Annotated in this window: 50 protein-coding genes and 1 tRNA gene (1 of these 51 running past the window's edge); 29 read left to right on the top strand and 22 right to left on the bottom strand. The window is 47.4% G+C overall.

Annotated features, from left to right (window positions below; translation table 11 throughout):
- Positions 1-750: the 3' portion of a serine dehydratase subunit alpha family protein gene (locus tag DW896_RS13650; protein WP_009037955.1), read on the top strand. Its footprint begins 531 nt before the window's first position; only the last 750 of its 1,281 coding nucleotides appear in the window; the start codon falls outside the window, past its left edge; it ends in the stop codon at positions 748-750.
- 107 nt (positions 751-857) lie between these two features.
- Here the strand turns inward: DW896_RS13650 and DW896_RS13645 are convergent, their stop codons facing one another.
- Positions 858-1,430 (bottom strand): peptidylprolyl isomerase, encoded by a 573-nt coding sequence (locus DW896_RS13645; protein ID WP_005833142.1) that lies wholly within the window; start codon positions 1,428-1,430, stop codon positions 858-860.
- 489 nt (positions 1,431-1,919) lie between these two features.
- On the opposite strand from DW896_RS13645, the gene ilvD reads away from it, so the two are divergent.
- From ilvD to ilvC, 5 genes are all read left to right on the top strand, one after another.
- Positions 1,920-3,722 carry a dihydroxy-acid dehydratase gene (gene ilvD, locus DW896_RS13640; RefSeq protein WP_034529514.1) on the top strand — a complete coding sequence of 601 codons (1,803 nt, stop codon included), beginning with the start codon at positions 1,920-1,922 and terminating at the stop codon, positions 3,720-3,722.
- A gap of 91 nt (positions 3,723-3,813) precedes the next feature.
- The gene (gene ilvB, locus DW896_RS13635) at positions 3,814-5,565 is read left to right on the top strand and encodes a biosynthetic-type acetolactate synthase large subunit (RefSeq protein ID WP_009037958.1); all 1,752 of its coding nucleotides are present in this window, start codon (positions 3,814-3,816) and stop codon (positions 5,563-5,565) included.
- A 32-nt stretch (positions 5,566-5,597) separates the two neighbouring features.
- Complete coding sequence (ilvN, locus tag DW896_RS13630) at positions 5,598-6,149, top strand: acetolactate synthase small subunit (protein ID WP_034529517.1); 552 nt, start codon at positions 5,598-5,600, stop codon at positions 6,147-6,149.
- An 8-nt stretch (positions 6,150-6,157) separates the two neighbouring features.
- Positions 6,158-6,907, top strand: coding sequence for an acyl-[acyl-carrier-protein] thioesterase (locus DW896_RS13625; protein WP_009037960.1), 750 nt, complete (start codon positions 6,158-6,160; stop codon positions 6,905-6,907).
- 50 nt (positions 6,908-6,957) lie between these two features.
- A complete protein-coding gene (gene ilvC / locus DW896_RS13620) occupies positions 6,958-8,001 on the top strand; it encodes a ketol-acid reductoisomerase (RefSeq protein ID WP_005833131.1) in 1,044 nt (347 codons plus the stop codon).
- A gap of 61 nt (positions 8,002-8,062) precedes the next feature.
- Here ilvC and DW896_RS13615 read toward each other — a convergent pair whose 3' ends face one another.
- Entirely contained in the window at positions 8,063-9,958 is a 1,896-nt protein-coding gene (locus tag DW896_RS13615) for an AAA domain-containing protein (RefSeq protein ID WP_034529520.1), read from the bottom strand.
- 132 nt (positions 9,959-10,090) lie between these two features.
- Here DW896_RS13615 and DW896_RS13610 point away from each other — a divergent pair, with 132 nt between their 5' ends.
- The 6 genes from DW896_RS13610 (at position 10,091) to DW896_RS13585 (ending at position 18,043) form a co-directional block, all read left to right on the top strand.
- Positions 10,091-12,334, top strand: coding sequence for an aconitate hydratase (locus tag DW896_RS13610; RefSeq protein ID WP_008664041.1), 2,244 nt, complete (start codon positions 10,091-10,093; stop codon positions 12,332-12,334).
- Positions 12,335-12,337: 3 nt separating this feature from the next.
- Complete coding sequence (gene icd / locus DW896_RS13605; protein WP_005827150.1) at positions 12,338-13,498, top strand: NADP-dependent isocitrate dehydrogenase; 1,161 nt, start codon at positions 12,338-12,340, stop codon at positions 13,496-13,498.
- A gap of 12 nt (positions 13,499-13,510) precedes the next feature.
- A complete protein-coding gene (locus DW896_RS13600) occupies positions 13,511-14,854 on the top strand; it encodes a citrate/2-methylcitrate synthase (protein ID WP_009037962.1) in 1,344 nt (447 codons plus the stop codon).
- Positions 14,855-15,100: 246 nt separating this feature from the next.
- A complete protein-coding gene (locus tag DW896_RS13595) occupies positions 15,101-15,871 on the top strand; it encodes a DUF1295 domain-containing protein (RefSeq protein ID WP_005827144.1) in 771 nt (256 codons plus the stop codon).
- Positions 15,872-15,943: 72 nt separating this feature from the next.
- Entirely contained in the window at positions 15,944-17,167 is a 1,224-nt protein-coding gene (locus DW896_RS13590) for an NADH:flavin oxidoreductase (RefSeq protein WP_008664036.1), read from the top strand.
- A gap of 36 nt (positions 17,168-17,203) precedes the next feature.
- Entirely contained in the window at positions 17,204-18,043 is an 840-nt protein-coding gene (locus tag DW896_RS13585) for an SDR family oxidoreductase (RefSeq protein WP_005827139.1), read from the top strand.
- A gap of 60 nt (positions 18,044-18,103) precedes the next feature.
- On the opposite strand, the gene pfkA is transcribed toward DW896_RS13585, so the two are convergent.
- The 3 genes from pfkA to cmk form a co-directional block, all read right to left on the bottom strand.
- Complete coding sequence (gene pfkA, locus DW896_RS13580) at positions 18,104-19,084, bottom strand: 6-phosphofructokinase (RefSeq protein WP_005827137.1); 981 nt, start codon at positions 19,082-19,084, stop codon at positions 18,104-18,106.
- Positions 19,085-19,223: 139 nt separating this feature from the next.
- Positions 19,224-20,090, bottom strand: coding sequence for a 4-hydroxy-3-methylbut-2-enyl diphosphate reductase (locus DW896_RS13575; protein WP_005827134.1), 867 nt, complete (start codon positions 20,088-20,090; stop codon positions 19,224-19,226).
- Positions 20,091-20,097: 7 nt separating this feature from the next.
- Positions 20,098-20,793 carry a (d)CMP kinase gene (cmk, locus tag DW896_RS13570; protein ID WP_034525522.1) on the bottom strand — a complete coding sequence of 232 codons (696 nt, stop codon included), beginning with the start codon at positions 20,791-20,793 and terminating at the stop codon, positions 20,098-20,100.
- A gap of 262 nt (positions 20,794-21,055) precedes the next feature.
- Here cmk and DW896_RS13565 point away from each other — a divergent pair, with 262 nt between their 5' ends.
- The 9 genes from DW896_RS13565 (at position 21,056) to DW896_RS13525 (ending at position 27,018) form a co-directional block, all read left to right on the top strand.
- Positions 21,056-21,742: an energy transducer TonB gene (locus DW896_RS13565; RefSeq protein ID WP_005827130.1), complete on the top strand. Its 687-nt coding sequence runs from the start codon at positions 21,056-21,058 to the stop codon at positions 21,740-21,742.
- Between the two features lie 80 nt (positions 21,743-21,822).
- Positions 21,823-22,797 carry a polyprenyl synthetase family protein gene (locus tag DW896_RS13560; protein WP_009037963.1) on the top strand — a complete coding sequence of 325 codons (975 nt, stop codon included), beginning with the start codon at positions 21,823-21,825 and terminating at the stop codon, positions 22,795-22,797.
- An 18-nt stretch (positions 22,798-22,815) separates the two neighbouring features.
- Positions 22,816-23,517, top strand: a complete 702-nt coding sequence (locus tag DW896_RS13555) for a hypothetical protein (protein ID WP_005827126.1) — start codon at positions 22,816-22,818, stop codon at positions 23,515-23,517.
- An 8-nt stretch (positions 23,518-23,525) separates the two neighbouring features.
- Positions 23,526-24,305, top strand: a complete 780-nt coding sequence (locus tag DW896_RS13550) for a TatD family hydrolase (RefSeq protein WP_009037964.1) — start codon at positions 23,526-23,528, stop codon at positions 24,303-24,305.
- Between the two features lie 162 nt (positions 24,306-24,467).
- Positions 24,468-24,555: transfer RNA gene (locus DW896_RS13545), tRNA-Ser, on the top strand.
- A 77-nt stretch (positions 24,556-24,632) separates the two neighbouring features.
- Positions 24,633-25,436: a MotA/TolQ/ExbB proton channel family protein gene (locus DW896_RS13540; protein WP_009037966.1), complete on the top strand. Its 804-nt coding sequence runs from the start codon at positions 24,633-24,635 to the stop codon at positions 25,434-25,436.
- Between the two features lie 5 nt (positions 25,437-25,441).
- Positions 25,442-25,927: a hypothetical protein gene (locus DW896_RS13535; protein WP_005827118.1), complete on the top strand. Its 486-nt coding sequence runs from the start codon at positions 25,442-25,444 to the stop codon at positions 25,925-25,927.
- Positions 25,928-25,963: 36 nt separating this feature from the next.
- Positions 25,964-26,554, top strand: coding sequence for a biopolymer transporter ExbD (locus DW896_RS13530; protein ID WP_005827116.1), 591 nt, complete (start codon positions 25,964-25,966; stop codon positions 26,552-26,554).
- Entirely contained in the window at positions 26,554-27,018 is a 465-nt protein-coding gene (locus tag DW896_RS13525) for a biopolymer transporter ExbD (protein WP_005827114.1), read from the top strand. Before DW896_RS13530 ends, DW896_RS13525 begins: the two co-directional genes overlap by 1 nt.
- 75 nt (positions 27,019-27,093) lie before the next feature.
- Here DW896_RS13525 and DW896_RS13520 read toward each other — a convergent pair whose 3' ends face one another.
- Together DW896_RS13520 and DW896_RS13515 are read right to left on the bottom strand one after the other, a co-directional pair.
- Positions 27,094-27,630 carry a GNAT family N-acetyltransferase gene (locus tag DW896_RS13520; protein ID WP_005827111.1) on the bottom strand — a complete coding sequence of 179 codons (537 nt, stop codon included), beginning with the start codon at positions 27,628-27,630 and terminating at the stop codon, positions 27,094-27,096.
- Between the two features lie 24 nt (positions 27,631-27,654).
- A complete protein-coding gene (locus tag DW896_RS13515; RefSeq protein WP_117589113.1) occupies positions 27,655-28,932 on the bottom strand; it encodes an IgA Peptidase M64 in 1,278 nt (425 codons plus the stop codon).
- 239 nt (positions 28,933-29,171) lie between these two features.
- Between DW896_RS13515 and DW896_RS13510 the strand changes: the two genes are divergently transcribed.
- Positions 29,172-29,648: an Lrp/AsnC family transcriptional regulator gene (locus DW896_RS13510; RefSeq protein WP_005827104.1), complete on the top strand. Its 477-nt coding sequence runs from the start codon at positions 29,172-29,174 to the stop codon at positions 29,646-29,648.
- A gap of 2 nt (positions 29,649-29,650) precedes the next feature.
- On the opposite strand, the gene DW896_RS13505 is transcribed toward DW896_RS13510, so the two are convergent.
- From DW896_RS13505 to DW896_RS13480, 6 genes are all read right to left on the bottom strand, one after another.
- A complete protein-coding gene (locus DW896_RS13505; protein WP_008664019.1) occupies positions 29,651-30,139 on the bottom strand; it encodes a dihydrofolate reductase in 489 nt (162 codons plus the stop codon).
- Between the two features lie 45 nt (positions 30,140-30,184).
- Positions 30,185-30,979, bottom strand: coding sequence for a thymidylate synthase (locus DW896_RS13500; RefSeq protein WP_005827101.1), 795 nt, complete (start codon positions 30,977-30,979; stop codon positions 30,185-30,187).
- Between the two features lie 74 nt (positions 30,980-31,053).
- Positions 31,054-32,283, bottom strand: coding sequence for a cardiolipin synthase (cls, locus tag DW896_RS13495; RefSeq protein ID WP_181980679.1), 1,230 nt, complete (start codon positions 32,281-32,283; stop codon positions 31,054-31,056).
- A 62-nt stretch (positions 32,284-32,345) separates the two neighbouring features.
- Positions 32,346-32,672: a DUF5056 domain-containing protein gene (locus DW896_RS13490; RefSeq protein WP_005827095.1), complete on the bottom strand. Its 327-nt coding sequence runs from the start codon at positions 32,670-32,672 to the stop codon at positions 32,346-32,348.
- Positions 32,659-33,204 carry an RNA polymerase sigma factor gene (locus tag DW896_RS13485; RefSeq protein ID WP_009037971.1) on the bottom strand — a complete coding sequence of 182 codons (546 nt, stop codon included), beginning with the start codon at positions 33,202-33,204 and terminating at the stop codon, positions 32,659-32,661. The genes DW896_RS13490 and DW896_RS13485 overlap by 14 nt, the downstream gene beginning before the upstream one ends.
- On the bottom strand, positions 33,201-33,824 hold the full coding sequence (locus DW896_RS13480) for a DUF6249 domain-containing protein (protein ID WP_005833085.1): 624 nt from the start codon (positions 33,822-33,824) through the stop codon (positions 33,201-33,203). The genes DW896_RS13485 and DW896_RS13480 overlap by 4 nt, the downstream gene beginning before the upstream one ends.
- A 255-nt stretch (positions 33,825-34,079) precedes the next feature.
- Here DW896_RS13480 and DW896_RS13470 point away from each other — a divergent pair, with 255 nt between their 5' ends.
- The 4 genes from DW896_RS13470 (at position 34,080) to DW896_RS13455 (ending at position 39,967) form a co-directional block, all read left to right on the top strand.
- Entirely contained in the window at positions 34,080-34,421 is a 342-nt protein-coding gene (locus tag DW896_RS13470; RefSeq protein WP_008664012.1) for a hypothetical protein, read from the top strand.
- Between the two features lie 64 nt (positions 34,422-34,485).
- Entirely contained in the window at positions 34,486-36,909 is a 2,424-nt protein-coding gene (locus DW896_RS13465; protein WP_005827082.1) for a TonB-dependent receptor, read from the top strand.
- A 90-nt stretch (positions 36,910-36,999) separates the two neighbouring features.
- Positions 37,000-38,457, top strand: a complete 1,458-nt coding sequence (locus tag DW896_RS13460; protein WP_005827081.1) for an rRNA cytosine-C5-methyltransferase — start codon at positions 37,000-37,002, stop codon at positions 38,455-38,457.
- A gap of 277 nt (positions 38,458-38,734) precedes the next feature.
- On the top strand, positions 38,735-39,967 hold the full coding sequence (locus DW896_RS13455; RefSeq protein ID WP_005827075.1) for a serpin family protein: 1,233 nt from the start codon (positions 38,735-38,737) through the stop codon (positions 39,965-39,967).
- 56 nt (positions 39,968-40,023) lie between these two features.
- On the opposite strand, the gene DW896_RS13450 is transcribed toward DW896_RS13455, so the two are convergent.
- The 6 genes from DW896_RS13450 to DW896_RS13425 form a co-directional block, all read right to left on the bottom strand.
- Positions 40,024-41,250 carry a TolC family protein gene (locus DW896_RS13450; protein ID WP_005827073.1) on the bottom strand — a complete coding sequence of 409 codons (1,227 nt, stop codon included), beginning with the start codon at positions 41,248-41,250 and terminating at the stop codon, positions 40,024-40,026.
- A complete protein-coding gene (locus DW896_RS13445) occupies positions 41,243-44,365 on the bottom strand; it encodes an efflux RND transporter permease subunit (protein WP_057097545.1) in 3,123 nt (1,040 codons plus the stop codon). The genes DW896_RS13450 and DW896_RS13445 overlap by 8 nt, the downstream gene beginning before the upstream one ends.
- Positions 44,366-44,533: 168 nt before the next feature.
- Complete coding sequence (locus tag DW896_RS13440; protein WP_005833077.1) at positions 44,534-45,754, bottom strand: efflux RND transporter periplasmic adaptor subunit; 1,221 nt, start codon at positions 45,752-45,754, stop codon at positions 44,534-44,536.
- Between the two features lie 119 nt (positions 45,755-45,873).
- Entirely contained in the window at positions 45,874-46,284 is a 411-nt protein-coding gene (locus tag DW896_RS13435; protein ID WP_005827068.1) for a DUF6769 family protein, read from the bottom strand.
- 62 nt (positions 46,285-46,346) lie between these two features.
- A complete protein-coding gene (locus DW896_RS13430; RefSeq protein WP_005833075.1) occupies positions 46,347-47,723 on the bottom strand; it encodes an FAD-dependent oxidoreductase in 1,377 nt (458 codons plus the stop codon).
- A gap of 83 nt (positions 47,724-47,806) precedes the next feature.
- On the bottom strand, positions 47,807-49,441 hold the full coding sequence (locus DW896_RS13425; protein ID WP_005827062.1) for an ABC-F family ATP-binding cassette domain-containing protein: 1,635 nt from the start codon (positions 49,439-49,441) through the stop codon (positions 47,807-47,809).
- Between the two features lie 86 nt (positions 49,442-49,527).
- On the opposite strand from DW896_RS13425, the gene DW896_RS13420 reads away from it, so the two are divergent.
- Entirely contained in the window at positions 49,528-49,929 is a 402-nt protein-coding gene (locus DW896_RS13420; RefSeq protein WP_005827060.1) for a response regulator, read from the top strand.
- A 68-nt stretch (positions 49,930-49,997) separates the two neighbouring features.
- Here DW896_RS13420 and DW896_RS13415 read toward each other — a convergent pair whose 3' ends face one another.
- Positions 49,998-50,828 (bottom strand): hypothetical protein, encoded by an 831-nt coding sequence (locus tag DW896_RS13415; protein WP_005827058.1) that lies wholly within the window; start codon positions 50,826-50,828, stop codon positions 49,998-50,000.
- A 129-nt stretch (positions 50,829-50,957) separates the two neighbouring features.
- On the opposite strand from DW896_RS13415, the gene DW896_RS13410 reads away from it, so the two are divergent.
- Positions 50,958-52,388, top strand: coding sequence for a CCA tRNA nucleotidyltransferase (locus tag DW896_RS13410; RefSeq protein WP_008664002.1), 1,431 nt, complete (start codon positions 50,958-50,960; stop codon positions 52,386-52,388).
- A gap of 43 nt (positions 52,389-52,431) precedes the next feature.
- Here DW896_RS13410 and DW896_RS13405 read toward each other — a convergent pair whose 3' ends face one another.
- Both DW896_RS13405 and DW896_RS13400 read right to left on the bottom strand, forming a co-directional pair.
- The gene (locus tag DW896_RS13405) at positions 52,432-54,684 is read right to left on the bottom strand and encodes an inorganic phosphate transporter (RefSeq protein WP_008664001.1); all 2,253 of its coding nucleotides are present in this window, start codon (positions 54,682-54,684) and stop codon (positions 52,432-52,434) included.
- Between the two features lie 121 nt (positions 54,685-54,805).
- A complete protein-coding gene (locus DW896_RS13400) occupies positions 54,806-56,872 on the bottom strand; it encodes an RNA degradosome polyphosphate kinase (RefSeq protein WP_005833067.1) in 2,067 nt (688 codons plus the stop codon).
- A gap of 91 nt (positions 56,873-56,963) precedes the next feature.
- Here DW896_RS13400 and DW896_RS13395 point away from each other — a divergent pair, with 91 nt between their 5' ends.
- A complete protein-coding gene (locus tag DW896_RS13395) occupies positions 56,964-57,458 on the top strand; it encodes a metallophosphoesterase (protein WP_005827049.1) in 495 nt (164 codons plus the stop codon).
- Positions 57,459-57,671 lie beyond the last annotated feature (213 nt).

Genomic DNA, 57,671 nt, shown 5'->3' with positions numbered 1-57,671 from the left:
TTACGCAAAGTGTATGACTTCGCCATGACAACCCCATTAGACGACATTCGTTTTATTCTTGATACGGCACGACTGAACAAGACTGCCGCCGAACGTTCCTTCGAAGGTGAATATGGTCATGGACTGGGTAAAATCCTACGTGGCACTTACGAACACCGGATTATGGGCGACAGTGTCTTCTCTCATATCCTTTCTTACACTTCGGGAGCATGTGATGCCCGTATGGCCGGTGCCATGATTCCGGTGATGAGCAATTCCGGCAGTGGCAATCAAGGGATATCCGCTACCCTTCCCGTACTGGTCTATGCCGAAGAAAATGGAAAATCGGAAGAAGAATTGATTCGTGCCTTGATGTTGAGCCATTTAACAGTAATCTATATCAAGCAGAGTTTGGGACGCTTATCTGCCTTATGCGGTTGTGTGGTTGCTGCTACGGGTTCCAGTTGCGGTATAACTTGGCTAATGGGAGGAACTTATGAACAGGTGGCATATGCTGTGCAGAACATGATTGCCAATCTTACCGGAATGATTTGTGATGGTGCCAAACCCAGTTGTGCATTGAAAGTAACTACCGGAGTTTCAACCGCAGTGCTTTCAGCCATCATGGCCATGGAAAACCGTTGTGTGACTTCCGTAGAAGGTATTATTGATGAGGATGTGGATCAGAGTATCCGTAATCTGACAAAAATCGGTTCTAAAGGAATGAATGAAACGGATAAATTGGTATTGGAGATAATGACAAGTAAATAATATAGAATTTGAAAATTAAAGAATTAAAAATTAAAGAATTACCATGCGGCATGCTTAATACTGTGTAGTCTGATTCTTTAATTTTTAATTCTTTAATTTTTAATTCTTTAGTGGCAGCATCCGCCTCCACATTCATGGTCGCCGCATCCGTCGCCACAGTCACCACAACCGCAGCTGCCGCAACCGCCACCCATCATACGGGCAACTTCAGCAAGCTCTTCGTTCGTAGCCGGACGGCTTTCCACCACTTCTCCGGTAAAGTTCAAATCACAACCTGCGAGTGGATGATTCATGTCCATTACAACTACGTCTTCCTTTACTTCTACTACACTTCCATTGATGCGTTGACCTTCAGAAGTCATCAAGGGGATGACGGCGCCTTCCACTACACGGTCGCTGTCGAATTCTCCTTCTATCATGAAGATTTCTTTGGGGAGGTCAATAACATGGTCGTCGTCATATTCACCATAAGCTTCTGATGCCGGAATGGTAAAGTCGAATTTATCGCCTATCTGCAAGTCTTTTATCTGGGCTTCAAAGGGTTCGAGTGTCATTCCCAGACCTGAGATAAACTGAAAAGGATGCTCTACGGGTGCTTCTTCTTCGAAATCTTTTTCTCCGTTTTCGATTGAGTACAGCTTATATGCTACGGTGATGTACTTGTTTTCTACTGTTTCCATTAATTTTCTATCTTTATTTAATTAGTAAATACTTTTTTTTGAGTATTTGAAGAGACAAAGATACGAATTATTTGTTTCGGGATGTAGAGAGCCTTTGGTAATTTTCAGATTATTAAATGGTTTCAATGATTGGCAATACATTTACATTGGCTGTCTGAATGGTTCTATTTAGAACTGTTAAGTGATAAAATAGGATTTTAGGGCGATATTTTCTTACGATTATTCATATTTATCTTATTTTTTTCTTCAATTTGTTTGGAGATTATAAAAAAGCCCTTACCTTTGCAGCACGTTTGAAACAAAAAAGAAGAATTAAGTTATGAATTTACATACATCTATTAACCTGGCAGTCCTGCATATTATTCGCGTCGTGGTGGTGGCATCAAGAGCGTGAGAAAGGTTATGTATGTATTCGTACGTTAGAAGATAATTTATTAAGCCTTTCTCACTATAGTGGGAGAGGCTTTTTCATTAAAAGGAGATTTGAAAATGAAGCATCAGTTACGCAGCTCGTTCAGCACACAAGGTCGCCGCATGGCGGGAGCCCGTGCATTGTGGACGGCGAATGGTATGAAGAAGGAACAGATGGGTAAGCCCATTATCGCTATAGTCAATTCATTTACACAATTCGTCCCCGGGCATGTACATCTGCACGAAATAGGCCAGTTTGTAAAGGAAGAGATTGAAAAACTGGGGTGTTTTGCTGCGGAGTTCAATACGATTGCCATTGACGACGGTATCGCTATGGGACACGACGGTATGCTTTATTCCCTGCCTTCAAGAGATATCATTGCCGATAGTGTGGAGTATATGGTAAATGCCCATAAGGCGGATGCTATGGTTTGCATCAGTAACTGTGACAAGATTACTCCGGGGATGCTGATGGCGGCTATGAGACTGAATATACCGACTGTGTTTGTTTCAGGCGGTCCGATGGAAGCCGGGGAATGGAACGGACAGCATTTGGATTTGATTGATGCCATGATTAAATCTGCTGATGAAAGTGTGGGCGATAAAGAGGTGGCACAGATTGAGCAACATGCCTGCCCCACTTGCGGATGCTGCTCAGGCATGTTTACCGCTAATTCCATGAATTGCCTGAATGAAGCGATTGGATTGGCACTGCCCGGTAACGGCACGATTGTAGCCACTCACGAAAATCGCAAGAAACTATTTGAGGATGCAGCCAAGTTGATTGTAGAGAATGCCTTTAGATATTATGAAGAAGGGGATGAGAGCGTACTCCCGCGAAGTATTGCTACCCGCGAGGCATTTTTGAATGCCATGACGCTGGATATTGCGATGGGCGGTTCCACTAATACGGTACTTCATTTGTTGGCTGTGGCTCACGAAGCCGGAGCGGATTTTAAGATGGACGACATTGACATGCTCTCCCGCAAGACCCCCTGCTTATGCAAGGTGGCTCCCAATACCCAAAAGTATCATGTACAAGACGTTAACCGTGCCGGTGGCATCATTGCCATCATGGATGAGCTTGCCAAGGGCGGATTGGTCGATACGAATGTCCGCCGTGTGGATGGAATGACGTTGGCAGAGGCAATCGACCGGTATAGTATTACCAGCTCTAATGTATGTAAAGAGGCAATCAAGAAATACTCCAGTGCGGCAGCCGGAAAGTTCAATCTGGTACTTGGTTCACAAAATGCGTCTTATAAGGAACTCGACACGGACCGTGCGACCGGTTGTATCCGTGATTTGGAACATGCATACAGCAAGGATGGCGGTCTGGCAGTTTTGAAGGGAAATATAGCTCAGGACGGTTGCGTTGTCAAGACTGCCGGTGTAGACGAGAGTATCTGGAAATTTACGGGGCCGGCGAAAGTCTTCGACTCACAAGATGCGGCTTGTGACGGTATTCTGGCTGGAAAGGTGGTCAGTGGAGACGTCGTCGTCATCACTCACGAAGGGCCGAAAGGTGGACCGGGTATGCAAGAGATGCTTTATCCTACTTCTTATATCAAATCCCGCCATCTGGGTAAGGAGTGTGCATTGATTACCGACGGGCGTTTCAGTGGTGGTACTTCCGGACTAAGTATCGGACATGTTTCTCCCGAAGCGGCTGCCGGTGGTAATATCGGCAAGATTAAGGATGGGGACATTATCGAAATTGATATACCGAACCGTTCTATCAATGTGAAGTTGACGGATGAAGAGCTTGCAGCACGCCCTATGACTCCGGTAACCCGCAACCGTGAAGTCTCCAAAGCATTGAAAGCATATGCCAGTATGGTGAGTTCCGCTGACAAAGGGGCTGTGAGGCTGATTGATTAAAAGCCCCCCTTTCCGAAAGCGAGGGGAGGAAAGAATGAAACAAATTTTTCAAGCTACTATTGAGCTTTTAAATATAATGAATAGATAAAGTATGGCTGATAATAATAAAAAGAGTAACTTTTCCTCCCTCTCCCAAGGAGAGGGTCGGGGTGAGGCTCTAATAACAGGCGCAGAAGCATTGATGCGCTCTCTGGAGCATCAGGGAGTAAAGACCATTTTCGGTTATCCGGGAGGGAGCATCATGCCGGTATTCGATGCCTTATACGACCACCGGAAGGAATTGAACCACATCTTGGTTCGCCATGAACAAGGAGCAACCCATGCGGCACAAGGCTTTGCACGTGTATCAGGCGAGGTTGGCGTTTGTCTGGTTACCAGTGGACCGGGTGCTACCAATACTATCACGGGCATTGCAGATGCCATGATTGACAGTACGCCTATCGTTGTCATTGCCGGCCAGGTAGGGACGAACTTTCTGGGTACGGATGCATTTCAAGAAGTGGACTTGGTAGGCATTACTCAGCCTATCACGAAATGGAGTTACCAGATTCGTCGTGCAGAAGATGTGGCCTGGGCAGTGGCACGTGCTTTCTATGTGGCAAAGAGCGGACGTCCGGGACCGGTCGTGCTGGATTTTGCTAAAAACGCCCAAGTGGAGAAAACAGAATATGCGCCTACTAAGGTGGACTATGTCCGTAGCTATCTTCCCGTTCCCGAAATGGAGCCGGAGGCCATACGGAAGGCTGCTGAATTAATAAATGGTGCGGAACGGCCTTTGGTGCTGGTAGGACAAGGCGTGGAGCTGGGAGAAGCCCAGCAAGAGCTTCGTGCTTTCATTGAGAAAGCCGGAATGCCTGCCGGATGCACTTTATTGGGACTTTCCGCATTACCTACGAACCATCCGTTGAACAAAGGAATGCTTGGTATGCACGGTAACCTGGGGCCCAATATCAATACCAATAAATGTGATGTCCTTATCGCCGTAGGCATGCGCTTTGATGACCGTGTGACGGGTAAATTGGAAACATATGCCAAGCAGGCGAAGATTATCCACTTTGATATTGACCCTGCCGAAATAGATAAGAATGTAAAGACCGATGTTGCTGTCCTGGGAGATTGCAAAGAGACACTGGCTGCCGTTACCCAATTGCTGGAACCCGCCAACCATCAGGAATGGATTGACAGTTTCCGGCAATACGAGGAAGTGGAAGAGGAAAAGGTAATCCGTCCGGAATTACATCCGGCAGGAAAAGCGCTAAGCATGGGTGAGGTGGTGCGTGCTGTGAGTGAGGCTACCCATAACGAGGCGATATTGGTGACTGATGTCGGCCAGAATCAGATGATGTCCGCCCGTTATTTCAAATACAGCAAGGAACGTAGCATTGTTACTTCCGGTGGCCTGGGTACTATGGGCTTCGGCCTTCCGGCAGCTATCGGTGCCACTTTTGGACGTCCGGACCGCACGGTATGCGTATTCATGGGAGACGGCGGCTTGCAGATGAACCTGCAGGAACTGGGTACCATCATGGAGCAAAAAGCTCCGGTGAAGATGATTCTGTTGAACAATAACTTCCTGGGCAATGTTCGTCAATGGCAGGCGATGTTCTTCAATCGTCGTTATTCGTTTACTCCGATGATGAATCCGGATTATATGAAGATTGCTTCGGCATATGATATTCCTGCACGCAGGGTAATGACCCGCGAGGAGCTGGCAAAAGCGATTGACGAGATGATAGCGACTGACGGACCATTCCTGCTCGAAGCTTGTGTGGAGGAAGAAGGAAATGTAATGCCGATGACACCTCCGGGCGGTTCGGTCAATCAGATGTTGTTGGAATGCTGAAGTCATGCGAAATTAAAGAATTTACTCTATCTATGGATAAAAAACTATATACAATCATTGTTCATTCGGAAAACTTTGCCGGTTTGCTGAATCAGGTGACGGCTGTGTTTACCCGCCGGCAGATAAACATCGAGAGTTTGAATGTATCGGCCTCCTCCATCAAGGGGGTACATAAATATACCATTACCGCTTGGACGGACAAGGATACCATTGAAAAGGTGACCAAGCAGATTACCAAGAAAATAGATGTGCTGCAAGCCCATTATTTCACGGATGATGAAATCTATCAGCACGAGATTGCCCTCTATAAAATAACGACTCCTACGCTGGAAGAAAAACCGGAGGTGTCTAAAGTAATCCGTAAGTACAATGCCCGTATTGTGGAGGTGAATGCTGTATTTGCCATTGTTGAGAAGAATGGCATGAGTGAGGAAATCACCAATCTTTATGAGGAGTTGCGCCAGTTGGATTGCGTACTTCAGTTCGTCCGTTCGGGTCGCGTAGCCATTACGACCAGCTGCTTTGAGCGTGTCAATGAATATCTGGCGGACCGTGAAGCAAAATATCGTCAAAGTAAACACTAGGAATCATGATGAGCGAGAACAATAAGATAGGTACCTACAAGTTTGTTGCCGAACCGTTTCATGTCGACTTTACCGGACGGCTGACAATGGGAGTATTGGGCAACCATTTGTTGAATTGTGCGGGTTTCCATGCCAGCGACCGCGGTTTTGGCATCGCGACTCTAAACGAGGACAATTATACTTGGGTATTGTCCCGTCTGGCTGTCGAACTGGATGAAATGCCTTATCAGTACGAAGATTTCTCCATTCAGACTTGGGTGGAGAATGTCTATCGCCTTTTTACAGACCGTAATTTCGCTATCATCGATAAGGAGGGCAAGAAGATTGGGTATGCACGTTCCGTTTGGGCGATGATTAGCATGAATACCCGTAAGCCGGCAGATTTGCTGGCTCTTCATAGTGGCAGCATTGTAGATTATGTTTGCGATGAGCCTTGCCCGATAGAAAAACCTTCGCGGATAAAGGTGGCCTCAAAGGAACCGGTTGCTGCTTTGGTAGCCAAATACAGTGATATTGACATTAACGGGCATGTGAACAGCATCCGTTACATCGAGCATATCCTTGATTTGTTCCCGATAGAGATGTATAAGGAGAAGCGCATCCGTCGTTTTGAAATGGCATATGTAGTCGAAAGCTATTATGGGGATGAGTTGACTTTGTTCATGGATGATGCCGGTGAGGGCGTTTACGATGTGGAGGTGAAAAAGAATGGCAGCGAAGTGGTCTGTCGCTCTAAAGTGATATTTACAGAGAAATAAATAAATTTATCAACGTTGGCGTAAGCCACAAATAAAAATTAAAACAAAAAATGGCACAATTGAATTTTGGCGGTGTTATTGAGAATGTAATGACCCGCGAAGAATTTCCTTTGGAAAAAGCACGTGAGATTTTGAAAGATGAAACAATTGCAGTAATCGGTTATGGCGTACAAGGCCCGGGCCAGGCTTGCAACTTGCGTGATAACGGTTTCAATGTGATTGTAGGACAACGTCCGGGTAAGACATACGAAAAGGCGGTGGCTGACGGATGGGTACCGGGTGAGACTTTGTTCGGCATCGAAGAGGCTTGCCAGAAAGGTACTATCGTCATGTGTCTGTTGTCTGACGCAGCTGTAATGTCTGTATGGCCGACTATCAAACCTTATTTGACTCCCGGAAAGGCTCTTTACTTCTCTCATGGTTTTGCTATTACCTGGAACGACCGTACCGGCGTGGTTCCTCCTAAAGATATTGATGTTATTATGGTTGCTCCCAAAGGTTCCGGTACTTCACTTCGTACCATGTTCCTCGAAGGGCGTGGCTTGAACTCATCATATGCCGTCTATCAGGATGCTACGGGTAAGGCTTTTGACAAGACGATTGCACTGGGTATCGGTATTGGTTCGGGATATTTGTTCGAGACAACTTTCATCCGCGAAGCCACTTCCGACTTGACCGGTGAACGCGGTTCATTGATGGGTGCTATCCAGGGATTGCTGTTGGCTCAGTATGAAGTATTGCGCGAAAACGGCCATACTCCTTCTGAAGCATTCAATGAAACAGTGGAAGAGTTGACTCAATCTTTGATGCCATTGTTTGCCAAGAACGGTATGGACTGGATGTATGCCAACTGTTCTACTACGGCACAGCGTGGTGCGCTGGATTGGATGACCCCGTTTCATGATGCCATCAAGCCGGTTGTACAGAAATTGTATGCAAGTGTGAAGTCGGGCAACGAAGCTCAGATTTCTATCGACAGTAACTCCAAACCCGATTATCGTGAGAAGCTGAATGCAGAATTGAAAGCCTTGCGTGAAAGCGAAATGTGGCAGACAGCTGTTACAGTTCGTAAACTTCGTCCGGAAAACAATTAATCAGCTTTATATAAATAGGTGAAATACCCTCTTCGGTGTTACCGGAGGGGGTATTTCTTTATTATTGATTCCCTATATTTTGAATAAACTCCAGTAGCTTCCGGTAAAAACCGTGATGTTTCAGCGTATCTGCCTCTCCCATTATCACCAGCTTCATACGTGCCCGGGTGATGGCTACATTCATTCTCCTTAAATCATTCAGGAATCCTATCTGCCCTTCTTCGTTGGCACGGACAAGGCTGATGAAGATAACATCGCGCTCTTGCCCTTGGAAGCCATCCACCGTATTTACAGTGAACAAGCTGCGATAAGGCTTGAGTGAAGCGTCTGCCTTTATCTTGTTGCGGAGATATTGCACTTGTGCCTTGTAAGGGGAGATGATGCCGAAGTCTATTTTTTCTTCCAGAATGCGGTTGCCACTGATACGGTTGATGTAGATTTTCAGTTCTGATAGGAGCAGGTCCGCTTCCGCCTTATTAATGCGCCCGAAAGTCTCTCCCACAAATTCTTCTTTGAAATCCATTTCGGAGGTGTCAATCCAGTGGATGGGGGTATCCCAGTCCAGGATGCCCCGGTAACGCACTTCGGGAGCGGCTTCCAACTCGCCATTATAAAACCATTGGGAAGGAAATTTCATGATTTCCTCGTGCATGCGGTATTGCACTTTCAGCAAAGAGACAACGGCAGGTTTGTTGGACACCACTTTCTCCATCAATGTTCGTTCCAGACCTCCACGGGCGGCTTCGTAGCATTTTATGGTGGGTGGAAGTTGGCAGTGGTCACCCGCCAATACCACGCGGTCTGCTTTTCGGATAGCTATCCAGCAGGCAGCCTCTAAGGCCTGGGCTGCTTCATCAATGAAAAGGGTGCCGAAACGGCGTCCGTTCAGCAGCCGGTGATTGCTGCTTACCAGCGTGGAGGCTATGACATGTGCCCCATCAAAAAGCTCTGAATTGATTTGTATTTCCAATGCGGTGGCGCGGTCGCGCAGGCGGCTCATACGGCTGCGTACTCCTTCGCGTTCGTCATAGCTGCCACGGCGGGCACGGCTGCCCAGTTCACGGAGATTTTTCCGGATGCTCCACAGTTCCGGATAAAGCGGATGGTTCTCGAAACGACGCTCGTAGGTAAAGGAAAGCATCTTGTCGTTGACACGGGTCGGATTGCCGATACGCAGGACATTGACGCCACGGTCCACAAGTTTTTCCGAAATCCAGTCGACGGCGGTATTGCTTTGGGCACATACCAGTACCTGCGGTTCCCGATGCAGGGTTTCGTAGATGGCTTCCACTAAGGTGGTCGTTTTTCCGGTTCCCGGAGGACCATGTACAATGGCCACGTCGCGGGCACACAGCACTTTGTTTACAGCTGTCTCCTGCGTGGAGTTCAGCCAGGGAAACCGTACGGGGTAGAGCTCTCGGAAACCGGCTTTCGAGGTTCCCAGCAATATGTCCCGCAATTCGGCCAGGCGGTTGCCTTTGGAGCGTAACGTATCTTCCAAGGCTTCGAACATGGTCCGATAGGATGTTTCGTCGAAATAAAGTTGCACGCCGAGGTTGTCCGTTTCCTGCACTTCCATAACGGCACCGGCTCCGGGCATTATCGCTACCATCCGTGTCTCGTCGGCATAGCTTACGGTAGCGGTGAAGTTCATATAGGTTATTTTTCCATCGGCAGACTGGCGGAAAAAACATACGGGACGGCCGAACTCAAAATTATGTTCTATATCGGTATTTTCTGTGTGTGTAATTTCTATTACTAATTGATTCAGTGAATTATAGTAACTTCGTCCCGGAGTGGCAGGATACCAGCAAAGTCCCCGTTTCACTTTCCGGGCAATCCCCATGTTTTCGGTTTGGCGTTTGAATTCCTCTTTTTCGTATTCGTATTCCATGCGCAGCAAAAGTTGTTGCTGCTGGAGGTGAATAATAGGACTATTTGAATCTTGTTCCTTCATGGTTGCAAAGGTAATCATTCTTCACTTCCGACGGAAAAAATGCTTTATTTTGTTAAACTATTCAGCCTTTTTATTTGTTTATGATATTAATTTGTAATCTTTACAATAATGAAAAACTAAAAAATAGTGGTTATGGTATATGATTTAACGATGCTCAAAACGTTTTATGCCGCTTATTCGGAGAAGATAGAACGCGTACGGAATGTACTACAGCGTCCGATGACTTTAGCGGAGAAAATTTTGTATGCTCATTTGTATGATGGGGATAAAGTGAAGAACTACAGACGGGGAGAAGACTATGTGAATTTCCGTCCCGACCGTGTGGCCATGCAGGATGCAACGGCCCAAATGGCCTTATTGCAATTTATGAATGCAGGCCGTGAGCAGGTTGCCGTGCCTTCCACTGTGCACTGTGACCATTTGATTCAAGCATATAAAGGTGCAAAAGAAGATATCGCGACTGCTACGAAGACCAACGAGGAGGTCTATAATTTTCTCCGTGATGTTTCTTCCCGCTATGGCATAGGTTTTTGGCAGCCGGGAGCAGGCATTATTCACCAGGTGGTATTGGAGAACTACGCATTTCCGGGTGGAATGATGGTAGGCACGGACTCTCATACGCCCAATGCCGGAGGTTTGGGCATGGTGGCCATTGGTGTGGGTGGTGCCGATGCGGTGGATGTGATGACTGGCATGGAATGGGAATTGAAAATGCCGCGTCTGATAGGCGTACACTTGAAGGGTAAATTGAGTGGCTGGGTAGCTCCCAAAGATGTTATTCTGAAGTTGGCGGGTATTCTTACTGTAAAAGGGGGAACCAATGCCATCATTGAATATTTTGGACCGGGAACCGCTTCATTGTCTGCCACTGGAAAGGCTACCATCTGCAATATGGGGGCAGAGGTGGGGGCGACTACCTCCCTTTTCCCTTACGATGAGCGCATGGGTACTTATTTGAAGGCTACCGGACGTGAAGAAGTGGCAAAAATGGCTGCTTCCGTAGCTGCCGACCTTCGCGCCGACGACGAAGTGCTGGCAAATCCGGAAAAATATTACGACCGCATCATTGAAATAGACCTCTCGCTGTTGGAACCGTATATCAATGGGCCCTTTACGCCGGATGCAGCAACACCGATATCGAAATTTGCCGAGGTAGTGATAACCAATAACTATCCCCGCCGGATGGAAGTCGGCCTGATAGGGTCGTGTACCAATTCGTCCTATCAGGATTTGAGCCGCGCAGCCTCCCTTGCCCGGCAGGTAAAGGAAAAGAATTTGAAGGTTGCTTCTCCGCTGATTGTCAACCCCGGTTCGGAGCAGATACGTGCCACTGCTGAACGCGACGGCATGATTGCCGCTTTCGAAGATATTGGCGCAACGATAATGGCGAATGCCTGCGGACCTTGTATTGGCCAGTGGAAGCGCCATACTGATGACCCTGAACGAAAAAATTCCATCGTCACCTCTTTTAACCGTAATTTTGCCAAACGTGCCGATGGAAATCCCAACACTTTTGCTTACGTCGCTTCCCCGGAGATAACGATGGCGCTGACCATTGCCGGTGACCTTTGTTTCGACCCGTTGAGGGATACGCTGGTCAATGCCAAAGGAGAGGTTGTGAAACTGTCCGAACCGGTCGGTGAAGAACTGCCGGCACACGGGTTTATAGGAGGAAAGGAAGGATACATTGCTCCAGGCAAAGGACAGACGGAAATTACGGTCAATCCTCATTCACAGCGCTTGCAACTGCTGACTCCCTTCCCTGCCTGGGATGGCATGGACTTGCTGAATATGCCCTTATTGATTAAAGTGCAAGGGAAATGTACCACCGACCACATCTCTATGGCGGGGCCATGGCTCCGTTTCCGGGGACATTTGGAGAATATTTCGGACAATATGCTGATGGGGGCTGTCAATGCTTTCAATGGAGAGACGAACAAGGTTTGGAACCGCTCCACCAATACCTATGGAACAGTGTCAGGCACTGCGAAGCTGTATAAGGCCGAAGGTATCCCTTCCATTGTCGTTGCCGAAGAGAATTATGGTGAAGGGTCCAGCCGTGAGCATGCTGCCATGGAACCACGCTTCTTGAATGTACGCGTCATTTTGGCGAAAAGCTTTGCCCGTATCCATGAGACGAATTTAAAGAAACAAGGCATGTTGGCACTGACCTTTACGGATAAGGCCGATTATGACAAGATTCGGGAACGCGACCTGATTTCTGTCATGGGGTTGAAAGATTTTGCTTCGGGACGTACGTTGAAGGTGGTTCTTCATCACGAGGACGGGAGTAAAGAAAGTTTTGAAGTACAACATACGTATAACGAACAGCAGATAGCCTGGTTCCGGGCCGGTTCTGCACTTAATGCAAGATAGAATATGGAAAAAATTACTGTACCTTTTATTTCCGGCGATGGAGTGGGAGCAGAAGTGACCCCATCCATGCAGGCTGTCGTGAATGCCGCTGTCAGGAAATCCTATGGTGACCGGCGTGGCATTGAATGGAAAGAAGTGCTGGCAGGAGAACGTGCTTTCCACGAAACCGGCTCCTGGCTGCCGGATGAAACGATGGAAGCCTTCCGCACTTATAAGGTGGGCATCAAAGGTCCTTTGACAACACCTGTCGGCGGAGGTATCCGTTCGTTGAACGTGGCATTGCGTCAGACGCTTGATTTGTATGTCTGCCAACGTCCGGTACGTTGGTATAAGGGTATTGTTTCTCCACTCAAAGAGCCGCAGAAGGTGGATATGTGCGTATTCCGTGAGAATACCGAGGATATTTATGCAGGCATCGAATGGGAAGCCGGAACTCCGGAGGCTGAAAAGTTCTATCGTTTTCTCCATGATGACATGGGGGTGACAAAAGTCCGTTTTCCCGAAACCTCCTCGTTTGGCGTGAAGCCCGTTTCAAGAGAAGGAACAGAGCGCTTGGTGCGTGCCGCCTGCCAATACGCGCTTGAGCATCATCTGCCTTCCGTGACCTTGGTACACAAAGGAAACATCATGAAATTTACGGAAGGCGGTTTCAAGAAGTGGGGGTACGAGCTGGCAGAATGTGAGTTTGGTAAAGAGCTGGCAGAAGGGCGTCTGGTCATCAAGGACTGCATTGCCGATGCATTCTTGCAGAACACGTTGCTTATCCCCGAAGAATATTCCGTGATTGCCACGTTGAATCTGAACGGTGATTATGTGTCCGACCAACTGGCTGCCATGGTAGGCGGCATCGGCATTGCACCGGGTGCGAATATCAACTATAAAACGGGGCATGCCATTTTTGAGGCTACTCACGGGACGGCTCCGAACATTGCCGGGAAAGACATTGTGAATCCCTGTTCCATCATCCTTTCCGCTGTGATGATGCTTGAATATCTGGGTTGGAAGGAAGCAGCCTCTCTTATAGAGAACGCCTTGGAGGAAAGTTTCACAGAAGCCCGTGCTACTGCCGACTTGGCACGTTTTATGCCGGGTGGCGTCTCGCTGTCCACTTCGACTTTCACCCGGGAGATTGTAAGGAGAATAGAAAATGGGAATAACGAATAAAACGAAACGATTATGAAGAAGGAGTATCTGATTTACAAGCTTTCCGAAGATTTGAAGGAAGCTACCCGGATTGAGAATGAACTGTTCAGGAAGTTTGATGTGAAGCGCGGTTTGCGTAATGAGGACGGCACGGGAGTCTTGGTGGGGTTGACCAAAATAGGCAATGTGGTCGGCTATGAACGCATCCCCGGTGGAGGGCTGAAGCCTATTCCCGGCAAATTGTTCTACCGCGGTTATGATGTGGATGACTTGGCACACGCCATCATCAAAGAGAAGCGTTTCGGTTTTGAGGAAATTGCCTACTTGTTGCTTTCCGGTCGCCTGCCCGACAAGGAAGAACTCTCTTCTTTCCGTGAACTCATCAACGACAACATGCCGCTGGAGCAGAAGACCAAGATGAATATCATTGAACTCGAAGGAAACAACATTATGAACATCCTGGCGCGCAGCGTGCTCGAGATGTATCGTTTTGACCCTGATGCAGATGACACTTCCCGCGATAATCTGATGCGGCAGAGCATTGAGCTTATTTCGAAATTCCCGACCATCATTGCGTATGCCTATAACATGCTTCGCCATGCCACCCATGGCCGTTCACTGCATATCCGCCATCCGCAGGAAAACCTTTCCATTGCCGAGAATTTCCTCTATATGCTGAAGAAGGACTACACGGAGCTGGATGCCCGCACGCTCGACCTGCTGCTGGTTCTTCAGGCCGAGCACGGTGGTGGTAACAACTCCACTTTTACCGTACGTGTCACTTCTTCTACCGGGACGGATACTTACTCTTCGATAGCGGCAGGTATCGGTTCCTTGAAAGGGCCGCTTCATGGAGGTGCCAATATCCAGGTTGCCGATATGTTCCACCATCTGCAGGAAAACATTCAGGACTGGACGAATGTGGATGAGATTGATACTTACTTCACCCGCATGCTCAACAAGGAAGCCTATAACAAGACCGGCTTGATATATGGTATCGGACATGCCGTCTATACCATTTCCGACCCGCGCGCCATTCTGCTGAAAGAGCTTGCCCGCGACCTTGCCCGCGAAAAAGGGAAAGAACGCGAGTTCGCTTTCCTTGAACTGCTCGAGGAGCGCGCCATTGATGTGTTTGGCCGTGTGAAGAATAATGGCAAGACGGTTTCGAGTAATGTGGATTTCTATTCGGGCTTTGTCTACGAGATGATTGGGCTGCCGCAGGAAATCTTCACGCCTTTGTTTGCCATGGCACGTATTGTCGGTTGGTGTGCACATCGCAATGAAGAATTGAATTTCGAAGGCAAGCGTATTATCCGTCCTGCCTATAAGAATGTTTTGGATGAGGTGGCTTATGTGCCCATTAAGAAACGGTAAGGATTAGACTTGTATCTTTTAAATCGTTCCATCACGGGGAAAAAATCGTTCCACCATGGTGGAACGGTTTTTTCTCCATGGTGGAATGAAATTTACTCCATGATGGAACGATTAGATTTTCGTATCTCTACTGCTTAATCTTCTCAGTAAAAAACACTGGTTTTTGCATGAAAAAACAATTATCCGGGGAAAACGATTTGTTTGTTGTGAGTTTTCTTTATCTTTGCTTCGCATAAATAAAGAACTATGAATCAGGAAACTTTTCAGATATTTCTGTGGGTAATGAGTGCTGTGGCATTGGTTGTCTTTATTGCACTCTATTTTGTCAAAGCGGGTTATGGCATGTTCCGTACTGCCTCGTGGGGAATCTCCATCAATAATAAACTGGCGTGGGTGCTTATGGAAGCGCCGGTATTCATCGTCATGTTTGGGTTGTGGGGGAAGAGTGGAGCGGGATTTGCCGTGCCGGTATATTTCTTCTTCCTGCTGTTTCAGTTGCACTATCTTCAGCGGGCCTTTATTTTTCCGTTCCTGCTGAAAGGTAAAAGCCGGATGCCGGTAGCTATTATGGCGATGGGTATCGTCTTCAACCTTTTGAACGGGATGATGCAGGCGGGCGGTTTGTTCTATTTCGCTCCCGAAGGCTTGTATGCCGATGGCTGGGCCTATTTGCTGAAACCTCATGCCTTGTTGGGAATCATTCTGTTTTTTGCAGGTATGTTCGTCAATTTGCATTCCGACTATGTGATACGTCATCTGCGCAGGCCAGGTGATACGAAGCATTATCTTCCCGGAAAAGGGCTTTACCGATACGTCACTTCTGCCAATTACTTCGGTGAACTGGTGGAATGGACGGGGTTTGCCATACTCACAGCTTCTCCCGCCGCCTGGGTGTTCGTCTGGTGGACGTTTGCCAACCTTGTTCCCCGTGCCGATGCCATTCACCGCCGTTATCGGGAGGAGTTTGGTGATGAGGCGGTAGGAAAGCGCAAACGCATCATTCCATTTCTTTATTAATGGAAAATGGAGAGTTGAAAATGGAAAATGAATAATTCATAACTTATAACTCATAACTCATAACTCATAACGATGGAATCCAAGTTATTCACCCCCGTCACTTTCGGACCGTTGACCTTGCGTAACCGTACCATCCGTTCGGCTGCTTTCGAGAGCATGTGTCCCGGAAACGCTCCGTCGGACATGTTGCTCGACTATCATCGGTCGGTAGCGGCGGGAGGTATAGGTATGACTACTGTTGCCTATGCGGCAGTTACTCAGAGCGGTTTGTCTTTTGACCGCCAGTTGTGGATGCGTCCTGAGATTATCCCCGGACTCCGTAGGCTGACTGATGCCATACATGCGGAGGGGGCTGCGGCAGGCATCCAGTTGGGACACTGTGGCAATATGTCCCATAAGAGCATTTGCGGTTGTATGCCCGTCGGCGCATCTTCCGGTTTCAATCTTTACTCTCCTACCTTTGTGCGCGGACTGCGTGCCGATGAGCTGCCGGAGATGGCGCGTGCTTATGGACGTTCGGTGAATCTGGCACGGGAGGCCGGATTTGATTCTGTAGAGATTCATGCAGGGCATGGCTATCTCATCAGCCAGTTCTTGTCCCCGTCCACCAACCATCGGAAAGACGAGTTCGGAGGCTCGTTGCAGAACCGTATGCGTTTTATGGATATGGTGATGGAAGAAGTGATGAAGGCTGCCGGCAGTGATATGGCTGTGCTGGTGAAGATGAACATGCGCGACGGTTTCCGTGGAGGGATGGAGCTGGACGAGACGATGCAGGTGGCCCGGAGGCTGGAGCAGTCGGGAGCACATGCGCTGGTCTTGAGCGGTGGGTTCGTCAGTAAGGCGCCGATGTATGTCATGCGGGGCGAAATGCCTATCCGCAGCATGACGCATTACATGACCTGCTGGTGGTTGAAATACGGTGTACGCATGGTAGGCAAATGGATGATACCGAGCGTACCGTTTAAGGAAGCTTATTTCCTGGAAGATGCCTTGAAATTCCGTGCCGCCTTGAAGATACCGTTGGTTTATGTGGGTGGCCTGGTTTCCAGGGACAAGATAGATGAGGTGCTGGATGACGGCTTCGAGGCTGTGCAAATGGCACGCGCTCTGCTCAATGAGCCGGGGTTTGTCAACCGCATGCGTGCCGAAGAGAATGCACGTTGCAACTGCCGGCATAGTAATTATTGCATTGCCCGGATGTATTCCATCGAGATGGCATGCCATCAGCATTTGAAGGAGGAGCTTCCACCTTGTCTGAAAAGGGAGATAGAGAAAATCGAAGCGAAAGGCTGATTTTTAGTTTTTAATTTTCAATTTTTAATTATTAAAGTGAATTTAGCTGTTATAACCGGGGCAGACGGTGGCATGGGCATGGAAATTACCCGCGCAGTGGCAACTGCCGGCTATCAGGTCATCATGGCATGCCGTGACCCCCAAGCTGCCGAACCCAAGCGGCAACTGCTGATGCGTGAAACCGGTAATCCGCGTATTGAGACTGCTCCCATTGATTTGGCATCTCTGGCTTCAGTGGCCGCATTTGCAGAGCATCTGTTGAAGCGGGGAGAGCCGTTGGCGTTGCTGATGAACAATGCCGGAACCATGGAAACGGAACGCCGCATTACCGAAGACGGACTGGAACGGACGGTGAGTGTCAATTATGTAGGGCCTTACCTGCTGACCCGCAAGCTGCTGCCATTGATGGGAGAGGGGAGCCGTATTGTGAATATGGTATCTTGTACGTATGCCATCGGTCATCTTGACTTTCCGGATTTTTTCCTCCGGGGAAGGAAGGGTGGCTTTTGGCGCATTCCTATATATAGCAACACGAAGCTGGCATTGACTCTGTTCACCATCGACTTGGCCAGTCGCGTCAAACACAAAGGTATTGTTGTGAATGCGGCTGACCCGGGGATTGTGTCTACCAATATCATCACCATGCATATGTGGTTTGACCCGCTGACAGATATACTTTTCAGGCCTTTTATCCGTACTCCCCGTAAGGGAGCTGCAACGGCTGTCGGCTTATTGCTGGATGAGGATGCCGGTAAACGTACGGGGACATTGAATGCCAGTTGCCGTCCCAAGTCTCTTTCGGAGAAGTACACCCGGCATGTACAGATGGAAGAACTGTGGGAGAGGACGGAAAGTATAGTGAAAAAATGGTTGTAAAAAACAGAGAAGGCGCATATGTCGCCTTCTCTGTTTATGGGGTATCTGAACAGTCTGTCATTAGATAGACAGTTCTCTCAATACATTTACAAGGTCTTTCTTGATGGGTTTGTCATTCTTGATGGCCTTCGTGAAGGGAACGTATACCACTTCATCGTGGTCAATGCCTATCATGACATTGCGCTGTCCTTCCATGATGGCGTCGATGGCGGCTGCGCCCAGACGGCTGGCAAGGATACGGTCGTGTGCCGTAGGGCTACCACCGCGTTGCAAGTGACCGAGGATGGTTACGCGTACGTCATATTGGGGGTATTCGTTCTTTACACGCTCTGCATAGTGCATTGCACCGCCGGTCAGTTCACTCTCGGCTACCAGTACGATACTGCTGTTCTTGGATTTCCGGAAACCGTTCTTGATGAATTCTTCCAGTTGGTCCACTTCCGTACTGAATTCCGGGATAATGGCTGCTTCTGCTCCGGAGGCGATGGCGCCGTTCAGAGCGAGGAAACCGGCATCGCGTCCCATGACTTCTACGAAAAACAAGCGCTCATGGGAAGTGGCTGTATCACGGATTTTGTCCACAGCATCCAGGATCGTGTTCAGCGCGGTGTCGTAGCCGATAGTGGTATCTGTTCCATAAAGGTCATTGTCGATAGTTCCCGGCAGCCCGATACAAGGCACGTCAAACTCTTGTGCAAAGATACGAGCACCGGTCAGCGAACCGTCGCCTCCGATAATCACTAAGGCGTCAATGCCTTCTTTCTTCATGTTGTCGTAAGCAATCTGGCGGCCCTCGGGAGTCGTGAACTCTTTGCAGCGGGCTGTCTTCAGGATTGTACCACCCAGCTGGATGATGTTGCTGACATTTTGGCTTTTGAATTCTTTGATTTCGCCGGTTACCAGACCTTTGTAACCTCTATATATACCTTTAACTGAAAGTCCGTTGTAAATAGCCGAACGTGTCACGGCACGTATGGCTGCGTTCATTCCCGGAGCATCACCTCCTGATGTCAAGATACCAATGCACTTAACTGTTCCCATAACAATCTTTTTGTTTAGTATTAATAATCATGATGAAAAATAGATTTGGACTATTTTTTCATGCCGCAAAGATAGTAAAAAGCTGAGGCGGTGACTAATAAATTACGTTAATTTGCTGTTCCAAAAGGATGACAAACTGTTATTTAAGTTTTGACTTTATGGCTTCTGAAATTTCTTCCATCAGCCATTTGGGGGTGGAAGTGGCTCCGCAGACACCGATGGAATTGGCACCGGCTAACAGAGAACTATCTATTTCTTCGGCACTGTCTATCAAATGTGAATTGGCATTGACTTTTTTACACTCACTGAACAGCATCTTGCCGTTAGAGCTTTTTTTGCCGCTGACAAAGAATATTAAATCATGGGAAGCTGCAAATTTCCGGATATTAGGTATCCGGTTTGCTACTTGTCGGCAGATAGTGTCATAGGACTCGAAAGTGACTTTCGGTGAGATATGTCCCTCTATGTATTTCACAATGTTTTGAAATCCGTCCAGAGACTTTGTGGTCTGGGAGTAGAGACGGATGTCTTTGCTGAAATCCAGTTTCCTTGCCTCTTCCTGCTTTTCGATGACGATGGCCTTTCCGGTGGTTTGTCCTACCAGACCCAGTACTTCGGCGTGTCCATTTTTGCCATAGATGACAATTTGCTTGTCGCGGTTGTCTTCCTGGACGTACTCTTGCTTAATCTTCTTTTGCAGGCGGAGTACGACCGGGCAGGTTGCGTCAATGATTTCTATATTGTTGCGGCGGGCAATGTCATAAGTTTCAGGGGGCTCTCCATGAGCACGCAGCAGCACTTTGGCGTTGTGGAGGTGGTTGAATTCCTCATGGTTGATGGTAATCAGCCCCATTGCCTTCAGGCGTTCCACTTCACGGCTGTTGTGCACGATGTCTCCCAGACAATAGAGGGTTCCTCCTTTCGCCAGTTCCTCTTCTGCCTTGTTTATTGCGGTGACAACTCCGAAACAGAAGCCGGAGCCTTCGTCTATTTCTACTTTTGCCATATCCGGTTCAGTTCTTCTCCTTTATAACCCGTTCGAATTGTTCCGCCAGCCATTCCTTTTGTTGGGAAATGCTCAGGTGGCTGTTGTCCAACAATAAAGCGTCAGAAGCTTTGCGCAGCGGACTTACATCCCGGTTTTGGTCAATATAGTCCCGTTGTTTCACATTTTCCAGAATTTCGTCAAAGCTGGCTTCTTCCCCTTTGGCCTTTAGTTCGTCATAGCGGCGTTGTGCCCGTATCTCGGGGGTGGCGGTTACAAAAATTTTCAGCTCGGCATCCGGAAAAACGGTAGTGCCGATGTCGCGCCCATCCATAACGATACCCTTGGCCTTGCCCATCTCTTGTTGCTGTGCCACCATAGCTTCGCGTACGAAATCCAATGTTGCAATGGGGCTGACACGTGAAGATACTTCCATGGTACGGATTTTGTTTTCTACATTTACTCCGTTCAGGTAGGTATCTGGGCGTCCGGTTTCGGGGTTCAGGCGGAAAGAAATATGTATATCCTTTATTAGACTTTTCAGTTTTTCGGCATCTATGCGGTCACCCTGGAAAATACCATTCTCTATACTATATAATGTTACTGCCCGATACATGGCACCACTATCTATATATATGTAACCGATTTCGCGGGCGAGGTCTTTGGCCATAGTGCTTTTCCCGCAAGAGGAAAAACCGTCGATTGCTATTGTTATCTTTTTCATGACTTTTATGCTATAGTTATATAGGTATAACACCTGCAAAACAGAAAATTTCAATATTTCATTTAAAATTCTTGCCAAAGATACGGTATTTTTAAAATATCTCGTTACATTTGTGGCACAAAAGCACATGGAGGTTTTTGAAGGATTAAAAAAATGAAAATGGAGCGCCTATTGTGTAAAAAAAAACAGCAGAGCGTGAACATTCTTGGGAAAAGTGCTATATTTGCCCCAAATGAGAAACACTAAAATTATATTATAAATTATGGAAATTAAGAAATCACCTAAGGCAGACCTGGAGAGTAAGAAGTCGACTTGGCTGCTTGTCGGTTATGTAATCGTGCTCGCTTTCATGTTTGTTGCGTTCGAGTGGACAAAGCGTGACATCAAGATTGACACGAGCCAGGCTATTACCGACGTATTTTTTGAAGAGGAAATCATCCCTATTACAGAACAGCCGGAGCAGGTTACTCCTCCGCCTCCCGAAGCCCCTTCAATTGCAGAGACGTTGACTATCGTTGAAGACGATGCTGACGTGGAAGAAACGGCCATTGTATCTTCTGAAGAATTGAACCAGGCAGTGGAAATCAAATATGTTCCCGTAGCAGTGGAAGAGGAAGAACCGGAAGAACAGACTATTTTCGAGGTGGTAGAACAGATGCCTGAGTTCCCGAATGGTGGTATGGCTGGTTTGATGCAGTATTTGAGCAAGAATATTAAATATCCTACTATTGCACAGGAAAACGGAACTCAAGGCCGTGTAACTGTACAGTTCGTGGTTAATAAGGACGGTAGTATCGTAGATGCTAAAGTTCTGAGAGGCGTTGACCCGTATTTGGACAAAGAAGCTGTCCGCGTGATTATGGGCATGCCGAAGTGGAAACCCGGTATGCAGCGTGGTAAACCCGTTCGTGTTAAGTATACCGTGCCTGTAATGTTTAGATTGCAGTAATAAAATATCTATAAGTGGGAGAGGCTGCCGGAATGCAGCCTCTTTTCATTATCCGCTATTCCCTAAATTCTGAAAATGCCATGTTTACAGCTTCCGAGCTTTTAGAAAGAATAAATTCTCATATTGCAGAATTGCAGTTTACCCGTACTCCTCAAGGTTTATATGCTCCCGTTACCTATGTGTTGTCCATGGGTGGAAAAAGAATCCGTCCGGTATTGATGTTGATGGCCTACAATCTGTATCAGGAGGATATTACCCGTATTTTTAACCCTGCAACGGGGATTGAAGTGTATCATAATTATACTCTTTTGCATGACGACTTGATGGACCGTGCAGACCGTCGCCGTGGTAAGGAGACGGTACATAAAGTTTGGGATGACAATGCTGCCATCCTTTCGGGGGATGCAATGCTTGTATTAGCTTATCAGTTTATGGCTCAATGCCCGGTTGAACACCTGAAAGAGGTGATGGATATATTTAGCCTGACTGCACTGGAAATCTGTGAAGGACAGCAGCTGGATATGGAGTTTGAACATCGGAAGGATGTGAAGGCAGAGGAGTATCTGGAAATGATTCGTCTGAAAACTTCGGTATTGTTGGCTGCAAGCTTGAAGATTGGCGCTCTTTTGGGAGGGGCTTCTTCTGAAGATGCGGAGCAGTTGTATGATTTTGGCATGAACTTGGGTGTCGCTTTTCAGTTGAAAGATGATTTCCTGGATATTTATGGCGATGCTGCCGTCTTTGGAAAGAATATTGGAGGTGATATTCTGTGCAATAAAAAGACCTACATGCTGATAAAGGCTTTTGAACATGCGGATGAGGAGCAGTTGACCCGCTTGAATGCTTGGGTGGATGCTGTTGCATTCAACCCGGAGGAGAAAGTTGCTGCGGTGACGGAACTGTATAACCGGATTGGCGTCAAGGAACTGTGTGAGAAAAAGATGGAAGAGTATTGTGAACGCGCAATGGAAAGTCTGTTGGCGGTGAAGGTGGCAGATGAAAAGAAAGAGGAATTGAAGAACCTGATGGCTAACCTGATGCATCGGGAAGTATAACTTTAAATCCGGGAGAAAATGCCTTATAGAAGATTGCCTAATACAGATCAAGCGAGAATACGGGCGCTGAAAGCAGTGGTCGTCAAGGGTGATATATGTAATGTGTATGATTTGGCCGTATCTTTGAAGGCGTTGACTGATGCGCGGAATTTTCTTACAAAGTTTGAAGCTGCGCAAGCTTATTATGCCGACTGTTTTGAGCGGCAGGCTCGGGCGGGACGTAAGCATCAGGCTAATGTAAAGACTGCCCGTCTGTATATTTCTCATTTTATCCAGGTGTTGAATTTAGCTGTCATCCGTTCTGAAGTGCGTATTGCTCATAAGGAATATTACGGTTTGGACACAAGCAACAATAATGTGCCTGATTTATCGACAGAGCCTGCCTTGGCAGAGTGGGGGCGTAAAATCGTGGATGGGGAAAACAAACGTATATCCCAGGGAGGAATTCCCATTTATAACCCTACGATTGCAAAAGTGAGGGTGCATTATGATATTTTCATGGATAGTTATGAGAAGCAAAAGAATCTTCAATCTTTGACAGCCCGCAGTTTGGACACCTTGGCTTCGATGCGTGCAGAGGCGGATGGTTTGATTTTGGATATATGGAACCAGGTTGAAAAGAAATTCGAGGAGGTCACTCCCAATGAGAAACGTTTGGATTTATGCCGTGATTATGGAATAATCTATTATTACCGTACCGGTGAGAAACGCAAAGAGTAAGTTGAAGAATGAGATTGATTGATTCACATTCCCATCTTTTTTTAGAAGAGTTTGCAGAGGATTTGCCTCAAGTGATGGCTCGTGCCCGTGAGGCAGGAGTCACGCATATTTTTATGCCCAATATCGATAGTACCACCATAGGACCTATGCTTCGGGTGTGCCGTGAATATAAAGGGTATTGCTATCCGATGATTGGATTGCACCCTACCTCTGTGGATGCGGATTATGAAAAGGAGTTGGAAATAGTGGCCCGGGAGCTGGCTTCACCGAATGAATTTGTTGCGGTTGGCGAGATTGGTATGGACTTGTATTGGGATAAGACTTTTCTTAGAGAGCAGCAAAGGGTGTTGGACAAGCAGATTGAGTGGGCTTTGGAATACGGTTTGCCGGTAGTGCTGCATTGTAGGGAAGCGTTCGACCATATATATAATGTGTTGAAACCCTATCAGCAGACTCCTTTGAAAGGAATTTTCCATAGTTTTACGGGAACCTCGGAAGAGGCCTGCAGGATTATGGAATTTGCGGATTTCATGATAGGAATAAATGGTGTGGTGACTTTCAAGAAATCAACTTTACCCGAAGTCTTGAAGAATATTCCTTTGGAACGCATCGTGCTGGAAACCGATTCCCCTTATCTGACTCCGGTTCCCAATCGAGGCAAGAGGAACGAAAGCGCATATGTTAAGGATACTTTGGTAAAGGTGGCCGGAATCTATGGGAACTCTCCTGAAAAGGTGGCCCAGGTTACTTCTGATAACGCTTTAAAAGTGTTCGGAATGCTCAAATAAGTTCTTTAAGATTTTAAAGTTTATTAATTTTGAGATTTTATTTAATATAAAACGGGGAGAATGAGGCAGAACAACAAAAAAAAGAATACATTTGTAGCTGAAAACGCTGGTGGTTCGCATTTTTTTTGTAATTTGCACCCGATTTCAGAAAAGGCGTCTATTGGAGAGATGCTCGAGTGGTTGAAGAGGCACGCCTGGAAAGCGTGTATACCCCTAAAGGGTATCCGGGGTTCGAATCCCCGTCTCTCCGCAGTGTGATAAAATGGAGATAAAACAACAAATTATAATAAATAAATTAATTAATTAATCTTAAAAATTAGACACACAATGAAAAAGTTATTTGCAATTGTTGCTGTGATGGGAGTCTTAACATTTGGCTCAACTCAACTTGCTCAGGCTCAAGATGCTCCTGCAGCTGAACAAACTGAACAAGCAGCTGTAGCACCTGCTGCTGACGCTGCTGCTCCTGCCGCAATGGAAGCTGCAGAAGGTGGTATCCACAAAGAACTCAAAACTAAGTTTATTGAAGGTACTGCATCTTTCATGAGTTTGGTAGCTATCGCATTGGTTATCGGTCTTGCATTTTGTATTGAACGTATCATTTATTTGAGCTTGGCTGAAATCAACACAAAGAAATTCTTGGCTGCTATTGAAGCTGCTTTGGAAAAAGGTGACGTTGAAGCTGCTAAAGACATCGCACGTAACACTAGAGGTCCTATCGCTTCTATCTACTATCAAGGTCTGATGAGAATTGACCAAGGTATCGACGTAGTAGAAAAGTCAGTAGTTTCTTACGGTGGTGTACAAGCTGGTTACCTGGAAAAAGGTTGCTCTTGGATTACACTGTTCATCGCTATGGCTCCGTCTTTGGGATTCTTGGGTACTGTAATCGGTATGGTGCAGGCATTTGATAAGATCCAGCAGGTAGGTGATATCTCTCCGACGGTTGTAGCAGGTGGTATGAAGGTTGCCTTGATTACAACTATCTTCGGTTTGATCGTTGCCTTGATTCTGCAGGTATTCTATAACTACATCCTGGCTAAGATTGAAGCTTTGACCAGCGAAATGGAAGATTCTTCTATCTCTCTGTTGGATATGGTTATCAAATATGACTTGAAATACAAAAAATAATTAAGATGGCTAAGTTATCATATAAAGTATCATACTATGCACTGTATGTCATGTTCGCTATCATCTTGGTAGTGTTGGGCATGTTCTTCTTCGGTGGAGATGCTCAGGGCGATGCAGTGTTGGCAAGCGTTGACGCAGAAATGTGGCAACCGGCTCATACAGACGCATTGATTTATTTGATGTACATTCTGTTCTTTGTAGCTATTATTGCTACCGTGGTTGGTGTTTTGTTCCAATTTGGAGCTGCACTGAAAGACAATCCGGGAGCAGCGTTGAAATCTTTGATTGGTTTGGTTATATTGGTTGCAGTTGTTGTTATTTCTTGGACTATGGGTAGTGAAGAACCACTTGTTATTCCGGGTTATAGCGGAACTGAGAACGTACCTTTCTGGTTGAAGCTTACTGACATGTTCCTTTATTCTATCTATATCTTGTTTGCTGGTACAGTCTTGGCAATCATTTTTAGTAGCATTAAGAAAAAATTATCATAATCAATTGAGGTAACTCAATTTAAAGATATAATTACAATGGCTAAAAAGAAAAGAGAAGTTCCTGAAATTAACTCAAGTTCTACTGCGGACATCGCTTTCTTGTTGCTGATTTTCTTCTTGATTACAACATCTATGGATACCGACCGTGGTTTGGCAAGACGTTTGCCGCCTCCACCGGAAAAGGACCAGAAGTTGGACGATGCAAAGAAGAAGGAACGCAACGTATTGCAAGTCTTCTTGAACATGCAGGACCAGTTAATGTGCGGGAATGATTATATTACTGTTGACCAATTGCGTGCAAAAGCAAAAGAATTTATTGCCAATCCGTATAACGAAGATACAAAACCGGAAAAGATTTCTAAGAATGTTCCTTTCTTCGGTACAGTACAAGTGACGGAAGGCCATGTGATTTCTTTGCGTTGTGACCGTGGTTCTTCATACAAAGCATATATGTCTGTACAGAATGAGTTGGTAGCAGCTTATAACGAGTTGCGTGATGAATTGGCTCAGGAAAAGTGGCAGAAGAATTATATGGAGTTGGATCAAGAACAACAAGATGCAATTCGTGAAATTTATTCTCAGAAGATTTCTGAGGCAGAACCTAAAAAGTACGGAGAAAAGAAGTAATGGGAAAATTTAATAAGACTGGTAAACGTGGAATGCCGGCGTTGAACACTTCTTCTCTGCCTGACCTTATCTTCACCTTGTTGTTCTTCTTCATGATTGTAACAACGATGCGTGAGGTAACATTGAAGGTTGAGTTTAAGGTTCCGCAAGCTACAGAATTGGAGAAACTTGAAAAGAAGTCTTTGGTTACGTTTATCTATGTAGGAAAACCTACTGCCGAATTTCGTAAGAAGTTAGGTAATGAGAGCCGTATCCAGTTGAACGACAGCTATGCTGAAGTTGCTGAAATTCAAGATTACATTATTGGTGAACGTGCCAGTATGAAAGAAGAAGATCAGCCGCAGATGACAGTGTCTTTGAAAGTTGACCAAGATACGAAAATGGGTATCGTAACAGATATCAAAGAAGCGCTTCGTAAGGCTTATGCTTTGAAGATTAACTATTCTGCGCAACCGCGTCAGTAAAAGTTAGTTTAATGATATAATAAAGGTCGTTTCATTTGTTGAAACGACCTTTATTGTTTTAAGTATATTGGGTTTTTAAGATTTCACATTATATACTTCGCGGTAGATGTGTTCCTTTACAGAGTCAAAATCCTTTCCACATTCTATATCTCCATAGGCCATGATGAGCATAGGCAGGTAGTTGTCGCCTGTTTTATAGGGTGGTTGTTGGTAGGGCTTTTCCCATAAGGAGAATCCTTGCCGTTGATAGAAGTTAATGCGGCGTTTAGCCATTTCTTCTTCGGGTATTTCCACTTCCAAGACGATGGGATGTTTTAAGAGTTGGCATAAATGGTTTAGTACGCTCTTTCCATATCCGCCGTTACGCTGTGCGGGGTCAATGGCAAAATGCTCTATATAGTAAAAATGTCCGAAATCCCAGTAAGTGATGAGACCTACCGGGGTGTTGTTATGGAAGATGATATTGTTATAGAAGTGCGTTTTGGTATCTGTATACTTGCGCAATTCCTCCAGTTCCCGGTACTCCTCTGAAGGGAACGATTGGGTCATTAATTTCTCCATGTAGCTGTACAAGTCTGTGTCAGCTGTTGTAATACGTTGAAGTCTGATCATAAGTTCTTTTAGTTTAGTTTGTTTTTATTCAGTATAAAATTCAATGACGCGGCGGATGGCCCGTTGGCAGACCGGGCAGAAAGTAGGGTATTCATTGGTGCGCATGCGGCAATTGTCTGCCGGACGGTAAATGCCTTTGGCAGAATAGCCAGCTCCTTCATATACACCTACGGGATATGTTCCACTTTCAGAAGAGGGAGTAGGAACGGGAGTTCCTTGAGCAAGCATATCTTCCCATTTGGAAATGAAATCGATTCTTGTGCTGATGTTCTGTTCCCAGGGTTCCACATCTAGTGGATAGGTATCTGTCATCACGTCATTGTCGTAGAAGTATTCATCGGCCAGTCCGCCAAAGCTATGCCCGAACTCATGTACCACAACGGGGCGGAACATTGGATGGTGGGCGGTAGTAAGGGTATAGGAATTATAGATTCCACCGCCGCCGTATTCTTCCGTATTGGCAAGGATGATGATGTGTTCATACGGTATTCCCGCCAGCGCATCGTGTATGGATTTGACACGGGAGGTGGTCAGATACCGGTCTGAATAGAATGTGCTGAAATGAGAGCTGAATGCTGTCCGTTTCCATTCTCCGAGGCGTGGTACGCTTACTCCGCTGTCTTCGGAGGGGCTAGCCACTGCTACAATGTTGAAGTGCTTTTTCATGGACCGGAAGGGTTCGTGGGCAAACAGACTTTCGCAGGCAATGGCTGCGTCTTCGTAGAATACCGGCATCTCTTCGGGAGTATATCCTTCTGCAAGGATGGCTACGTCGATGCATTTGGCCGTATTGCCGCTTTGCAGCAGATATTTATGTGGTGTGATGTGGGCAGTACCTTTCTGATGTATCAGGATGTCGTCGGGACTGACCGTATGTTTCATGCTTGCCCGTACATTTCTACGCGGGTCGAGAAGTGTTATTTCTATTTCTGCAGGACGGAGGGGATAGGGAAGGAGAAAGGTGTTTTCGAATCCTTTGGTCACCGCTTTGGCTTCATCCGTTTCCAGCCACTCCTGGAAGAGCGAAGAAAAGGATGTTTTGTAGATTACGCTGCCATTGGCTGCATCTCGCATAATGATTTGTCCGTTTCCTTGCAGGGGCAACTCAGGTAAATGATGCTTCCTTCCTGCCCAAGAGGGGAGACAAGACAATCCGTCCAGGCATATCTCTTGTTTGGCTGCATTTCCGGTAAAGATATAGTCGACACGCAGGGTTTTATCTGCAAAATAATCGGCAAAACTTTGGGCATGCAAGGATATTGCTGCCATCAGGCATAATAGGAATAAGGAATACTTTTTCATAACGGTTCATTATTATTGCTACTACAAAGATAATATCTTTAAAGCTCATCTGCAATTTTCCGGTCATGCGAGATGGAATTTTGCATATGCACTTTGAAATGCCTGATATGCGGTATTATTCTTTTTTTTGCAAGAAAAGTTATAAACCGTATTTTTATTGGCGAAAAAATAGCTAACTTTGCATGTTGCCGTATAGATATGCGGGAGATATAGTAATTTATTAATCATTAGAATTTGAAATGGGACATCATCAATTGGATACTTTAGACGAACAGATTTTAAAACTTATAGCCGATAATGCACGCATTCCTTTTCTTGAAGTGGCCAGAGCTTGTAATGTATCGGGAGCAGCCATTCATCAGCGCATTCAAAAGCTGACAAACTTAGGTATATTGAAAGGTTCTGAATATGTGATTGATCCGGAGAAGATAGGATATGAAACATGCGCCTATATCGGTATCTATCTAAAGGATCCTGCTTCTTTTGATGCTGTAACGAGAGCATTGGAAGCTATTCCCGAGATTGTGGAATGCCATTTTACAACGGGCAAGTATGATATGTTCATAAAGCTTTATGCCCGCAACAACCATCATTTGCTGAGCATCATACATGATAAGTTGCAGCCGCTGGGACTGGCGCGTACGGAAACCTTGATTTCTTTCCACGAAGCCATCAAGCGGCAGATGCCTATAACGGTAGAAGAAGAGGAAGATTAATTTTACCGGTGGATATAATCGACGAATGCATAAGGGCAGGGATGCTTCTCATCTGCGGGATGGGACTCCCTGCTTTTTTCTTGCCATACAGTCGGAGCGACTTCGGGAAAGTAGGCGTCCACCTGAGGGGCTTCTGCATCCACTTCGGTCAGGCAGAGGGTATCTGCAAAGGGGAGTGCCTGGCGATAAACGCTTGCACCGCCGATGATGTAGACGTGTTCGTCGGGCTGGCAACTGCTTAGTGCTTCTTCCAATGAGGGAAAAACTTCTGTACCGGGACAGATCAAATCTTTTTGAGTGGACAGAACAACGTTGCGGCGGTTGGGAAGCGCGCCTTTGGGGAGAGATTCAAAGGTCTTTCGGCCCATGATGATGGTATTTCCCGTGGTGAGGGCTTTGAAACGCTTCAAATCATTGGGAAGCCAGAATAACAACCGGTTCTGATAACCGATACCTCTCTTTCTGTCTACTGCAGCAATAATACTAATCATATGTGTGTAAAATTCTTTTCTCTTTCTATCTTTTTATTGTAGGATTTATACTGACACTTTTCCTGCAATATGCGGATGCGGGTTATAGTTGACCAACTCAAAATCCTCGAACTTGAAGTCGAAGATGTTTTTCACATCCGGATTGATTCTCATCTGCGGCAAATCCCGCGGTTCACGAGATAGTTGGAGTTTTACCTGCTCCAAATGGTTCAGATAGATGTGAGCATCTCCTAAGGTATGGATGAAATCTCCGGCTTTCAGTCCGGTGACTTGCGCCATCATCTGCAGGAGCAGGGCATAGGAAGCAATATTGAAGGGCACTCCTAAAAAAATGTCCGCACTACGCTGATACAGTTGTAGGCTCAGCCGTCCGTTGGCGACATAGAACTGGAAGAAGGCGTGGCAGGGAGGGAGGTTCATGTTGTCCAAATCACCTACATTCCATGCGCTGACTATAATCCGGCGTGAGTCGGGATTGTGCTTGATGGTTTCTACAGCTTCGCTGATTTGGTCGATGAATCCACCTTTATAGTTCGGCCAGGAGCGCCATTGATACCCGTAAATATGTCCCAGGTCACCGTTTTCGTCCGCCCATTCGTTCCAGATGCGTACACCGTTGTCCTGAAGATATTTCACATTGGTGTCTCCTTGGAGGAACCATAGCAGTTCGTATATGATTGATTTCAGATGCAGCTTCTTGGTAGTAAGGCAGGGGAAGCCTTCATCCATGTTGAAACGCATCTGGTGGCCGAATACGCTGATGGTGCCGGTACCCGTACGGTCGCTTTTCTCTACGCCTTCGGTCAGTACGCGGTTCAGCAGGTCTAAATATTGTTTCATGATGTAATGCTCTGTTTTTATCCGAACGCAAAGGTAGGAGAATTAATTAATAATTAATAATTAATAATTAAAAATTAGAGGAAGGGGGTCATCAGGTTTCCCACCCAGCCTACGAATTTCTTCCATCCGGAACGCTTTTTCCAGACTTCGGGAGTGAGTAGCGTACTGTTTTGCACGTCCCGTTCGAACATGGCATTCAGCTCATTGGTGGTCTTGGGGTCGAAGATGAAAGCGTTTGTCTCGTAGTCATAGCGCAGGCTGCGGCTGTTGAGATTGGCAGTACCCACCGTGCAGAAAGTGCTGTCTACCATCATTATCTTGGAATGGTGGAAGCCGCCGTTGAAGAGATATATCTTGGCTCCTTTCTTCATCAGCTTGTGTGCTATGTAGAATGAGGCATCCGGAGTAAAGGCTATGTCCGACACGGCAGGTATCATGATTTCCACTTCAGTACCTTTTTTCAGTGCGTTCTTGATTGCCTTGCGGATTGATTTGGTCGGAACGAAATAAGGATTCACGATTCGGATGCTCTTCTGTGCGGCTTGTATGGAAGCTGCATAGGCATGGCTGATGGAGCGTGGTGTTTCGCGTGGCGTGCGGTCCACGATGGCTATTTCTTCGGCAATACTGTCGGGCAGTTGCTGAGTATCCGGGAAGTAGGCAGGTCCACCTACGTGTTGTCCCGTTTCCCGGTTCCACATGGTCAGGAAGATGCCCTGCAGATAGCGCACGGCATCTCCTTCAAGATGTATGTGCATATCGTGCCATTTACCGATTTTAGGTAATCCGTTGATGTAGTAGTCGGCAATGTTCATGCCGCCGGTATAACCTATTTTGCCGTCAATCACTACTATTTTCCGATGGTCGCGGTGTATGGCATGATTCACCCAGGGAAAAGTGATAGGATCGAACTTAACGATTTCGATGCCTTGGGCGCGGATGGATTTCAGATGGCGTTCTTTCAATGGTTGGTTGTTGGACCAGTTGCCGAAGGCATCGAACATGGCGCGGACTTCAACTCCCTCCTTGGCTTTCTCTGCCAGAAGGCTGAACAAGGCATTGGCTATGGAGTCGTTGCGGAAGTTGAAGTATTCCAAATGGATATGATGCCGGGCATGGCGGATATTCTCGAAGAGATCGACGAACTTGTCATGGCCGGTCATCAGCAATTTCACTTCATTGTTATAAGTGACGGGGGCGCCCATTTCCTTCAAGTAATTCATGACAATGGAATCGCTTGTTGCTTGCGCCCCGGCATTCCCAATAGAAAAAACGAATAATATGATGAATAGAATCTTTCTCAAAACTTTCTCCTCTTAGTTAGTTTTATGAGGGGACAAAGATACGATTTATCATTGAAAAACAACTATGCCATAGATGAAATCTTGCGGTAACCGAAATAGAGCAATACCACTCCGGCAATGATTAACGACTTGGGGTCAAGCTCCGAAGCTCCGCTCCGGATGGCAGTATCGAAGGTTTCGCGCAAGGTGTCCAGTATCAGCTGCACTCCGTCGAGGGAGACGAACAGTACGAGGGCCAGAGTAAAGCAGAATGCTGTCCATATCTGCGCCAAGTGGCGGCTACGGTCGGGCAGATGTCGCAGTACGCGGCGGCTGAACCCGTTATCGGCTATTTCCTGCCGGTGTTCGGCAAAGAATGAAGTCAGGAGTTTATCATCATTTTCCATCATAACCATTTTGTTTTAAGTAGGAAGCCATTTTGTCTTTCGCCCGCGAGAGGTGGCTTTTTACCGTTCCCGCCGGACATCCGGTGATACCTGCAATCTTTTCGATGCTTTGGTCTTCCATGTAGAAGAGCGTGATGCAGGTGCGTTCCATTTCCTTCAGTGTGGCCAGGGCACGGTAAATGTCCATGTGCTGTCCCACGTCCTGCTGCAGTGTGCTGCATTGAGCGTCCACTCGGTACGTATCCAAATCGTCTGTTTCCTTCCGGCTGCGAATATAATCATAAAAAACGTTATAGGCAATACGGTAGAGCCAGGTTGAGAAGCTGGACAAATTCTTGAACGAAGCGATGTTTGTATAGGCCTTGATAAACGTATCTTGTGCCAGGTCGTCACTCAACTCGCTGTCGCCGCAGGTCTGGTGCAGGAAGAACCGCCGCACGGGCGACTGGTACTTCTTTACCAACTGGTCGAAGGCCCTGGTGTTGTGAAACACCACGACCTGTGCGACTAACGATATGTCACCCATCTGACTCATTTTTCTTCGTTCTTCTTCTGTTGGCTGTAGAAAATCACCAATTGTCCGAAGCCGGTGAACATGACGAGTAAGCCGATACATCCGAGACCGAATTCTCCGGTAATGGCCCAAAGGAAGATGAACAGGCCGATGCCGACGAATATGTTGTTGATGCCTTTGCTGCGGATATCCGTTGCTGCGGCTTCTTTGAAGAAGTTTTCAGGCAGTTGCTGTCCGCTGGCCAGGGCCTGTTCCGCCAGGCGGTACTTGGCTTTCCGGTTTTTATAGCGGAAGAAGAATACTACGAATATGATGAGTAGCGGCAGTCCGAATACAAAGACGATGGCTGTTACGGCAATCACGGTCTCCGAGGTCTTGCTCCCGAGGTCGAACCCGTTCCAGTCCATACTGCTGTGGTGGGTTCTCCATTTTTCCGGAGCATCGCTACTGCCGGTACCGTTTTCATAAGTCATGATGCTGAGTGTGTCTGTTACGGTTTCTCCATTGATGACAGTGTCTCTCAATTCGATGACTCTTTTCTTGTTCCCCTGACCGTCGTTCTCTGTTACGGTTCTGTTTGCGCCTTGCACCAGTGTGCAGAACATCATGGCGAGCATTAATCCAAAAATGATACGTTTCATAATCTATGGTCTTTTAATTTGTTTCTTTGTCGGTTAGACGTGTCGTCACCTTTATAAAGTTGCAAAGAGAAGATATTTTTTTTAGAAAACCGGAAATAAGGCGATATTTTTCCGTGAAAATGTCTTATTGTCTTTTTTCCGGAATAACAAGAAGTAGGTATTTGCGACTGTAAATAGAGGTAAATATACAAACCGGGTTGTTTCTTATTGTAAATACTGTTATCTTTGCGCATCTGTTTTTATTGGGAAGTCTTGATGAAGTTGAGGAATATAATGAAGTGTTTCCTCCCTCTGCTGTTCATTGCCTATCTGGGAGGAATTACGCTGTTTACCCACTCGCATGTGGTGAATGGTGTTATCATTGTGCATTCCCATCCATTCAAGGGCCAGCATGAGCATACAGAGGTGCAGTTGGAAACCATTTTCTATCTAGCCTCTTTCGTCTCTTCTTCCCTTCCGTTGCTTCCGGTTGCCGCGACGGTTTTCCTTGTTTTGTTGTGTGTACTGAGCATTCTTACCACGGAATGCATCAAGTGTGTAAAGCTTCGTGGCGGTATTTGCCTGCGTGCTCCCCCTTCTTTTTTTCAAATCCGATAGATTAAGGCAATTCCGTTGTGGGATTGCGTCAACCTCATTGATTAACATATTATTTTAGAAGTACATGAAAAAATATATATTTTTTGTGGTGGGAGCAGTATGTCTGTTACTCTCATCAACCGTTTATGCCGAAGATTTGAAGAGTACCGATGCCAATATTGTCGGTCATGTAATAGAAAAAAGTACAAGGGAACATTTGCCTTATATGACAGTTTCGCTGAAAGGCACCACCATCGGGACCATGACCGATGCCACCGGTCACTATTTCCTAAAGAATCTGCCTGAAGGTGAGTTCACGTTGTCCGTCAGTGCCGTAGGTTATAAGTCGCAGGAGCGCAAAGTCGTTCTGAAACGTGGTAAGACCTTGGAAGAGAACTTTGAGTTGGAAGAAGACATGGTGGCACTGGACGGGGTGGTAGTCACAGCCAACCGCAATGAGACTGCCCGGCGCTTGGCACCCACTTTGGTCAAAGTGGTCACTCCTAAACTGTTTGAGCAGACAAACTCGCATACTTTGTCGCAAGGACTGGCCTTTCAGCCAGGTGTGCGGGTGGAGACCGATTGCCAGAATTGCGGTTATTCACAAGTGCGCATCAACGGGCTGGATGGGAAATATACCCAAATATTGATAGACTCACGTCCCATCTTTTCCTCTCTGGCCGGTGTGTATGGGTTGGAACAGATTCCCGCCAACATGATAGAGCGTGTGGAAGTGGTGCGTGGAGGTGGTTCAGCCTTGTTCGGTTCTTCGGCCATTGCCGGGACGGTGAATATCATTACGAAGGAACCGATTCGCAATTCCGGTTCTTTCTCGCATACCATTTCCAATTTCGACGGTTCCGGCTCGTTCGACAACAACACGACCCTGAATCTTTCCTTGGTTTCTTCGGACAGTAAGATGGGGGCTTATGTGTACGGCCAGAGCAGGCATCGTTCGGCATGGGACTCCAACGGAGACGGTTTTTCCGAATTACCGAAGCTGAAGAACCAGACTGTCGGTCTGAATGCTTACTACCGGACAAGTGCCTATTCCAAGCTGAGCCTTGAATACCATCATATGGAGGAATTCCGCCGTGGTGGAAGTGGCTTCAGCCTTCCCCCTCATATAGCCGAGGATGCCGGATTGAACGGTACCGGGGCGCCCGGACTGGTGGAACAGCTGAAACATTCCATCAACACGGGTGGGCTCAAGTTCACGGCTTTCTCCAAAAACCAGAAACATACGTTCAGTACCTATGCTTCGGCTCAGCACATCGTGCGCAATAGTTATTACAGCGCTTATGGAATGACTACGGACTTTACCGGTGTGCTGGGTGCCCAGTATATTTATCATTTTGACAAGTGTCTGTTTATGCCTGCCGATTTGACCGGAGGCATTGAGTTCAATCACGACAATCTGCATGACAAGGCAACGGACGTACAGAAGTATCGTGATGCTGCTTTGGCCGAAGATCCTACGGCAACGGGTGACCGCTTGCAACAACTGATTGAGAAATATACCCCCGCCCCGTTGAACCAAGTGGTGAATATAGCAAGCGTCTATGCCCAGAATGAGTGGAAGAACGAACAGTGGAGTTTCCTGATTGGCGGGCGCGTAGATAAAAACAGCATCATGGACAAGGCTGTTTTCAGTCCCCGTGCCAATATCCGTTACAATCCTACTCAGGATGTGAATATCCGTTTCAGTTATGCTGAGGGATTCCGTGCTCCACAAGCGTTTGATGAAGATCTGCATATCAGTAATGTGGGTGGAGAGTTGGTTTCCATTGTCCGCGCCAAAGGATTGAAGGAAGAGCGTTCGCGCAGCTTCAATGCTTCGGTAGATTGGTACCACTATTTCGGAGATTTCCAGGCAAACCTACTGGTGGAAGGCTTCTACACGAAACTTTCCGACCCGTTTGTCCTGACGCCTCCGGTGAAAGACCCGGATGGTAGCGCTTATCTGATACAGACCCGTATCAATGGTTCGGGAGCTAAAGTGTATGGCGGCACATTGGAAGGAAAGGTTGCCTATAAGGATAAGGTTCAGTTGCAGGCAGGGCTGACGCTTCAACGAAGTATCTATGACTCTCCCGAAGAATGGAGTGCGGATGAGGAGCACTTGTCGGAGAAAGAACGTTACAGCGACAAGATACTGCGTACTCCCGACGTCTACGGCTACTTTACAGCTACCTATATGCCGGTTAAAGCCTTCTCAATAGCTTTGAACGGCAATTATACCGGGCGGATGTACGTTCCCCATTTGCTTTCGGAGGTGAACGGTGAGGCGGATGTATTGGTAAAGAGTCCGGACTTCTTTGAGCTTGGAACAAAGATAGCTTACGACTTTGATTTTCAAGGGTTCTGTTTGCAGCTCAATGCCGGTGTACAGAATATATTCAATTCTTATCAGAAAGATTTTGATAAAGGAGCGAGCCGCGATTCCGGTTATATCTACGGACCGGGTGCACCGCGTTCCTATTTTGCAGGGGTGAAACTCAGTTTTTAAAAAGAGTATTGAACCGTGCTTTTTGTTTAGCCCCGTAGATTGGTGAAACGTATTTTGCACTATCTTTGCTGCCATAAAACAGTTCAAAGCATGAAGCTACCCTCATCTTTCACCGATTATACACGCGCCCTCTTGGGTGTGGAAGAATATGAAAAGCTGGCTGCCGCCCTGGAAGGGGAGCAGCCGGTCAGTATCCGACTGAATGAAGATAAATTACCGGAATCTTCATTCAGTCTTTTTCGTTCCTCTTTTAGGCATGTCCCTTGGTCTACTGCCGGATACTATCTGGACAAGCGGCTGACATTCACTTTTGACCCGCTGTTTCATGCAGGCTGCTACTATGTGCAGGAGGCTTCGTCTATGTTTGTGGAGCAGGCTTTGAGGCGGTATGTGGGCGAAGGACCGGTGGTGATGCTTGACCTCTGTGCGGCTCCCGGCGGGAAATCCACGCATGCCCGTAGCGTGTTGCCCGCAGGCAGTCTGCTGGTGGCCAATGAGGTAATCCGCAACCGCTCGCAGGTATTGGCGGAGAATCTTACGAAGTGGGGGCATTCCGGTGTGGTGGTCACTAATAATGACCCGGCAGATTTTTCTTCCTTGACGGACTTCTTCGACGTCATATTGACGGATGTCCCCTGCTCTGGCGAGGGGATGTTCCGTAAAGACCCCGTTGCGGTAAGTGAGTGGAGTGGGGAGAATGTGGAAATCTGCTGGCAGCGCCAGCGTCGCATCGTTACGGATATCTGGCCTTGCTTGAAGTCCGGAGGCATTCTCATCTACAGTACTTGTACCTATAATACAAAGGAAAACGAAGAGAACATCCGTTGGATACGGGATGAATTCGGGGCGGAGGTATTGCCGTTGGAAATTTCTACTGACTGGAATATTACGGGTAATCTATTGTCGGGAGAGGACTTTCCCGCCTATCGTTTCCTGCCCCATCGGACGAAGGGGGAAGGATTCTTTTTGGCAGTTCTCCGCAAACCGGGCGTGAGCGATGGGAATACCTGGGCCGGGCAGGTGAAATCCTGGGAAAAAGGAAGAAAACCTCAAGGAAAAGGAGCGAAAACTCCGGGTGTTTCCAAAGAACAGCTTTCGGCACTGCATGAGTGGTTTGCGGTTCCGGATAATTACGAATTTATCGTCAATGGCAACAACGTCAGCGCTTTCCCTAAAGCGTATCTCTCCGAACTGTCGGCTTTGCGTTCGTCACTCCGTATCGTGCAGGCTGGGGTAGATGTTGCCGAGTTGAAAGGAAAAGACTGGATGCCTGCTCATGGGCTCGCCATGAGTATAGCACTGAATCCGGATGCCTTTGCCCATGAAGAGATAGGCCGCGAGCAGGCCATCAGCTATCTGCGCAAGGAGGCTGTTGTCCTTTCGGAGACTGCTCCGCGCGGCATTGTCTTGCTCACCTACAAACAGATACCTCTAGGATTTGTCAAGAATATAGGTAACCGTGCCAATAATCTTTATCCCCAGGAATGGCGCATACGCAGCGGATATTTGCCGGAAGGGGTGCTGGAATTGGCAACAATAACCGGGTGAAATCAATCACGTTACTGCAAAGCTGCTGTATATATTTTGCAGTAGCACTGCAGAGCTGTTGCAGTGACACTGCAAATATATATGCAGCGCGACTGCAACACATATGCAGTGGTGCTGCAACACATATGCAGTGCGACTGCAAAAAATATGCAGAACTTTGCAGTATGATAATAGAGTAGGAATGTACTATTTTTTATTGTTTCTTCAATGCAGTATTTTGTTTGTTCAAGCATTTTCTATATATAGATAACTGTTTTAAAACTAATACTATTTGCTTATGCTTAAAAAAACGATTACTGCCTTAAGCCTACTTTGTATCCTTGCAGCCTGCCAGAGTGACGACAACTCTTCACCACAACCCAAGCCTCGCAAAGACATTGCCTTGACCCGTGCCGAGCAGGAGATGATGGATTTAGGAACGGATTTCGCTTTCCGTTTCTTTAATCAGGTTTGTAAAACTGAGGTGGAAAAGCCCAATCTGTTCATCTCTCCTTTGAGCGCTTCGCTCTGTCTGTCTATGATTGCCAATGGAGCGTTGGGAAACACACTATCTGAGATGACAGATGTCCTGGGCTTTTCGGGCTATTCGTTGGAAGAAATGAACAACTATAATAAGAAGCTGGTGGAGGCGTTGCTCGATTTGGACAATACCACACAGTTGGGAATTGCCAATTCCATCTGGATAAAGAAAGGGTTCGGTGTTCATGACGACTTTGTAAGCGTAAACAAAAAGATGTATGACGCGCAAGTGCAGGAGCTGGATTTTGCCTCTCCCAAGGCTCCGGACATTATAAACGGCTGGTGTGCCGGGAAAACGAATAATTGCATCCCCAAAGTCTTGAATGAGATTCCGGAGACGGCGCGTCTTTATCTGTTGAATGCGCTTTATTTCAAGGGGATTTGGAAGAATCAATTCAAAAAATCGGATACGGCAGAAGAGGCTTTTACGAATGCTGACGGAAGCAAATCGACTGTACACATGATGAATCTTCGTGACGAGAGATTCAACTATGCCGAGAATGAGTATTTCTCAATGGCAGAGTTGCCTTACGGCAATGAGGCTTTCAGTATGGTGGTGCTCTTGCCGGCAGAGGGAAAATCGTTGGATGAGTGCCTGCCGCAGCTGAATGACGAGCGCTGGGGGGAATGGAACAGTAGTTTATCAAGCTCTGCCTTGAACCTTAAGTTACCCCGGTTTGAAATGGAATATGATAAAGAACTCATTGACGATATGATGGCAATGGGAATGCAGGAGGCTTTTACTCCATCGGCCGATTTTTCCGGAATGGCGGATGAGGATTTGTTTATCAGTTTGCTGCAACAGTTCACTTATGTGAAAGTGAATGAAGAGGGGACGGAAGCTGCGGCTGTAACTGTCGGAGGAATGGACGTGGCCGCTCCCGGACCAAGTACGGTAATTCCGTTCTATGTGGACCGTCCTTTCATCTTTCTGATAAAGGAGAAGAGTACGGGAGTTATTCTGTTTATGGGTAAAGTCACAAAACTATAACTACAATATATTGAAATAGAAAGAGCTGTCTGTCAACCGCAGACAGCTCTTTCTATTTATAACCGGCTCTTGTATATCTGTGCCATTGCCTTCTGATACTGGTTTTCCAGTTGCAGGAGGTTTGTCTTGCTTTGATAGACAACCGATATTTCAACGAAGTATTCAATCATACTGATTTGTCCTCCCATAAGTGCTTGTTTCAGTAAAGAAAGGTCTTGCTGTTGATGGAAGGTGCGCTCGTATTCCTCCATGGAAGCGTGCAGGTTCTTGGCCTCTTCATAGAGTTGCCACAAGGCAGAGCTGGCTTGCAGTGCGGCGTTCTCCTTTTGGTAGTCAATGTTGAGCGCTTGTGTCTTGGCTATCTTGACCTTATTGCGGTTTTCGAAAAGCGGGAAAGAGAAGCCTACTACTACACCGTTTAGCGGATGCCCCGATTCGGTATTTCTACGGTAACCCAGTTCCAGTTTGGGCAGCCAGCCTTGCTTGCTTGCCGAAATCTGTTTCCGGGCGGCAGAACTTTCACCCTGCAAGGATTGCAGGGTGGGGTCTGAAGCCAGCAGTTCGTCGGCCAGCGGGTGGAAGTCGGCCGGCAACGGCACTGCCGGGTATTCTGTCAATCCGAGTGTTTGGGCGTCGGGTGTGGTATCGGGTCTGGGACGTCCCGGTGTGAGCGGCTGGTTTCCGTTGAGGACAAGCAGCTCTTTCAGTTTATTGTTAAGTGCCGTCTGGTTCATGCGGGCTTCCGTGCGTACATTCAGCAACTCCAGATTAATCTTGTTGGTTTCCAGTGCATTGGCATCTCCCGTTTCCAAACGCCGGGTGTACATGGCCGACAGTTCCTCCGCATTCTTCAACCGTTCGTCGAGCAGGGCTTGCTGGCGTTGCAACATGATGATGTCCAAGCATACTTCCTTCGCTTGCAACAATATCTGCTGGCGGAAGGCGGTGGCTTGTGCATCCAGTGCATTTGTCTTGAGTCGGTTCATCTTCCCTCGGGTGGCGTAAAGCGTGGGGAAGTCGAAGCTTTGCGAGATGACCATTTCGCCGACTGTCTCGTCACTGTTCTTGGAGTCCCAAAGGTGGGCGTATGACAGTGTAGGGTCGGGGAGGTTGTTGTTTGTCTTGTTCTCCAGTTTTTGTGAGGAAATGAGGTGGGAGTTAGCCTGCAATTCCTTGTTGTTGGCCTCTATCTGCTGGAGCACGGCATCAATGCCGGACGTTTGTGCGCTCATCCCCGCAAAAGCGAGGATGGCGGCGCTGAATATGAAAAATCTTTTATTCATTGTCTGACGTTTTAGGTTGTTGGTTATGGTGCATCATCAGGTAAACAATCGGAATGATGAAACCGTTCAGGAACGTGGATGTTAAAAGGCCGCCCAAGATAACCTTTGCCATCGGGCTTTGTATCTCGTTGCCCGGCAGGTCGCCACTGAGAGCCAGCGGGATAAGTGCCAGTGCACTGGATAGGGCGGTCATCAGGATTGGATTCAGACGGTCGAGCGAACCGCGGATAACGCTGTCGTAGACGCCATAGCCTTCTTCCTGCTGCAAGTGGTTGTAATGGCTGATGAGCAGCATTCCGTTTCGGGTGGCGATACCGAACAGTGAGATGAAACCGATGATGGCGGGGATACTCACTTCTCCCGTTGTGATGAGCAGGGCGAATACACCGCCTATCAATGCCAGCGGCAGATTGATAAGGATGATGGCACTCTCCTTCACACTGCGGAATTCATGGTAGAGGAGCAGGAATATCACCACGATGGACATGAACGAAGTAAGTGCCAGCGTGCGGCTTGCTGCCTGCTCGCTTTCGAATTGTCCGCCGTATTCGATGTGGTATCCTTCCGGCAGTTTGATTTGTGCGTCTACCTGGGCTTGTATATCATTGACTACACTTCGCAGGTCGCGGTCGGCCACGTTGGCGGAGATGACGATTTTACGCTTTACATTCTCGCGGCTGATGGTGTTCGGACCCATGGCCGAGCGGATTTCCGCTACATAGTTCAGTGGAATTTTCTGTCCGTCGCCCGTATCAATCATCAAGTTGCGTATTTTTTCCATTTCGTCGCGTAGGTTGTCTTTCACGCGTACGGTCAGGTCGAAGCTCTTTCCCTTTTCGTAAACTTGGGAAACGGCTTCACCGGCCAGGCAGACATTGACAAACTCCGAAAATTCGGGCAGTGAAATGCCGTATTTGGCAAGCATTTCCCGTTTGGGTGAAATGACAAGTTGCGGACGCTCAATCTGCTGTTCCACGTTCAGGTCGGCAATACCGGGAATCCCCTGGATGGCACTCTTGATTTCATTGCCCAGAGTGAACATGCGGTTCAGGTCGTCGCCGAACAGTTTGATGGCGATGTTCGCCTTTGTACCGGATAGCATGGCGTCTATACGGTGGCTGATAGGCTGGCCTATTTCCACGTTTGCCCCTACAATGGTACCCAGTTTTTCGCGGACTTCTGCCACGAGCTCGCTGCGCGAGCGGTCTTTCAACTCAAACGGTGCCTCGATCTCAGAGACGTTTACTCCCAGAGCGTGTTCGTCCAGCTCTGCACGTCCCGTTTTACGGGCCACGGTCTGTATTTCGGGGATGGAAAGCAGCAGCTCCTCGGCACGGTGCCCCATCTTGTCGCTTTCTTCCAGGGAAATGCCTGGAAGCGAGGAGATATTGATGGTGAACGAACCTTCATTGAAAGGCGGCAGGAACGAGCGGCCCAGGGTGAAGAAACAGCCGAGCGCTACTACAAATAGTCCGATAGTACCTCCCAGTACCCCTTTCTTATGCCCCAATACGAAAGTCAGTGCAGAACCATACCATTGCTTCATCTTGCGTGCTACGGCAGAATCGCTGTTTTCGTTGTTTTGTTTTTTCGTTTTCTCTTTTCCCAATAGATAGGAGCAAAGTACCGGCGTTACGGTCAGTGCCACAACAGTTGAAGCCGCCAATGCCACAATGAACGCAATACCCAGTGGTACCAACATCCTACCTTCCATACCACTAAGGAAGAACAGTGGTACGAAGCTGACAATGATAATCAGCGTTGAATTGAGGATAGGCATACGCACTTCTTTCGAAGCATTGAACACCACTTCCAGAATAGGAAGTTGCTCGCCGGCAGGTTTCAGTCGGTTTTCGTGCAAACGCTTGTAGACATTCTCCACGTCCACGATGGCATCATCCACCAGCGAACCGATGGCGATAGCCATACCTCCCAGGCTCATGGTATTTATCGTAAAGCCCATATAGTGCAGGGCAAGGATGGAGGCAATCAGTGACAACGGCAGTGTCACCAGCGAGATGACTGTGGTACGTATGTTGGCAAGGAACAGGAAAAGCACGATGACAACGAAAATACCTCCCTCCAACAACGACTTCTGAACGTTTCCGATGGAACTTTCGATGAAACGGCTTTGACGGAAGATGTCTGTGGAAACCTTTACGTCCGCCGGTAGATTCTTCTGCAGGTCTTGCAGGGAAGCTTCCAGTTTGTCTGTAAGCTCCAGCGTGCTTGTGGCGGGTTGCTTGGTGACTGTCAGCAGTACGGCATGCTTACCGCGTTCCGAGGCGGTACCCAGTTTAGGAAGTTTGGCTCCGACTTGAACGTCGGCAATATCTTCCAGCAGGATAGGGGCGCCGGAGACTCCGTTGCTCCGCACCACGGCCTTGGCTATCTGGTCTACCTTGTCGGTAGAAAGTACGCCGCGTACGATATATTCATTGCCATATTCATAGAGCACTCCACCATTGGCATTCAGGTTCATTTCGCGGGTGATGTTCATCACTTCGCTCAATGTTACGCCGTAATGGCGCATCCGTTCCGGGTCCAGCTGCACTTGATATTCCTTGATGTCGCCACCCAGTACGGCAACTTGTGCCACACCGCCCGTAGAGAGCAGGCGGGGACGTATGGTCCAGTCGGCAATGGTACGCAAATCCAGCATAGAGGTCGAATCTGCTGTCAGACCTACAATCAACATCTCGCCCAAAATGGACGATTGTGGGCCTAGTGTCGGCTTGCCTACGTTGGCCGGTAAGGATTCGCTGACGACTGCCAGCTTCTCACTGACAATCTGCCGGGCAAGATAGATATCTGTATCCCAGTCGAATTCTACCCAGACTACAGAAAAACCGTTCGTTGAGGAAGAGCGTACACGGCGCACACCCGTTGCACCGTTTACAGCCGTTTCTACGGGAAAAGTGACCAGCTGTTCCACTTCCTCTGCTGCCATACCATTTGCTTCGGTCATGATGACCACGGTCGGCGCATTGAGGTCAGGGAACACATCCACTTCCGTATGCATGGCGGTATAAGTACCGCCAATCAGCAACAGCACCGATGCTACCAGCACCAGGATGCGGTTCTGAAGAGAAAAACCAATTATTTTGTTTAACATCTTTTTATTTACTATTTACAATGTACAATTGGGCTGCGCAATGTCAGCCGCACTTGCTGTTTTATCTAATATTTCTTGTTTATCTGACTTTACACTCCCCATTCGTCACGTAACCCTTATACTGCATAGCGAAATGGTACTTTGTAAATTGTCAAATTGTACATGAGATTAGTGTTCATGGCTATGTGCCGGAATAGCATTCGTTGCCGATGCCAGCTTCACTTGATAGGCTCCTTGGGTTACGACGCGATCGCCTGCTTTTATGCCGGAAAGGATTTGTACACTTTCGCCATTGTCGGCACCCAGGGTGACAAGCTGTTTTTTGTAGCCCTCTTCATCCAGTTGCAGGTAGACAAAGAAGCTGCCTTGTTCCTCGGTCAGCGCACTGTGAGGAAGAGACAACACGTTCTCCATTGGTGAGGATAATAGGAATACTTCTACAAACGAGCCGGGAATAACGTCTCCCTTATTGTCGAATTCAAAAGTTACGGGTACATAATATCCGTTCTCACCCGAAGCCTTTCCATAAGAAAGCATGCGCCCGCCCAGTTCTTTCAATGTATATACCTTATTATTATAAGGAGTACAGAAGTTGGCAGAACCGATGCTGTTTAGGTAAGGATAGTACTTTTCGGATACATCCGCACGCAGGAAAAGCTTGCGGTTCTGGGTGACGCTTACCAACGGCTGGCCGACGCTGACGTAGTCCCCTTCTTTCACCAACAGATTCTTCACATAACCGCTGATGGGAGAAACAACAGCCTGGCCGCTTGCCGAATGGTTCTTTGCGACTGCCTCGTAACTGATACGGGCATTTTCGTAAATCTGTTCGGCTTGCGCGAATTCCTTTTCAGATACGATTTTGTTGCCTACAAGCGCTTTCATACGCTCGTATTCTTTTTTGGAAACCTCGTAGGCTATCCGGGCTTTCTGCACCGGGTCTCCGTCGGCCATGTTTTTGGATGACAATACCACCAAAGGAGTACCTTTGCTGACACTCATTCCTTCGATAACTTTTCCCTTGAAGGAAACCACGCCTGCTACTGTAGCTACGGCTACGCTCTCGTCTCCCTGGGCTGCCATCACCTGGCCGCTGGTCTTGATGACTTGATGGAAACTACCCGGTTCAACAGTGCTGACTGCTACGCCGGCAGCTTGCGCCTTTGCTGGTGGCAGGATGATTTCATCGCTTCCTCCGGCATGGTTTTCCTGCTCTTCGTGCTCATGGTTGTGTCCCTCATGTTCGTGGTCATGTCCCTCGTGGTCATGTCCGTCATGATTGTGCTCTTCTGTTTCGTGATTATGTCCTTCGTGGCTGTCTCCGGACTTACTGTTACAGGAGCCTAAAAGGAATAATCCCAAGACTCCCATGAAAATAACTTTTTTCATGATGATATTTGTTCTTACTTTTTGATTTTGAATACAAAGTTAGGGCATAGGGCGTGCAACCAAATTGCATTGTTCCTTATGCCGGATAGAAATCTGTCCCGGTGATGTTCCGGTAACAGTTAAGCAAGAAGAGACGGAGGGGCACGAAGTCCCGTAGCACATATGATAAATGTGCTATGAAGAGATTCCAGATAGATACACTCCTGCCTGCTTATGTCAAACTCGGGTAGGATGAGTAACTTGGAAAAAGGTTCAATGAGTAGGGTAACTGCCCACAAGGCATCCGGATGTGAACACACATCATTGGAAGAGCTGGGCGTCTGTTGTACAAAGTGGGTTGTCATGCATCCCGTGTCGCAACAGCAGTGCTCGTTGCCCGGGCTATGACGGTGTCCGCAGCAATCGGCGGTGATATCATTCTTCATGCATATCATTCCGTCGGCATGATGATGGTGGGGAATGACGGGTATCACCAGCATTATCAAGCTGATGAAAAAAAGAATATAGGTTATGTACTGTTTCTTTTTCATTCCTCTATCTTTGGACGGATGCAAAGATAGAGGTTAAGGACTTAATTACCAAATAGAAAATGCTAAAAAGGTTTGAATAACATATTCAATCCCTCATTCATGCTGGGGTGGGTGAAAATGAAGTCCCGCAGGAAATGGTAACGCTGTCCCGTTTTCATGATTGATGCTACGGTATTGATTACTTCTGGTGCATCGGCACAAAGTAGGGTACAACCCAGAATCCGTCCGGTATGGATGTCTACAATAGCTTTGAGCATACCGTCTATGCTGTGTAGCGTACGGGCACGTGGAATCATGGCAGCAGGGATACGTGCCACATGTATGGAATAACCGTTCTTCATCGCTTCCTCTTCCGTCAGTCCTATATGTGCCAGCGGTGGGTCGGTGAAAATGGCAAAGGGGATTGGATACCGGTCTTTTGTACTCCTTTTTTTGTTTTCAAAGAGTTGATTACGGATGATACGGAAATCATCGATGGACAAGTAGTCGAACTGTTCGTCTCCTTTTACGTCCCCCAGGGCCCATACGTGTGGGGCTGTAGTCCGTAATTGGTTGTCGACAACGATGGCTCCCCGCTTGTCTGTTTGTATACCCGCTTTTTCCAGATTCAGCTCTGCAGTCATAGGCTTGCGACCGATGGCTACCAGCAAGGCATCTCCTTTCAGGTAGTAGGGAGTGCCGTTTGCACTGTCCGTATAGGTCAGAGTTATTCCTTCGGCTGTGTCGTACACGGATTGGACACGGGCGTTCAACCGGACATTGATACGTTTTCGGTTCAATGCTTCCAGCATGGAGGCGGCAATGTCGCGGTCCACTTTAGGCAGAAAGCGGTTTCCCGCTTCCAGCAGTGTGACATGGCTTCCAAAGCCTGCATACATAGTGGCAAACTCCAATCCGACAGCACCGCCGCCGATGACGAGCAGGTGTGCGGGCAGTTTGTTCGATTGCAGCAAGGTCTCACTGGTATATACGTACTTGCTCTCCTTGAGTCCGTCGATGGCAGGCAGGATAGGGGTGGACCCGGTGTTGATGAATATCTCTTTTCCCTCAAGAATCGTTTCGTCCTTGCCGGAGACTATACGGATTGTATTTTCGGACAAGAAAGAAGCAGTTCCGTCATAGAGGGTTATATTAGGCTTGTTTTTTACATTTTCATAATTTTTCTCACGCAGGAAGGATACAAGCTTGTCTTTCCGCGCCACGGCAAGTGCATACAGTTTGGACTGGTTCTTATAATCGTCATAGTATCTTTTTTCCGCATATTCCGATTCGTGAATCAGAGCTTTGGTAGGGATACATCCTACGTTTACACATGTTCCTCCGTACATCTGAGGGGAACGTTCCACGATGGCTACTTTCCAATTCCGTTCGGCCAGTTCGGCGGCCAATAACTTGCCGCCCTTGCCGAATCCTATTATGATGGCATCATATTGTTTCATTTTAATATCTCTTAGTTAAGTGTTTAGTAAAATGAAAACAATATGTATCGGCCATTTGTTCGGACGCCGGGTTTAGCAGATGCTTATCGTTCCAGTTCGCGGAGGGAGTCCATTTTCTTCTTTTCAAGGAATTCGTAGATGCCGCTCAAGTGCTCTTTCACTTGTTTGTTGCCGAATTCATATACCTTGCTTACCAGTCCGTCCAGGAAGTCACGGTCGTGGCTGACGAGGATAAGGGTACCGTCAAAATCCAGTAACGCTTGCTTCAGGATATCTTTGGTTTTCATGTCCAGATGGTTGGTCGGTTCGTCCAGTATCAGCAGATTCACCGGTTCGAGCAAAAGCTTTATCATGGCGAGGCGTGTGCGCTCTCCACCGGAAAGCACCTTGACCTTCTTCATGGACTCTTCGGGGCCACCGAACATGAAGGCACCCAGCAGGTCGCGTATCTTGTTGCGGATTTCCCCTTTTGCCACATCGTCGATGGTCTGGAATACGGTCAGGTTCTCATCCAACAATGAGGCCTGGTTTTGTGCGAAATATCCAATCTGCACGTTGTGTCCTATCGTGAGGGTGCCTTCATGTTCTATTTCCTTCATGATGCACTTCACTAACGTTGACTTTCCTTCCCCGTTCTTACCAACGAAAGCAACCTTGTCTCCCCGTTCTATGGTGAGGTTGGCATTCTTGAAGACCACATGGTCACCGTAACTTTTCCCTACTCCCTCCATGATGACGGGATAATTGCCTGAGCGGGGAGAAGGAGGGAATTTGAGGCGTAACGCTGAAGTGTCTTCTTCATCCACTTCCAGCAGTTCCAGCTTCTCCAGCATTTTTACGCGGCTTTGCACTTGCAGGGTTTTGGAGTAGGTGCCTTTGAACCGTTCGATGAATTCCTTGGTTTCGGCAATGAACTTCTGCTGGTCGTCGTAGGCTTTCTGTTGCTGTTCGCGGCGTTCCTTGCGGAGTTCCAGGTATTTGGAGTAGTTTACTTTGTAATCGTATATCCGTCCCATGGTCACTTCAATGGTACGGGTGGTGATGTTGTCTACGAATTTACGGTCGTGGCTGATGACGATGACAGCCTTTCCATTGCTGATAAGGAAATCTTCCAGCCATTGTATGGATTCTATGTCCAGATGGTTGGTAGGCTCGTCTAGCAACAGCACGTCAGGCTTTTGCAGCAACAGCTTGGCAAGCTCGATGCGCATGCGCCATCCACCGCTGAAGTCACTGGTCTGGCGGTTGAAGTCTTCGCGTACAAAGCCCAGCCCGAGCAGTGCTTTTTCTACATCCTCCTCGTAATTGGTGGAGTCGATGGCATAGAACTTTTCGCTTAAGGCGGAGACATTCTCGATAAGTTCCATGTAGCTGTCGCTTTCGTAGTCGGTACGCGTTTCCAGTTCCTTGTTGAGGCGCTCTATTTCAGCTTCCATTTCATGCAGGTGGGCAAAGGCTTGCGCCGCTTCCTGGAATACGGTACGTCCGTCTTCCGTCATAAGGTGCTGTGGAAGGTAAGCTATGACACTGTCTTTGGGGGCTGAGATTTTTCCACGGGTAGGTTGTCTTACACCTGCCAGGATTTTCAACAATGTACTTTTCCCCGCTCCATTTTTACCCATCAGGGCGATACGGTCTTTTTCGTTGATAACGAAAGATATGTCACTGAATAAAGTAGTTCCGCCGAATTCTACGGCCAGTCCGTCTATAGAAATCATTATATATTTTTTTAATGAGCTGCAAAGATAGTGCAAATCTATTATTTTTTATATCTTTGCCCCTATATAAACAAAACGCATAGGTCATGGAAATAGAAAAAGTGTCAGGAGATTACCGTCCGCTTATTCTGGTTGCGGAAGATGATGATAGTAACTTTAAACTGATAAAGGCTATTATCGGCAAGAAATGCGAGATACTATGGGCAAAGAATGGTGAGGATATTGTAAATTTGTTCGAAGAGAATCGCGACAAGGCGGAAGCTATTCTGATGGATATAAAAATGCCTATTATGAACGGGCTGGATGCTACGGTGATTATTCGCAAGAAGGATAAGGAACTTCCCATCATCATGCAGACCGCTTACGCCTTTACTGCCGACCGCGAAAAAGCCTTGGAGTGCGGAGCCTCGGAAGTGTTGGTAAAACCCATCACTCTGTCTGCTTTGCGTACATGTCTGAGCCGTTATTTACCCAAATTGGTTTGGTAAGGCTTTACTGATAATAAAAAGGGAACCGGATGACTAAGTAATGAATATATCATCCGGTTTCCTTCTTTTTATTCTTGTGCATTGTCTTTTCTCTCTTCCATCTTCTTTTTTACAAATTCGATTTTGAGATTGGCTTCTTCCATATTCTTCTTTATTTCCGTCATGGATGACAGCAGTTGTGCCAGTTCGTAGACGCTGGCAAGGGCCTGGCGGTCGGCGGCAGTCATGGTGATGGAATAGGGACGTTCCCCTTGATAGTTGACTTTGATATTCTTGTCCTTGTTCAGATAAAGGAACCCCATGACGTTTCCGTCTTCTCCCAGTTTGAAGTCTGCCTTTTCAATCTTTTCACCGAGGTCAGTGGTTTCGTAGCTGTCTTTGGCGGCGGGTGTTTCGGCAAAGCTACCATCGGGAGCAGTGACTTTGACGGCCACATGGTGGATATTATGGGCTCCGCAATAAATGGAAGTCATGCTCATGACTCCGTTTTCGTCTACCTGGAAGCGAAGGAAAGAGCGATGCAGATTTTTTTCTATCACTTGGGAAGGATGAAGGTAATTGCCGATATTCTGGTATTCGGCATCTTTTTCAAAGGTGTATTTCCCTTTGATTGCATCGAAATCCTTTTGCTTGGCTTGAAGCATACTGTCCAGATAGACCAGGCTCTTTTCCTGCTCTTTCAGTTCCACTTCCTGCATCAGGCCGATGCCTGCACGGCGAGTTTCAAACGCTTTGGGATAGAGCATCTTGATGCTGTCAATCAGAATCTTCGCTTCATTGTAGTTGCCGAGTTCAAACGCTTCGCGGGCAGCTTGTAGTTTTTCACCGGCCTTCTTCTCCACATCTTCGCAAGAGAAGAGTGTACAGCATAGGCATGCAAGGAGTATTACTTTTTTCATATTTGTTGTTCTTGGAGTTAGAGTCCACAAAAATAGAAATAATATCTTTATCTTTGCAGCATTTTAATGTGCAAATGTGCTAATAGACCATTAACACATTTGCGTATTCATTACATTAGCGCATTATTTATGATAGATTTGACGGCAGAAGAACTGAAGCAATATTTTAGTGATGATATATTCAAGCGGATATCCGAAACGGCTGATGAATTGGGATTGGAATGTTACGTAGTCGGTGGATATGTACGTGATATTTTCCTGCAACGTCCTTCCAAGGATATTGATGTGGTGGTGGTAGGCAGTGGCATTGCCATGGCCGAGGCGCTGGGTAAGCGTCTGGGGCGTGGGGCGCATGTTTCCGTCTTCAAGAATTTCGGTACGGCACAATTGAAGTACTATGGTACGGAAGTTGAGTTTGTGGGTGCAAGAAAAGAATCGTATACACACGATTCCCGCAAGCCTATTGTAGAGGACGGTACATTGGAGGATGACCAGAACCGCCGTGATTTTACCATCAATGCACTGGCTGTTTGCCTGAACCGGGTGCGTTATGGCGAGTTGGTCGACCCCTTTGGCGGTATTGGAGACTTGAAGGAAAAGACCATCCGGACTCCCCTCGACCCTGATATAACTTTCAGTGATGACCCTTTGCGCATGATGCGCTGTGTCCGTTTTGCCACCCAGCTGGGATTCTATATTGACGATGAGACATTCGATTCTCTGGAGCGTAATCGCGAACGCATCTCCATCATCTCCAAAGAACGCATTGCAGACGAACTGAACAAAATCATCTTGTCACCTATTCCGTCTAAGGGATTCATTGAGCTGGACCGCTGTGGTCTGCTGGAACTGATATTCCCGGAACTTGTTAGGCTGCAAGGCGTGGAGACGCGCAATGGACGCGCCCATAAGGACAATTTCTACCATACGCTCGAAGTACTCGACAACATCAGCAAGAAGACCGACAACCTTTGGCTACGCTGGGCAGCTCTTCTGCATGATATAGCCAAGCCTGCCACCAAGCGTTGGGAACCCCGTGCGGGCTGGACGTTCCATAACCATAATTTCATTGGCGAGAAGATGATACCCGATATTTTCCGCAAGATGAAGCTCCCTATGAATGAGAAGATGAAATATGTGCAGAAAATGGTGAGCCTGCACATGCGTCCCATTGTGATAGCGGATGATGTAGTGACCGACTCGGCAGTGCGTCGTCTCTTGTTTGAGGCAGGTGATGATATAGACGACCTGATGACACTGTGCGAAGCCGACATTACTTCCAAGAATATGGAGCGTAAGAAACGCTTCCTTAATAATTTTCAGTTGGTACGCCAGAAGCTGAAGGATTTGGAGGAACGCGACCGTATCCGTAATTTCCAGCCTCCGGTCAGTGGTGAAGAAATCATGAAGACTTTCGGCCTTTCTCCTTGCCAGCAGGTAGGTGCCTTGAAGAGTGCCATTAAGGATGCCATTTTGGACGGCATCATTCCCAATGAATACGAAGCCGCCCGTGCATTTATGTTGCAACGGGCGGAGAAGATGGGGCTTAAGGAGTTGTGAGTTATAAGTTGCATGTTATGTACCATGCGTTATAACTCATAACTTATAACTCTTCTTTTTCTACTTGGAACTTGCGGCTTACTTTCATCAGGTTGATGGTGTAGGTCACTACGTTCTGGGCTTCTTGTATCATAGTCAGGTATACCATGCTGACTTTGATGCTGCCGCTCTGGCTTTGGATGCGTTGCAGCTCTTCGCGTTTCAGGTGAGACAACTGTCCGTTGAGGTCGTTGGCTTTGCGAATCTCTGTTTCCAGTTCATCATAATTGTTCGTTTCCAGCTTGTGGCGGCATACTTGTAACAGATAGCAGATGTCTTCGGCTACGTCTGTAAATTCTCCTTTCTGAATGGCATCCAGCGGATTGAAGTTATTGTCTATGTGCTCTAAGCAAGGTTCGCAAAGACGGCCTACGCTGTACACCAGTTCGCTGGCAAAGTCGTTGCCTTGATAGTAATAGAGTCCTTTTTCCAGTACGGTATTGTTGTCGAGACGGCACATGGCAAGTGTTCCGGTACGCTTCATCTGCTTGATGAGTTGTTTTTCGAATTTTACTGAGCCCATGGCACGACGCAGTCCGCGTAGATTCTCGTGTAGGAAGGAAGTGACGGTACGTTCAAAATTCTCTTCTGTGAATTCTATAATCTTCACCAGTTCTTCACGGGTATGCTTGCGGAGCAATTCGATGACTTCATTGTTGTCCGTACTCTTCATCAACTGTTTCAGGGTCTCGTTGCCTTTTTCTTTCTCCTTGCGCTTTTTGTACATCACTTGGCTACGAATCAGCATGAAGACTGCCAGACCAATCAGTGCCAGGATGGCAACCGTACCGCCGAAATGGATAATCAGTGCTACGAAGAAACAGATGGTGAACGCTGCTCCGGCAGTGATGAACCAACCGCCGATAACGCTGAGTACACCCGTAATGCGGAATACCGCCGAATCACGTCCCCAGGCACGGTCGGCAAGCGATGTACCCATGGCTACCATAAAGGTGACGTAAGTGGTGGAAAGGGGAAGTTTCAAGGAAGTTCCCAAGGCGATGAGCAGACCAGCCAATACGAGATTGACGGAGGCGCGAACCAAGTCAAAAGCGGCGCCGTCGGCTATGATGGCTTCATCCTTCTGGAAGCGTGTGTTCATCCACCGCTTGCTGCTTTCAGGCATCGTTTTGGATATTCCGTTAGCCAGAGTCATGCTGAAGCGTACCAGCGTACGGGCTATCGGGGTACTTCCGAAGTTCTCTTCACCGTCATCCTGGCGGGCAAGGTCCACGGAAGTCTTGATAACGTTGTGGGCTTTCTTGGATGTGCAGAGTGCATAAACCATAATGGCGCCTGCACCGATAAGGAAATACCACGGGGTTTTGGCTGCACCGAGGAGTGAGGACATCAGGAATCCGTCGGGGCCGGCGGCCGTACCATTGGCTGTATAGTCAATAAATGAGGAATATCCTGCGAGGGGGACACCGATAAAGTTCACCAAGTCATTGCCGGCAAAGGCAAGAGCGAGGGCGAAAGTACCCATCAGAACCACTACTTTGAAGACATTTATCTTGCACCAATGCAGTATCTGCATCAGTATGGTGAAGAATACAAAGAAACCGGTTATCAGCAATGCGGTATTGTCGTGTATCCATTGCTTGTTTTCAGGGGTCATGAATGAGCTGTCTTTCAGCCCCTTTATCAGCATGAAGTAGATGATGCTGGTGGCAGCTATACCACCGAACAGCGCGATGCTGTATTTCATGTTCTTCTTGTAGTTGAAGGTGAACACGATACGTGCCAGCCACTGTACCAGCATACCGAAGAAGAAGGCAATGGCTACGGATACAAAAATGGCCATGATGACAGACAGCGCCTTGTCTGTATTGATGAGGTCGCCCAGTCCCAATGTATCGCTGTTATAGACCTTGATGAGCGCCAGTGCGAACGTACCTCCCAACAGTTCGAACACCATGGATACAGTGGTGGAGGTAGGCATTCCCATAGTGTTGAAGACATCTAATAGCACGACGTCCGTCAACATGACGGCAAGCAGAATGCACATGATTTCGGCAAAGTAGAAGTGCTCCGGTTGATAGATGCCGTGTCGTGCAATGTCCATCATGCCATTGCTGAGTGCCGCACCGATGAAGACGCCAATGCCTGCAATGAACAGTATGGTTTTGAAAGATGCTGCCTTTGCTCCGACAGCCGACTGAAGAAAATTGACCGCATCATTACTGACACCTACCACGAGGTCGAAAATCGCGAGTACGAACAGAAAGATGACGATACCCAGATAAATTGTTTCCATAGACATGTATTTTATTTCCGGCTGCAAAGGAAAGAGTTTGGTGTTGCAGGGAAATGTCATACATGTTACAGAAATGTTACAAAGCGATTGACGATTGATAATTGACGATTGATAATTATCGTTAATCCTTAATCCCTTGTTTCAAGTATTCGTAAAAGCTATATTGCGACCGTACCTTCTCCTTTTGCGGTCGCGACGACTTCCAGCGGTTTCGCAACCGGTCGTCCACAAAGCAGGCTTTCCGTTTGTCCGACAGTTGTATGGATAGCATATCGATGAGCTCTTGCTTCAAGTCCGGGTCCAGAATGGGGGTGACGGCTTCGATACGGCGGTACAAGTTACGCCGCATCCAGTCCGGCGAGCCGAGGAAGAGCTTGGGTGCGCCGCCGTTGCCGAAGTACCACACACGGGCATGTTCCAGAAAGGTATCCACGATGCGTGTCACGCGGATGTTGTGGCTGTACTCCTGCCCGGGGATGAGGCAGCAGATGCCGCGGACAATGAGGTCTATCTCTACACCGGCTTGCGAGGCTTCGTAGAGGCGGTCTATCATGGCGGGGTCTTGCAGGGCATTCATTTTTAGGATAATCCGTCCTTGCTTGCCTTGCCGGGTCAGTTCTATTTCGTGATTGATGAGGCGGTTCAGTTCAGGAATCAGGTTGAAGCGGGCCACAAGCAGGCGGTGGAACACTGGATTTTCCTTTCCCTGCAGAGTACGGAACAAGTTGTGCAGGTCGTTTACAATCACTGGGTTGCAGGTGAATAGTCCGCTGTCCGCATAGAGGGTGGCGGTCTTTTCGTTGAAGTTGCCGGTGCTGATGTAGGCGTAGCTTGTCAGTTTGCGCCCTTCCTTATCGCGGCGTAGCACGAGGGCTACTTTGGCATGTACCTTTAGTCCTGGTATGCTGAAAATGATGTTGATGCCGGCAGCTTTCATCATCTCGGCGGTGGCGAGGTTGTTTTCTTCGTCGAAGCGGGCTTTCAGTTCCACAAAGACGGTGACTTTCTTTCCGTTCTGTGCGGCGGCTATCAGGGTGTTGATGACGGTGGAGTTCTCTGCCACGCGATACTGGGTCACCATGATTTCACGCACGGTGGGTTCGTGGACGGCTTCATATAGAAAATGGATGAAGTGGTCGAAGGAGTGGTAGGGATAATGCAGCAGCAGGTCCTTCTTCTCCACATAGCGGAAGATGGATTCGCGTTCGTCCAGGCAGGTCAGCTTCATGGGCTGGGGTTTCTTGATGGGACGTACGCTTTGGTTGGGATTGGGCAGATGCCGCAAATCCTCCATGTTGAGGTGCTTGTCTCCCGGCACCAGCTCCCGGCGGTCTATGCGGTAGGCATCTACCAGAAAGTCGAGGAAGTCCTGGGGCATGGCGCGGTCGTATACAAAACGGCACACGGCGCCTATCTTGCGTTTCTTTACCTTCTTCTTCACCTGCTCGATGATTTCGGAGGTATTGGCGGCATCGTCTATCAGAATATCCGCATCGCGTGAAATCTTGATGCAATAACTGCTGTCCACTTCATAACCGGGGAAGATGGTATCCAGATTGGCCTTGATGATGTCTTCAATGAACATCAGATAATAGTCTTTCCCCACCTTGGGCAGCTGGATGAAGCGCGGCACTTTGCTGTACGGCAGTTTCATCACGAAATACTGGATACGGTTTGGAGAACTGGCGGGAGCTCCTTTCAGATGAAGCCGTACGGCCAGATAGAGACGGTTGTCGCGCAGGAATGAAATCACCTTGTCCTTGCTTACGGGCACCGGGGCCAGATAAGGGAATATCTCTTCGCGGAAGAAGCTGCGCACAAAGTCGCGGTGAAACGGTTCTACGTTGCGGCTTTGATAAAATATGATGTGATGTTTCCGCAGGGCGGGCAGTATCTTCTGTTCGTAGATGCGGATACGTTCCTCCAGTTGGCGATTGACTTCTTGGTTGATTTCATCTACCAGTTCGGCGGCAGACTGCATAGTCTCTTCATCGCTTTGCGAGGCTCCGGTGGCTATGGCCTTATGGTCGGCTACGCGTATCTTGTAGAATTCTTCCAGATTGGAAGAGTATATAGAAATAAAGTTGATGCGTTCGTATAGCGGCAATGTCTCGTCTTCCGCTTCCAGCAGTACGCGGTAGTTGAAGGAAAGCCAGCTGATGTCACGTTTGAAATATCTGTTGTCCATGGTGTTAAGGTGTTAATGTGGCATATTAGCACATTACCACATTGTATTCTTCCCAAATATAATTACCTTTGTCTTAATAAACAAAGGAAAGATGACAAAAGTTGGTTTATTATCGGATACGCATGGCTACTGGGATGAAAAGTACCTGCAATATTTTGAGGGCTGTGACGAAATATGGCATGCCGGTGACATCGGTTCGCTGGAAGTGGCACAGAAGCTGGCGGCTTTCCGTCCCTTCCGTGCCGTGTATGGCAATATTGACGGGCAGGAGATACGGCAGCTCTATCCGCAGATTCTCCGTTTCACGGTGGATGGGGCGGAGGTGCTGATGAAGCATATCGGCGGTTATCCCGGCAACTACGACCCTTCCATCAAGGGCAGCATTCTGGTGCGTCCCCCAAAGCTGTTCATCAGCGGGCACTCGCATATACTGAAGGTGAAGTATGACAAGACGTTGGATGTACTCCACATCAATCCGGGCGCTGCGGGCATTCAAGGTTTCCATAAGGTGCGTACGATGGTACGCTTTGCGGTTGATGGGGGAACGTTTAAAGATTTGGAGGTGATAGAACTTGCTGACCGATGATGTAGTTTGTTTATTTTCAATGGATTGTATTTACCGATTGCTTGCGCTATAGTGTAAAAGCCGTTACATGCTAATGTAAAGGTCGTTACGCTATTGGGTAAAGGCCGTTACACTATTTGGTAAAGGTCGTTACACGCTGAGGTAAAGACCGTTTCATCAAGGGGTGATGTCTTTTCCTGATTTAGCTAGACGCTTTTTCTTTTTATAACCGAT

Origin of the sequence: Bacteroides sp. AM41-16 (genome assembly GCF_003603495.1) — a bacterium.
Lineage (GTDB): Bacteria > Bacteroidota > Bacteroidia > Bacteroidales > Bacteroidaceae > Bacteroides > Bacteroides uniformis.
Note: the sequence above shows the minus strand (reverse complement) of the source record. Positions and strands in the feature narration are given on the sequence as shown.

Bases quoted from the DNA above. Each gene is read 5' to 3' on its own strand.
- DW896_RS13645 (WP_005833142.1), bottom strand. From the start codon at position 1,430: ATGGAAACAGTAGAAAACAAGTACATCACCGTAGCATATAAGCTGTAC.
- ilvD (WP_034529514.1), top strand. From the start codon at position 1,920: ATGAAGCATCAGTTACGCAGCTCGTTCAGCACACAAGGTCGCCGCATG.
- ilvB (WP_009037958.1), top strand. From the start codon at position 3,814: ATGGCTGATAATAATAAAAAGAGTAACTTTTCCTCCCTCTCCCAAGGA.
- ilvN (WP_034529517.1), top strand. From the start codon at position 5,598: ATGGATAAAAAACTATATACAATCATTGTTCATTCGGAAAACTTTGCC.
- DW896_RS13625 (WP_009037960.1), top strand. From the start codon at position 6,158: ATGAGCGAGAACAATAAGATAGGTACCTACAAGTTTGTTGCCGAACCG.
- ilvC (WP_005833131.1), top strand. From the start codon at position 6,958: ATGGCACAATTGAATTTTGGCGGTGTTATTGAGAATGTAATGACCCGC.
- DW896_RS13615 (WP_034529520.1), bottom strand. From the start codon at position 9,958: ATGAAGGAACAAGATTCAAATAGTCCTATTATTCACCTCCAGCAGCAA.
- DW896_RS13610 (WP_008664041.1), top strand. From the start codon at position 10,091: ATGGTATATGATTTAACGATGCTCAAAACGTTTTATGCCGCTTATTCG.
- icd (WP_005827150.1), top strand. From the start codon at position 12,338: ATGGAAAAAATTACTGTACCTTTTATTTCCGGCGATGGAGTGGGAGCA.
- DW896_RS13600 (WP_009037962.1), top strand. From the start codon at position 13,511: ATGAAGAAGGAGTATCTGATTTACAAGCTTTCCGAAGATTTGAAGGAA.
- DW896_RS13595 (WP_005827144.1), top strand. From the start codon at position 15,101: ATGAATCAGGAAACTTTTCAGATATTTCTGTGGGTAATGAGTGCTGTG.
- DW896_RS13590 (WP_008664036.1), top strand. From the start codon at position 15,944: ATGGAATCCAAGTTATTCACCCCCGTCACTTTCGGACCGTTGACCTTG.
- pfkA (WP_005827137.1), bottom strand. From the start codon at position 19,084: ATGGGAACAGTTAAGTGCATTGGTATCTTGACATCAGGAGGTGATGCT.
- DW896_RS13575 (WP_005827134.1), bottom strand. From the start codon at position 20,090: ATGGCAAAAGTAGAAATAGACGAAGGCTCCGGCTTCTGTTTCGGAGTT.
- cmk (WP_034525522.1), bottom strand. From the start codon at position 20,793: ATGAAAAAGATAACAATAGCAATCGACGGTTTTTCCTCTTGCGGGAAA.
- DW896_RS13565 (WP_005827130.1), top strand. From the start codon at position 21,056: ATGGAAATTAAGAAATCACCTAAGGCAGACCTGGAGAGTAAGAAGTCG.
- DW896_RS13560 (WP_009037963.1), top strand. From the start codon at position 21,823: ATGTTTACAGCTTCCGAGCTTTTAGAAAGAATAAATTCTCATATTGCA.
- DW896_RS13555 (WP_005827126.1), top strand. From the start codon at position 22,816: ATGCCTTATAGAAGATTGCCTAATACAGATCAAGCGAGAATACGGGCG.
- DW896_RS13550 (WP_009037964.1), top strand. From the start codon at position 23,526: ATGAGATTGATTGATTCACATTCCCATCTTTTTTTAGAAGAGTTTGCA.
- DW896_RS13540 (WP_009037966.1), top strand. From the start codon at position 24,633: ATGAAAAAGTTATTTGCAATTGTTGCTGTGATGGGAGTCTTAACATTT.
- DW896_RS13535 (WP_005827118.1), top strand. From the start codon at position 25,442: ATGGCTAAGTTATCATATAAAGTATCATACTATGCACTGTATGTCATG.
- DW896_RS13530 (WP_005827116.1), top strand. From the start codon at position 25,964: ATGGCTAAAAAGAAAAGAGAAGTTCCTGAAATTAACTCAAGTTCTACT.
- DW896_RS13525 (WP_005827114.1), top strand. From the start codon at position 26,554: ATGGGAAAATTTAATAAGACTGGTAAACGTGGAATGCCGGCGTTGAAC.
- DW896_RS13520 (WP_005827111.1), bottom strand. From the start codon at position 27,630: ATGATCAGACTTCAACGTATTACAACAGCTGACACAGACTTGTACAGC.
- DW896_RS13515 (WP_117589113.1), bottom strand. From the start codon at position 28,932: ATGAAAAAGTATTCCTTATTCCTATTATGCCTGATGGCAGCAATATCC.
- DW896_RS13510 (WP_005827104.1), top strand. From the start codon at position 29,172: ATGGGACATCATCAATTGGATACTTTAGACGAACAGATTTTAAAACTT.
- DW896_RS13505 (WP_008664019.1), bottom strand. From the start codon at position 30,139: ATGATTAGTATTATTGCTGCAGTAGACAGAAAGAGAGGTATCGGTTAT.
- DW896_RS13500 (WP_005827101.1), bottom strand. From the start codon at position 30,979: ATGAAACAATATTTAGACCTGCTGAACCGCGTACTGACCGAAGGCGTA.
- DW896_RS13490 (WP_005827095.1), bottom strand. From the start codon at position 32,672: ATGATGGAAAATGATGATAAACTCCTGACTTCATTCTTTGCCGAACAC.
- DW896_RS13485 (WP_009037971.1), bottom strand. From the start codon at position 33,204: ATGAGTCAGATGGGTGACATATCGTTAGTCGCACAGGTCGTGGTGTTT.
- DW896_RS13480 (WP_005833085.1), bottom strand. From the start codon at position 33,824: ATGAAACGTATCATTTTTGGATTAATGCTCGCCATGATGTTCTGCACA.
- DW896_RS13470 (WP_008664012.1), top strand. From the start codon at position 34,080: ATGAAGTTGAGGAATATAATGAAGTGTTTCCTCCCTCTGCTGTTCATT.
- DW896_RS13465 (WP_005827082.1), top strand. From the start codon at position 34,486: ATGAAAAAATATATATTTTTTGTGGTGGGAGCAGTATGTCTGTTACTC.
- DW896_RS13460 (WP_005827081.1), top strand. From the start codon at position 37,000: ATGAAGCTACCCTCATCTTTCACCGATTATACACGCGCCCTCTTGGGT.
- DW896_RS13455 (WP_005827075.1), top strand. From the start codon at position 38,735: ATGCTTAAAAAAACGATTACTGCCTTAAGCCTACTTTGTATCCTTGCA.
- DW896_RS13450 (WP_005827073.1), bottom strand. From the start codon at position 41,250: ATGAATAAAAGATTTTTCATATTCAGCGCCGCCATCCTCGCTTTTGCG.
- DW896_RS13445 (WP_057097545.1), bottom strand. From the start codon at position 44,365: ATGTTAAACAAAATAATTGGTTTTTCTCTTCAGAACCGCATCCTGGTG.
- DW896_RS13440 (WP_005833077.1), bottom strand. From the start codon at position 45,754: ATGAAAAAAGTTATTTTCATGGGAGTCTTGGGATTATTCCTTTTAGGC.
- DW896_RS13435 (WP_005827068.1), bottom strand. From the start codon at position 46,284: ATGAAAAAGAAACAGTACATAACCTATATTCTTTTTTTCATCAGCTTG.
- DW896_RS13430 (WP_005833075.1), bottom strand. From the start codon at position 47,723: ATGAAACAATATGATGCCATCATAATAGGATTCGGCAAGGGCGGCAAG.
- DW896_RS13425 (WP_005827062.1), bottom strand. From the start codon at position 49,441: ATGATTTCTATAGACGGACTGGCCGTAGAATTCGGCGGAACTACTTTA.
- DW896_RS13420 (WP_005827060.1), top strand. From the start codon at position 49,528: ATGGAAATAGAAAAAGTGTCAGGAGATTACCGTCCGCTTATTCTGGTT.
- DW896_RS13415 (WP_005827058.1), bottom strand. From the start codon at position 50,828: ATGAAAAAAGTAATACTCCTTGCATGCCTATGCTGTACACTCTTCTCT.
- DW896_RS13410 (WP_008664002.1), top strand. From the start codon at position 50,958: ATGATAGATTTGACGGCAGAAGAACTGAAGCAATATTTTAGTGATGAT.
- DW896_RS13405 (WP_008664001.1), bottom strand. From the start codon at position 54,684: ATGGAAACAATTTATCTGGGTATCGTCATCTTTCTGTTCGTACTCGCG.
- DW896_RS13400 (WP_005833067.1), bottom strand. From the start codon at position 56,872: ATGGACAACAGATATTTCAAACGTGACATCAGCTGGCTTTCCTTCAAC.
- DW896_RS13395 (WP_005827049.1), top strand. From the start codon at position 56,964: ATGACAAAAGTTGGTTTATTATCGGATACGCATGGCTACTGGGATGAA.